This window comes from Bradyrhizobium sp. USDA 3256, assembly GCF_054058275.1.
Genome location: NZ_JBSSAE010000001.1, coordinates 1 through 57,341, shown reverse-complemented (window position 1 = coordinate 57,341; position 57,341 = coordinate 1). Strand labels below are relative to the sequence as shown.

Here is a 57,341-nt window from a genome sequence, read left to right as displayed (position 1 = left end):
GAAGAGCTGCATAGGTTCTGGCGGTATTTGCAGTTCCGGCCGTCACTGCCTGTTGTTTGTACTGTTTGATGAGAGCCACGTCCTCGGGATAGGGAGTCAGGTCAGGGCGGCCAGCGATCGGCGCGATTCCTCCCGTCGACTGGGAAGTCAGCAGATGAGCTAATGCCCAGCGGACGTTCGTCGTTCCACCTTTTGCTACGAACTCATCGACATCTTCGTCCATTGAATTGTTATGAAGCCGAGCAGCTATGCTGGGCTTTCTGTTTGCAAAGAGCCAGCGAGCGAAGCTGCGCAGATGACCGACGTTGCTCGTGGCGGTGCTCTCATCGGCTCCCCCTTTGAGGAGCGCCTGCTTAAGCCCGGGAATAAGGAGTGCATCTTCGGCATAAAGCGGCTTCTTGCTGCGACCTACCAACACCCCAATTGGCTGGCTCTTCTGCTGTGCTGAGTTGCCCGGCATCGCCTCATCCTCTCCGGTTGATTCCAGAGATGATGCCGGGAGGGGTTCGTTCATGATCCCCTGAAACTGATCCTGGTCTTCCGCAAGCAGAACCTCTGGCCAGTCATGCGAAGCGCTATGCCGTACGGCGCGATCCGAGACACGGCTCGGCTCCATGAATGCCCCAGAGTTCAGCATTGTTCCTTCACCGTCTGGAGCCGGCGGATATGAGTGCGCGCTCGCGCGGATGGCGGGCCACGCCTCAGATTGTCTTGCATCCGCTTGGGCACGGACCTGCATGAGCACGGGAGCGGATGGGCGAGCGACCTCGCTCAGATGCCTCTGAAAAGCCGGCGCCTCTGCCGACGAGCCGGTCGGAGAGGCATCTTGCGAGTCCACGCTATCCGTTTCTTGACGCACCCGATTGATGGAGACGAAGTTCATCTGTACTCACCCTTTGATGAAAGGCCACCAGCGCTAGTCGTATACGCCTGGACTTGAGCCGACAGATCGCCAGCATTTAAAAGGTTTAGCTGAAAGTGCATTCCTGACGTCTGACCCAGGAATAAACCATGGTTATGGTCCAACCTGCCGCACCAAGCGGCCGAGAATGGGGTATTCCGATGCTTCTTGTTCCGGTCCTCTTCCGCCGTCTGGATGCCTACACTAATGCCCATACTCAATGTCCAGAACGGGTGACGCCGAACGTCACCACGAATCGCAATTCTCAGAGGCATACGCGCGAATGTTGACCCGGCACCACCAAAGCGAAGCTGCGGCGCCATGCACATTGACGGGGTCCTGGATTTCGTTGCGGATCTGCAGAGAGTGACAGGCCTTATCAGAGGATTGCGAGACCAAAAGTGGCTGAGCAGATGCTTCCGAGAAGCGCGAACACCCAGTAAGCACGATAAAAAGAGATCGCAGGCTATCGTCGAAACCTGACGACAGGCTGACGACCACGCGAGCGTTCGCTTTGGGAATTGCCGTTTCGACTGCGCGGCACGGTATTTCCGATCTCCGCTTTAAGCCTCCTGGCGCCGCGTCCCGATTGCCTGCACCTCCTCAACAGACCGCCGATTTTGCTGCAGAACCACGTCGGCGCGTCCAGTCCGCCAGCGTGATCAGAGCGCAAAACTCTAGTTCTGCGTGATCCAAAGTTCGGTCTGAAGAACATCTTTTCTTTCCGAAATCTCGGAAGAGCGGCCGCTAAAATTGGAGCGCCGCCGCGCTCGAGGTCTGAGTGGTTGATAGCAAATTCCCTGCCCCCCGGGGCCTACTTAGAGCCCAGGGACGGGCCGTTTAGACACGGCTCTCATAATTTTACCTGGCCCGTCCCAGCATTACACTTAATCTCTGGCTGAGTCCGAGTCGGAGGCCGTTGCATGTGATGAGATCAATGGCTTCCGTCTCGCTGTTGGTCTCTGCTGCGGAAGAGTTATCCCAGCTAAGTGTCCGACCGAAAAATAAGTTGAGTGACATCAGCGAGTTCTGATTCCATTGGTGTTGCGAAGCATCAAAGGGATCGAGAATGTGGACTGATATCACCCGGGCACAGTTTGCCCGAGAGGAGCTGCGTTTGCCAAGCAACTTGACGGATGCGGAATGGGTCGTGCTGGAGAGGTTGCTTCCTGCGCGGGCCAAGCGCGGGCGGCGCCCGAAATGGAGCTATCGCGACATCGTCGAGGCCGTGCTCTATCTGCTGCGCGGCGGGTTGCCGTGGCTGACCTGCCACTGAACAGAGCTGGCTCCGGTTGTTTGGACAGCGCCCCGCGGAATTTAAGTGGATTCCTGCCGGGTTACACTGACTGCGGGGCTTTGCGATTTTGTCGTTGCGTCGGGAGGGCGTAGCCCGACCAGAGCGACGACAAAATCGCGGGCGACGATCATGCGGCCATCACCATCGCTTGCACGCCGAAGTAAGCCTCGTCGGGCGTGCGTTCGTCAAGGCTCGAGTGCGGGCGTCCCCGATTGTAGAACGCCAGATATTTGGAAATCGACGCTCGCGCCTCGGACACGCTGTCGTAGGCGCGCAGATAGACTTCCTCGTATTTGATCGTGCGCCAGAGCCGCTCGACGAACACGTTGTCACGCCAGGCGCCCTTGCCATCCATGCTGATAGCGATCTTGACGTCCAGCAGCACGCTGGTGAAGTCGGCGCTCGTGAACTGGCTGCCCTGATCTGTGTTGAAGATCTCGGGCCTGCCGTGCTTCGCCAACGCCTCCTGGAGCGCTTCGACGCAGAACATCGTCTCCATCGTGATCGATACGCGATGGGCCAGGACCCGTCGGCTGAACACATCGACGACCGCCGCGAGGTAGACGAAGCCACGTCGCATCGGAATGTAGCTGATGTCCATTGCCCAGACCTGGTTCGGCCGCTCGATCTTCAATCCGCGCAAGGTACGGGTAGATCTTGTGGCCCGGTGCGGGCTTGCTCGTGTTCGGGCGGCGATAGATCGCCTCGATCCCCATGCGCTTCATCAGCGTCGCGACGTGGCGGCGTCCAACCTGCACGCCCTCGCGCCGCAACAGCGATCGCAGCATGCGCGCCCCTGCGAAGGGATAATCGAGGTGCAGCTCATCGAGCCGGCGCATCAAGGCGAGGTCCTCGGCCGAAACCGGCCGAGGTTCATAGTAGACCGTGCTGCGAGCGAGGCTCAGGACTTTCGCCTGGCGCACGATAGGCAGATCATGGTCGCGGTCGATCATCGCTTTGCGCTCAGCAGGCCCGCCTTGGTGAGCGCGTTCTCTAAAAAATCGTTCTCCAACGCCAACTCGCCGATCTTGGCATGTAAAGCCTTCAAATCAACCGGCGCCTCGGCCGGTCCCTTGTCCTGCCCAAACACGCCGGCGGCGCCTTCCAGGAGCTGGTTCTTCCAGGTCGTGATCTGGTTCGGATGGACATCAAACAGTTGCGCCAACTCGGCCAGCGTCTTCTCCCCCTTCACGGCCGCCAAAGCCACCTTCGCCTTGAATGCCGGAGAATGCGTCCGGCGGCTCCTCTTCGTCATCTTCGCTCCTGATTCGCGGCGAGAATCCTCGCCGCTGTCAGGCAGAAAATCCACTCAAGCTACTGTCCGAATTTGCGGAGCCTGTTCTATGGGCCTGTCGGAGCGACGGGCCTGCACGATCGTCGACGCGGATCGGAGGATGGTCCGTTACCGATCTTGCCGCCCTTCGGATACGGATCTTCGTGCCCGGCTGCGCGACCTTGCTTACGAGCGCCGACGGTTCGGCTACCGTCGACTGTTCGTCCTGCTGCGGCGGGAGGGCGAGCCATCAGGGATCAACCGCATTCACCGGATCTATCGGGAGGAAGGGCTGACGGTCCGCAAGCGGCGGGCTCGCCGCAAGGCCATGGGGTGCCGGGCACCGATTCTGGTGGAAGCAAAGCCGAATGCGCGCTGGTCGCTGGACTTCGTCCACGACCAGTTCGCCAATGGACGGCGCTTCCGCATCCTCAACATCGTCGACGATGTCACCAAGGAATGTCTGGGCGCCATTCCTGACACATCGATCTCGGGCCGGCGTGTGGCGCGGGAACTGACGACGATTGTCGCCCGCCGCGGCAAACCCGGCCTGATCGTCTCCGACAACGGCACCGAGCTCACCTGCAACGCCATGCTCGCCTGGTGCAAGGAAACCGGCATCGACTGGCACTTCATCGCACCGGGCAAACCGATGCAGAACGGCTTCGTCGAGAGCTTTAACGGCCGGATGCGCGACGAGCTCCTGAATGAGACGCTGTTCTTCGATCTCAACGACACCAGGACCAAACTCGCGGCATGGGTCGCCGACTACAACGGCGAGCGCCCTCATTCCTCGCTGCAATACCTCACGCCCGCGGCCTACGCCGCCACTCTCTCCGCAACGGACGCTCGGCTGCGCAACCCCGACCAGCTCCGCCGATCGTCCGTTGCTCCACCCGCGCCACTTGGCGTACAAACCACCGAGACTCTAACTGCCGCTGGATGAAAGTTCAGTGGCAGGTCACGGCGGATGCGACACCCATAGGAGTACGTCACGGCACAACGCTGGTCTATGGAGTTGACAGCTCAACACGCTCCGACAAGCCGTTCCTCGAGCCTTCGTCGCGGTCGGATTTGGCGTGTATAGCGCGACGATCAGGATGAGAGCAGTCTCACCCTGACCGCTGCCGCGCAGGCGTGTGACGTGGGGTTCGCAGTGGCAGATCGGCGGGATCGCGAGTGAACGGGGGCGGTTGGGCGGCCCGAGCGCAGAATCCGCTCCCGCTCGGAAAGCCTGACACCGCTAAAGGTGTTTCCGAGCTATCCAGTCATGCGCATCCTCTCGCCTGCCACGCAACGGCGCCCCGTGGGTGCGACCGGTGCTCGTGCTCTTAAGCCGACATTCCGCGATCCGCTGAATTGGAAAGTCTCCAACGCGCGTATCGACGCGATGCATACTTGCGCGGAGTGAGACCGCTCAGTGTGTCCGCAACTACTTGCCGATCGAATATTCGATTTCGACTTGCGACTCATTTACCCCTGCTTTGGGATCGGCGTGGCCAGTGGTTCGCGCCATTCCCCGAATATTAGCCAGAGCGCCCGTGCCGCTCGTGATATACGAGACAGTCGTGCTGCTAAGCTTTCCCGGCCCCGCGCTATGAGCGAGCACAGTTCCTCGGGTGAAGAACTTGTCGCCATTCTCGACGGCATAGACCGTGTATATGCTGCCGGAACCATTATTGTCGACGTAATCGGAAACGCCGCGCGTCCACGTTTCCTTGATCTTCAAACCATTGACGACAGGAGGGTTTGTCGGAAAGGTGCGATGAATTTCATATGATCGCACCTGATGGCCCGCAACGTCGCCGACGTCGAGAAACTGCTGTTGTGTGTATTTGGCATTTTCCGCGCCCGCTTTGTAGGATACGCGCTGTGTCTGTTGGGCGAAGGCATCGCTGATCGGGGCAGCAACAGTGAGACATATCAGAGCTGATATCCTTAGATTAGTCGCGCGTCGTTCCATGGTAACCTCCTAGACTAGCAACTGAACGCCTTTTTGACATTCCGGCCTCGTGATTTGCCGCGCTATTTCGCGGCAACGCTAAACGCAGTGTCGTCCGTGCCGTGACGCGTGCGTCAACGTTTCGTTCCGACCAAAGAACCAGCAGAGCACGTCGGCTATCTTCAACCTTCGCGTCAAAGCCTTTCCAAGCGGAAAGATTGCGATCAACAGCAAAGCTACTGTACCTCAAGGATCATTTCGACTTCGACCGCGGCATGGCGCGGAAGAGCCGCCACGCGCAGTGAGGAGCGAGCATGTCTACCAATCGATTCGCCGAACACCTCGATCATTAGGTCGCAGTATCCATTGATCACCTTGGCTTGGTCATCGAAGTCATCGACCGAGTTCACCATGCTGACCACTTTGACAACGCGTTTCACCCGATCGAGGCTACCCAGCGCCGCCCGCACCTTTGCCAGCGTGATCAAGCCTGCTTGCCGGGCAGCCTCATAGCCTTGTTCGACGGTCAGATCCCGGCCGAGCTTACCCTTCGGCTCGCTTGCGACACTGCCCGCCATGAACAGGAGATTGCCCACTTGAACCGCGTTGACGTAGCTGCCGACCGGCGCGGCCTCAGCCGGCAGTGTGATGTTCTTCTCTCTCAAGCGCGCCTCCGCGCTCGACGAATTCTCTGCTTGCGCACCCTCAAATGCCGAAGCTAAGATCACCAAACAAAAGGCGACAAACCCCGCAAATTCCTTCATTGAGTGCTCCGGCACTTACCCGTGAACGTACATCTCTAAAGTGGCCATACCAGCAGTGATACCGCAATTCGCATCTGCCTCAAGTGTGCCCAACCGATCCATCGGCTGTTCGTTCGCCCCTCGCAACCAAGATCACGTGCATCATTGCTGAAGCGCCGTGGCCGACCAGCAGCAGATGCATACATGGGACACTGCTCATCCGCGAGAGCAATTCCGGTTGTCATCGAGCGACGCGGGCGCAAGCGACCCATCCGCCTGGACGATCATGGGTCGAGAGAGAGGCGCGCCACGCGGTGGAACCGTCGATCGCCGGATCTGTGACAGATAGGGGCGAGCAAACGCGGCAATTAAATTCTGGCGGAGCCGTGCCTTCTCGACGTCCGCCTCTACAGCTGCCTCTTTGGCACGTAGCGCGGTCCGGTAGCGTCGGCGGCGCCAATCGTGCACCGCGCTTGTCGGCCAATGCACTTCTCCATTTAGAGCCGTTGCACGCGGAAAATCCGGCTCTTGCGCCCAACGGACGATCGTCGCTGGCGACTTCCTGAAGTGCGCGGCTAACTGCACCGCGGTCATCTGGACCCCCGTTAGATTAGTCGGAGGCGACGCAAAGTTCGTGGTGGCAGCGTCCACAGCGGTGGTGTTGTCGGTCATTAAGTTGGCGTCCAAATGGTGAGATGCTGCCAAATTGCGATTAGCCACGCTGTCGACCAGTACTGCCTGCCTTCGCAGCGCTCCTGACGAAATGCAATCAAGTCGCGAGTTTTCTCTTAAACGAGGATGAAAGTGTGACCAGCGAACGCTCGATCCAGATCAGGACGGGGGTCGACGCGCACCGCATCGTTATCGATCGTGCCCCGCGGCACCGGTAGCGACGGCGAACGGCGATCGCATCGCTATACCTCACATCTGTGACCTCCATTTTGCGACTACTCCGACGGATCCGTTAGCGGATATTTGTCACAGTCGTGCTGGCAGGTTGCCGATCGTCCGACTTTGAAGGGTAAGGCATTTCGGCCAGAGTAGACGACTGCTCAATTTGGTAGGTCCACTCTTAAGATTGGAAGGCCTGCCGATGCGCTTACGTCAGCCTCACGATCGATTCGACGACGCCTTATGCGGCAAGTGCTTGCGACGCCCGCGCCGACTCTGCTCACAGCCTCGCTCAACGTCATCAGCCCGTTCTTGGATTCAGATGAAAGCGGGGTCAGCACTGCAGCAGATAGATGCCGCCACTTCGCCGCTACGCTTACAGGCTACGAGGTGTGAGCGACGACTAAGGTAGTCAATGTCAAGGTAACACGAGTTGGCTTCACGGTGTCGGCCGGCGACGGCAGAGAGGAGATCGGCCGCGAATGGTGATCGGTCTTCGTTCGTTCAGCGAGCCCCTTGCGAAAAAGAGGACCTTGTAACACAGTGATCGGCCTGACATTGCCGTCAGCGTTAACACAACGGGTACCGGACCTGCTCTGAGGGAGCGGCAGCGTCTTGCGGTCGTAAAAGACAAATCGGGTGCGACCAGATGGCGAGAATAGTATGACTAGTCAGTGGCAGTATCAGGTTAGGTTCGATGTGAATGATTCTGCCGCGGCGGAAGCGTTGCGTCGACAACATCGAGGTCCGACACTGGCGCGGCTGTTCGATGTCCTCGCCAAGCGTGGCGCTGCGCCGAAATGCCAGTTCGACGCCTTTGCGGAGTATGTCGCCGCAGCAGAAGAGCATGGCGTCGAGAATTATCCGCTCCACCATTGGACGAAGGCGGCGATCGAGAATCCGGCGAAGAAGGAAAAGTATTTGAAGTCCTTTACGCTCCACGTGGACGACCGGGAGGTCTATGCCAAGGAGATTGCTGACGCGCTGGAGGCGGACTTGCAACCGCTCGCCACGAGCGGGCTTATCACGCGCCTATCCAAATACGATACTAATCCCGCCAACAATCCCCAGCCGCAAGGTCACTTGCGCGCTGCTCGCGTCCCGGACTAAGCGCTCTGGCATGTCCGCTCTTGCGTGGCTGTCCGGAAAGGAGTGGACATCGAACGCGTCCAGTCATAGTCGGTCATTCCGACCAAGACTAAGTGCCGCGCTTCACGTCCGCGTTGCGGTGGCATGATCGAGGAGGCTGGCAAGCAGGACCTCTGCTGCTCCGGGGCGGGCCGTGCGGCTATCGGGTGAGACCGGCGCTTGGCTCCTTCGCGTCATGCAGGGATACCTATACCTGAACTACCAAGCGATCCCGGGAAACCTGGAGCGGCGCGGCATGCTCCGCGCCGAGGTCTGCCGGGCTTGGCTGCGCTCGTTTCGTCGACACAGCCAGCGCTCTCGCATGACCTAGAAAAGGTTCTGACGATTGAAGCGGTCGATGGTTAGATGACGGCAGGCAGGACGTCCGGGATCCCCTCATCGCGCAGTTTGGTTGTGTTTCCGTTTTCCCTTTGTCCATGATCGAAGATGGTAAGGAGGTGACCTATGAAGCCATGTGAAGCCATGCGCCATTGGCGGGCGGAAATTCGGCAACGTGTTCTCCGACCGCATCCGCCAGCGCGCTCCCGCTCGCAGCGACAAATGGCATCTGGAGGAGATCGTTGTCTCGATCGCGGGCGGACAACATTGGCTCTGGCGCGCTGTCGATCACAATGGCTTCGTTCTCGACGTTTTGATTCAACTGCCCGATACTTTTTCTCGATATAGGCTCAAGCACATCTCAGTCCGGAAAGTGTGACGAACTGCGCCAGAGCATCCGCCCGCTCCGCGCTCAGCACCGCCATCGAATCGACCTTGTCTTTTCGACCGCAGCAACTAACCAGGGAGCTTGGATCTCCACAAAGACGACTATTACTGTATCTGAACGAGCAGCCTGGTGTCGATTGTCGTGCAGGAGCGCTACCGGCCGCTAGCTTGATGTTTCATGACGCGACGGCCGGAGACACCAGCTTGACCGGCGCAGCCTCGACCTCCTGCCAATCACTGTCGGGGCCGCTGCGATAACGGTAGGAAGCCATCCCTGATTGCCAGCTCGGGATCAGGCTCATGCGCAGATCGACATTGGGCAGAATCACCGGTCCCAGCCCGGCATGGTGCGGCCAGTGGATCGGCGGGTAGCCCGTAAGGAGTACTAGCAGGCTGTTGAAGAACTCAGCCGCGTTCGCAAACGAAGCCTGAATCGTCGCCATTGTGGATGTAGAAGTGGCCAACGAGCCTGCCAGCAGTGCCGATCATAACCCACCCGCGACCGCAGACGGGGTCATTCTCGTCGTGCCCTTCCCATGAGAACTCCGCGCAGGCCGAACCGTCTCGCGCGCCGTAGCGGACGTCGAGAAAGCCCTTTAGCGCACCGAAGGCAATTTCACCGTCGGACTTACCCTGGAAGGTGAGATGCGCCTCTTCGACAAGATCGAGGAAGTCGCTGTCCCAGTTGTCCATGTCGGCGATGCGCCAGCGGTCGGCAAAGGCCTTGGCGAAGCCAGGCACCTTGGCCATCAGGCGTCCTCCGCTATCAGCTTGGGCAGCCGCACCAGATTGTAGGCGGCAGAAGCGAAGGTAAAGGCCCATGCGACGCGATCACGGCCCCGGAAGCAGGTCTTTTCTTGCCCGGCGACCGTCTTGATCCAGCCGAATGCCTCCTCGATGCGCTTGCGGATGCGCTGGCTGACGGCATAGCCGCTGTGCCGGGTCGTTCGCCCGTCGATCGCGGAGCTGCGGCCGCTGGTGTTCTGCGCAACATGCGGCGTCACGTTCATCGAGCGCAGCTCGTTGACGAAGTCTTCTGCATCATAGGCTTTGTCGGCGCCAAGTGTGATCGCTGTCGGCCGGTCGGCACGCGGCTCGATCATGTGCAGCGCGGCCACCCGTTCGGCATGGCCGTTCGCCAGCGTCAGGCAGGCGTCGACCAGCAGGCCGTGGCGGTTCTCCATCAGCCCATGCCCGATGAAGCACAGCTTCGTCTCCTTGCCTTTACCCTTGCGGTACAGCCTGGCATCGGGATCGGTGGTCGAAGCATGGGTGTCGTTGGAGCGTTTCTGGCCGTGGAAGTCCGCTTCAGCATTGCGCCCGCCGCCTGGCGCCGGCGGCTCGCCAGAGCCGTCCTTCGGCTTCACGCTCTTCATCGAGGCCCAGGCCTCGATCAGCGTGCCATCGACCGAGAAGTGATCGCTCGACAGGAGCTTCGTCACCTTGGGCTGCGCCAGCACCGCCGCCAGGAACTTGGCCGCGATGTCGCCTTCCAGCAGCCGGTCGCGGTTCTTCGAGAACACAGAATGGTCCCAGACTGCGTCGTCGATACCGATTCCGACGAACCACCGGAACAGCAGATCGTATTCCAGCCGCTCCATCAGAAGCCGCTCCGAGCGGATCGAATAAAACGCCTGCAACAGCATCGCCCGCAGCAGCTTCTCCGGCGGGATCGACGGCCGTCCGATCGGCGAATAAAGCGCGGCAAACTCGCGCTCCAGCGCCGACAGCCCCTCGTTCACAATCGTCCGGATCGCTCGCAGCGGATGATCACGCCGCACCCGCGCCTCCAGATCAACATAGCTGAACAGCTCGCCCGTTCGATTGTCGCCGCCGCGCACGCATGATCTCCGAATCCCGTCGGAGCCAATGAATCACGGTCACGGGTCCACGGCGAACGCCTTTTTCAACAGCCTGCTAGAAGTAGCGTTGGCGTCGGCGGGAGCGTCGGCAACTGGCTGTAACTGCCTTGCAGGGAGGTGGCGACATCGAGCGGCGGATTAACGGCTTGGGTGATGCTGCCCAAACCCTGGACCCGCCTGTTCGGCGTGTCGACGACCAGATCCAGCTTGAAGATTATGCCTCCGGGGCGGCTTTCGCCAATCTGATAGCTGGCATGAAACAATCCGACCTGGTCTTTGGTTGTCGTATCCGGCATAGAACTATCCCTTCCCGTTTTAGAGGATTGATCGGCTGATCAGCCGCGATCATTTGGCCGACTGCCGCACGTAGTCGTCAGCTTCTTCCGCCGGGATCGCCTTCACCGGAATCAGTCGCGTGCTATTGCTGCCGGACACGACGATCTGCGGCACGTAGTGGCCGGGGAAGCTGCCCTTAACCGTGTAGGGCGTTGACCCATCACCGAGCGTCCCGTCCAGCCCATCACGTCAATCTTCAGGCCGCCGACCCAATGCGGGTCGCGTACCAAGGTAATTCCCGTCCGGTGTCCGGAGACGCTGGCGACGACTACGGCTGCCGCTTGATGAATATAGCGGCTGTCAAAGAGATCTGACCGGCGCGGGCCGGCAGAGGGCAAGGAGCAATAACAGGCGATGAACCCACGGGACGAAATCCCGGCATGAGTGAGGCTGGCGCGACAATGCGCATCAAGCGCGTCTGATTGATTTAGCCCCTTGTGTCGCGGACTTCATCGAAGCCAGCGGTCATGCGCCGCGCTTTACAGGCCGTATACATGACCGCACCGCTCCCATGTGTGAAGCCGACTGAGAAAGTTCTTGCGCCCGCGGGCCGTTCCATACATGTCGCGCTATACGCCGGACTGATGCAGGGTGAGCCTATACCGGGTTCAGCAAGCTATACGAGGCCAACCGCAAAGCAGGACCGATCATCGAGGCTGCGCGTGGTGGGCGCACGGTAGGCGCAAGTTCTTTGAACTAGCGTGACTCAGCAAGGCGCCGATCGCGGCAGAGGCGGTCCCGCCGTGACGTCCGGCGTTGAGCCGCCATCTTTTTTGACCAGGTTTCCGAAGCACGTTCGATTGACAGGCCATTTCGTCGTCACCCTCTGAGCTGCTGCCGGTTTGATGGACACCAAGATTAGGTGTTTCATGAAGCCGGAGGTGGGCAACGAAGAGACGGAAGTTCAGTCGCGAGTTCAAGATCGAGGCGGTCAAGCTAGGTCAGGGAACGCAAGGTGTCGGTGGCGCAAGCTGGCCGCGACCTGCACGTTCATGAGAATGTTCTGCGCAAGTGGGTCAAGGAGTTCGGCTCCGATCCGGTGCAGGCCTTTCCCGGCCACGGGCAAATGAAGCCTGAGCAGCAGGAGATCGAACGGCTGCGGCGTGAGGTCGCCAAGCTGAAAGCCGAGCGAGACATCCTAAAAAAGGCCGCTGCCTACTTCGCGAAGGAAGCGACATGAAGTTCGGCTTCATCGCGAAGCACCGGGCGATCTGGCCGGTGGCATGGCTATGCGATGCGTTTGGGGTGTCGCGGTCGGGCTTCCATGCCTGGCTGAACCGCTCTCCCAGCGCCAAATCCCGCAGCGACGAAGAGCTCGGTGGCAAGGTCAAGGCCAGCTTCATGGCCAGCGACCGCACCTATGGCGCGCGCCGAGTGTGGCGTGATCTGCTTGCCGACGGGGCCGACTGTGGCCTGCACCAGATCGAACGACTGTTGCGCCTACAGGGCCTGCGGGCACGGCCGCGCCGGCGGCGCTTGCCGAAGGACAGCGGCGATCGGCAGCTCGAGACGGTGCCGGCGAACCTGCGGGACTGACAGTTTGCTGCCGAGCGGCCGAACCAGAAGTGGATCGCCGACTTCACTTATCTCTGGACAGCCGAGGGATGGCTTTATGTGGCGGCGGTGATCGACCTGTTCTCACGCCGGGTGGTGGGGTGGTCGATGAACGCCGTCATGACGGCTCAGTTGGTGACCGATGCGCTGCTGATGGCGATCTGGCGGCGGGGTGAGCCGGATGCGCTGTTGCACCACTCGGATCAGGGCAGCCAATACACAAGCGAGCAGTTCCAGAGCCTGATGGCCGACCATGGCATCGTCTGCAGCAAGAGCCGTTCCGGCAACGTCTGGGACAATTCGGCGATGGAGAGCTTCTTCTCCTCGCTCAAGACCGAACGCACCGCCAGCAAAATCTACAGCACCAGAGACGAGGCACGCGCCGATGTGTTCGACTACATCGAGAGATTCTACAATACGACCCGCAGGCACTCGACCATCGGCTATCTCAGCCCGGTTGAGTTCGAGCGCAAGGTGGGATTAGCTTAACCCGGTGTCCATCAAACCGGCAGCAGCTCACTCTCGCAAATATCCGCGACAGCTCGACACTTGGCTGGACCGCCAAGCCTTCTAAGCCGCCATGGGCCTAATATCCGTAAACCGCACTCCGTTTCTCAGCACCGCCCAGGTTATATCCAGGCTCGCTTGTTTCCGAAAGCGACAACGGCGACATTGTGATGGGCGCGTTCTATGAGTACTTTCGCCGACCGTTCCCAGCGGCGTGTCCCGCTCAGCTATATGGGGCTCAGTTGCGACCACGAATCCAAAGCACTATGTCGCTCGATCCAATTACGCGTCTTGGATAATACGGGTTTATCGTTCCAGCTAATATCGTAGTCAAACTTGCAGGAGGACTATTCAGAAGTTCGCCCGCAAACTTCTTTGCGTCAGCTTCACTCGGAAAGGTTCTGGTTTCTCGAATGGGATATCGATTTGGCCCCTTCGATTGATTAAAGGAAACATACCAAGTGTGTCGTAGCCATGTCCGTTTCGTGCTCATCGGCCGATGATGACTATATGTTCCAAAACCGACCGACGCATGCGATGTAACCAAGTCGGTACCGCGTTTTCAGTGGCGATCGATAACCAAGGTGGTCATAGCGCCAACATCAGGTCTTTTCCGGTTATTTGTAGTTTGATTGTGTCCGACAATTATAGAGATTTGAACCCGCAAGTTCTTGTAGTTGACCAGCGTGGCGTTCTCTGGGCCGAATCGCTCTCACATACCACCTTATGCCGGTCGCAACGCTCGAACCGGGACTGAAAGGCAGGAGAGCCAAACTATGTCTCCATTAGAAGCAATCGCCCGTTGGCTGGATGACCAGGACTTGGATACGCAACTGGAGGTCGCTGCATTCGCGACATTCCTGCTCTTCGGGGAACGTGCCGTTCTCACGCTTGGTACGCCGGACCAGCTCGAAACTCTTCAACGATGGCTGACTGAACCAAAGTTGGATTCGCGGGCCGCCGCAGGTCGTGCTCTGACCTTCCGAGTCGTCTTCGAGTACTTTGCCGAGGGGCGAATTGCAAACGACGGATGGAAACAAACCGAGGAGCTGCTGATCAAGACTCTGAAACAGGCTGAACGCGACGGAAGGTTTGCGGCTGCGCGCAAGGCGCAAAGGAAGCTACAACTATTGCCAGCTCGAAAGGAGAACTGGTTTCGTGTTGCGAAATCCTGGAATGGCTTGGCGGCGACTTATTTAACACGCCAGGCTCTTATTGGAGCGCCGGCGAGATGCGACTTGAGAGGAATTTCAAGTGGTGAATGTCCTCCCTTGGTGCCCACGGCGGCTGCTAAAACCGGCATGCCAAGTGCATGAGCAGTTTTCGCACGGCCCGCTTTGTGATACCCAGTGATCTCCTGCTCTACCGACGTCTGGTTCGCGCGCTACACATCGTGGACGCCACCGAGCGGGCCGCCGCCTCAAGCGGTGGACCTTGTACGGCGTACTTCGGCCGAGCACATCAAGCGATCGAACATTGACGGGACCGGCCATTGCGCTGGCGTTCCGCTCGTGGTTGACCGCTTCGTCCCCAATCCCGCCCCGTACGACGGGCCTTGCGGGTTGTCTGTCCTCACGCACAACCGCCATCCACTAGCCACATTGACGGCAGATATGGCCACACTCGCGATACGAGCGCTGCGGTTTTGAACGACGGCGGAAGTGATGCTCATGCGCGATGCTCCTCATGCGCGGCGTCGAAAATGATCTTAATCAGCCTAAAGAACGTGAGCGGATGTTTGCGTATGAGTTCTGTGGTTGCCATCGCACATGGCCTCCGCGTTGGCGGTAGTTTCCCCGGTAGTTTCCCCGAATGCGGCGAGCTTGTCGGAGGGGGCGGCAGACCGAAGAGCGGCTTGGAAAGCCGGTGTGATTTGAGCCTGTCCATCGCAGCGCGCCTCCTCAGGCGATTGTGAGTGCTGGCCCTTCGAAGATAACTTCTGTTTTCGAAGCGGCGGCCTATCCATAGGCACCGATCGGCCAATTAGGAGTGGTTGCGGTCTCCCCTCACACCATTGCCTGCGTGTGACTTGGTGGCGTTCTCCAAAGCCCTCTTCACAGCTTCCACGCAGCTTGCCGCACGGAAGAGGCGCAGCAAGCTGAAGCAACCGCTCGTGCGAGGCTGCGCGACGCCGGGCAGTCCACTTGGCGCGGGCGACATACGTCTCACAGGAGCGAGCGGCGGGCGCGCGCGGGTCGCGTTTGGGGTTGGTACGCAACACGATCTCCTTAAGTGGGCGAACGCGATCGCCGCGGCGGGTATATCGCTCGCCCGCAGATCAGATTTGGCTTCTGTAAAATGCTTCTGCCTGGAGGCCAGCAGACTTTAGCGAACCTTAGGTTTCACGTGACTATTGTTAGCCGAGGCCGCAACGGCATCAGGCTGCTAGATAGTCACTGGTCGTCGTGACCGTGCCATAGGCCAAGCCAAGGGCCGCCATAAAGGCCGCATGAACCTGCACAGCGGGCACGATTATGCCACCGAATGGAAGGTCGCAGGTAAGCGGCAAGCTGAGGCCGTTAGGCGGCGTGGTTCCATGGCATAAGCGCGTCGATTTCGCTGCTCGGCCAGCCGTTGGCGATACGCTGAAGTGTTAGGGCAAGCCAGGCGAACGGATCGACGTTGTTCATTTTCGCCGTCTGCAGCAGCGTTGCGATGGTTGCCCAGGTTCGTCCGCCGCCGTCGCTGCCCGCGAAGAGGCTATTCTTTCTCGTGATTGTTTGTGGCCGGATGGCGCGTTCGACGATGTTGGAGTGTGTGCCTTGCCAAGGCGCACTGTTCTCCCTGGTGAAAGTCCAGGCCGGCAAACTCTCGCTCCAGCCGGAAGTACTCGGAGCGGGTCAGGAGGCGACGAATGACCTGAAGCACTCTGAGAAAAGGCCCCTTCTGGGGGTCATCGGTCCGCGCGGGCCGCAACTTGCGAGTCAACACTGAGCAGGCTCCGAAAGCGTCATCGTGGGAGCCGACCCGCCATTCTAACGGGGAAGGCCGGCGTCCGGGGGGAAGCGAGCGAGAAAAGCACCCCAGGATCCCACCGGAGTAGTGGTGGCAGCACGCGCGGGACATGGACAGTGGGCAACAAGGGAAGTCTGCTGCCGACGAAGGATGATGAGTCCGGACAACGACGAACCCGTGAGGGCCAGCGTCGGCGGCGGCAGATGGCGGATGGGTCCGTACTACCTATGACACCGGGTAACGCCGGAAGAGGGAAGGGACCCTGACTTGTATCAAGCGAGAACGAAGCGGAGAACACGGCGATTGACGATGAGTCTAGCAACACCGGAACTAAGCGTTCAGAAGCTGCAGAGCTCGCTACAGGCGAAAGCTAAGACCGAACCGGCATACCGCTTCTACTCCCTGTGGGACAAAATCTGCCGACCGGATGTCATGGAAGAAGCTTACCAAAGGTGTCGTGAAAACGACGGCGCTCCCGGGGTGGACGGCATAACATTCGAACAGATCGAAACCGAGGGACAGCAGCAGTGGTTGGAAAGTGTCAGACAGGAGCTGAAGGACGGCACCTACCGTCCCAACCCCCTTCTGAGAGTATGGATACCAAAGAGCAATGGCGGACGCCGACCACTCGGAATCCCGTGCATTCGTGACAGACTCGTCATGATGGCCACGGTCTTAGTGATCGGTCCCATCTTCGACGCGGACCTGCTGGACAACCAGTATGGATTTCGTCCGAAGCTGGACGCCAAGATGGCCGTGCGCCGTGTGTTCTGGCATATCAAGGACCGGGGACGCCGCGAGGTAGTCGATGCAGATCTACGCGACTATTTTACGTCGATTCCACACGGTCCGCTGATGCGATGCCTGACACGACGGATCGCCGACGGACGACTCCTCTCGACCATCAAGGGCTGGTTGATAGCTCCGGTGATCGAACAGAGCGGAAGACGGACGATACGGACGGCAGATGCGCGGAAGTTTAAGAAAGGGACCCCGCAAGGCTCTCCTCTGAGTCCATTGCTGGCGAACATCTACTTCCGACGCTTCCTGCTGGCCTGGCGCGACCACGGACACCAAGAACAACTCGACGCCTACGTCGTCAACTATGCCGACGATCTCGTGATCTGCTGCCGCCCCGGCCAAGCCGAGGCGGCGATGAAGCGAATGACGGTACTGATGAACAGGCTCGGGCTGGAGGTGAACGAGACCAAGACCCGCATCGCTCTACTGCCGACGGAACGATTCACATTCCTCGGCTACACGATCGGGCGGTTCTACGGAAAGGATGGACAAGCCTTCATCGGCACGCGTCCGTCCAAGAAGGCGGTCATGAGATTGCTCCGACGAATCCACGAACGCACGACGCCGCAGTGGTACCCGGACACACCGGAGAACACTGTCGTCGTCATCAGTCGCCTTCTTCGTGGCTGGTGCGGCTACTTCGACCAAGGTCCTGTCATGAAGACCTATGACTTCATCAGGCAATACGTCGATAGGCGTCTGCGGCACTGGTTGATGCAGCGAGCAGGAAAACGTGGCAGGGGCTTCAAAGAGTATCCGCAGGATTACCTGCATGATACTCTCAAACTCTTCCGCGTCCCGACTCGTCGTAACGACCGATCGAGCGCGAAGGCCTGATGAGACAAGTGAAAGCCGGGTGCGGGAAATCTGCATGCCCGGTTTGACGAGCGGCGACTGGAAACGGAACTATGGCGCGAACTGCGACACCGGCAACTGGCGAAAGCCGCCGGACCAGTAAAGCCTCGCGACCTACGGTCACCGCGCCAGTCGTCGACTCTACCGAGCTCGATGCGGCCATCGGTCAGGAAGCGTTCGAAGATGGCACGGCGCGAGACGGCATAACGGATCGCCTCGGCCAATTTTGATTTGCCGGAGATCCGCCGCAAGGTCTGCTGCCAGAGATCGAAGAGATCTGTGACGATCGCCGCGGAGGCTTGCTGGCGCGCGGCAACGCGAGCGTCGGGGCTTTGACCGCGCACGGTTTTCTCGACCTGCCAGAGCTTCGCCATCCGCTCGACCGTCGCCGTTGCCACTTCTGAGCTCCCAGCAACATGCAGCTCGTAGAACTTGCGCCTGCAGTGTGACCAGCAGCCAGCCAAGGTGATGCCATCATTGCCGCGATCGGATCGCGCGAGCTTGTTATAGGCGGCATAGCCATCCACCTGCAGGATGCCGCGATAACCATTGAGGTGTCGGACCGCGCATTCGCTGGCGCGGCTGTCTTCGAAGCGATAAGCCACCATCGGCGGACCGTTGCGGCCAAAGGTTCGGTCATCTCGGGCATAGGCCCATAAGTAGGCCGTCTTTGTCGATCCGGAGCCCGGAGCGAGCGTCGGCAAAGTGGTTTCGTCGGCAAAGACCCGTTCGGCCTTCTTGACCTCGCTGAAGATGTAGTCGGCCATGATCTCGAGCTCGAAGCCGAGCTTGCCCATCCATTGTGCCATCAGCTGGCGGTCCAACTCGACATGATCGCGGGCGTAGATAGCCTCCTGCCGGTAGAGCGGCAGGCCATCGGCATATTTGGCGACGGCGATCTGGGCCAGAAGCGCTTCCGTCGGAATGCCTCCTTCAATGATATGGGCCGGGGCCGGCGCCTGGATGACGCCGTCCGCGTTCTTGAAGGCATACTTGGGACGGCGCGTGACGATCACACGGAACTTCGCCGGCACCACATCCAGGCGCTCCGACACGTCCTCGCCGATCAGCACCTTCTGCTTGCCTGCATGCTCAGCCAGCTCGTGCGGCTCAATGACAGTTTCGATCCGTTCCAGATGGGGCGCAAAGCCCTTGCGCCGACGCGGTGCACGCGTGCCATCCGCCTGCGCACGGCCCTTGCCGACCTGGGCCTTGATCGCAGCGATGCCGGTCTCGATCTCCTCGAAGACGAAGGCCTGCTGTTCATCGTCGCCGTTCGCCGAGCCGAGCTTTTCCGATCGTCGGCCGAACCGGGCGCGGTCGAAGGCCTTCAGGATCTGCGTCAGCCGCTCGATGCGCGCATCGGCATCGGCGCTGCGGGCCTTGAGATCGGCGACCTCGCTCTCCAGAGCATCGGCGCGGGCCGCTTTCTCGGCCATGGCAAGAACCATGGCCTTCAGCGTCTCTACGTCATTCGGGAGACTAAGATCAGGCGGCGTCATTGACCCGACCAGAGCACATTTTGCTCCGTTTCTCTTGCCCTTTCAGGCCGCTGATTCACTTCGCCGCAGTGCTTTTACCCAACAATCTCCGGCCGCTTGACCGCCACGGTCCGGACCCGCTTCCAGTCCATCCCATCCACCAGTGCCATCAACTGCGCGGGGTTCATCTGTACCCGATGATGTCCGATCCGCGGCCAGCAGAACCTCGCCTTCTCGAGACGTTTTAAATAGAGGCACACGCCGGAGCCATCCCACCATACGATCTTGATTCTGTCGGCTCTTTTGGCCCGGAACACATAAAGCGCACCGTCGAACGGATCTGAGCCCGCATCGCGCACCAGCGCAACAAGCCCATCGATACCCTTGCGGAAGTCGACGGGATGGCTGGCCAGGAACACCTTCACGCCGGAGGGGATCATGCCGAACGTACCGCCCGGATCACCCGCTGTAGCTGCGCCTCGTCGACGTCCACGCCGGCGCGCACGATCACCTCGCCAATGGCAATTTCGATCACCGCGCCTGACACAGACGCCATCTCACCCCCGCAACTCGAGTGCCGCTCGCGATAATGTCGTTCCGCCCGAGCGTCACGGCGCCACGCGAACAGCTGCGACGGGTGAATGCCGATCCGACGAGCGATCGCCGATACGCTCGCGCCAGGCTCCAGCGCCTCTGTCACAATTTGCGCCTTGAACTCGTCCGACCAGCGTCGACGAAGCTGCCGCGGCGCTCCCTCAAGACGGTCGGCGACCGCTTCGATCATATGGAAGGTTCTAGTTCCAGAACTAGGCGCAGACATAGAAGCTCACATCGGCTCACAAACTCAGCAGCCGATAGCCGATTGCTCACCCCTTGCGCCAGACGGGGTCTCTTTTCCGCTTACGGTCGCAGGTGGCGCAAGCGTCGTGCAAGATCGTGGTCTTGTAGCCGTAATCGGCGGCTGCCCGGCTGGTCGCATCGATGCACATGTGGCTCATTGCTCCGATGATCACGACCTCCTTAACGCCCCCGGCATCGAGCCGCTGCTTCAGATCGGTGTCGCGGAAGGCGTTGGGATAGTGCTTGACGACCAAGGCCTCACGTTCTAGTGGCTGGACAATGGGATTGATCTCTACCCCTCTGGTGTTCGGCGCGAAGATAGAGGGATGACTTTCCTGCATTTCGTGCTGAACGTGGATAACCGCGTCCCCACGCGCGCGGGCGGTCTGAATCACCCTAGCTGCGTTGGCGGCCGCATGCACGATACCAACCAGGGGCAGCTTGCCATCTGGGAAGTATTCATTTTGGATGTCGATGACGATGACGGCGCGCTGGCTCATAAGATTTCCCTCAGATTGTTGGACAAAGCAGTCGATCAGGAACGACCCGCGTAGGCGCGGGATCTGCGACGTGTAGGCCACCAGATATCGTTACCCATATAATCCCCTTCACTTTCCCGACTGAGTAGGCAGGCTAACGGGCGCTTGGACCCTTCGGAGGTGAATCGAAGGATCGGGCAATCGCCGGCCCGAGCGCCGTTCCACCTTTCTTTGATTCGATGTTACCGATAGCTGCCCAGAAGCGCGCGACAGAGCAGCACGCGATTGGGACGTCCGCGATTGATTGGGTAGGTATGTCCGCGTACAACTTCGCTGCTTCTTATCCATGCTGGCTCGCTGCATGGATGGCGCTCAGAGGAATGACCTGCAAGGCTGGTCCATCCAGGTTGAAGTACGATTTGCGATTTCGATCGACTGTGTCGACCTCAACTACGAGGCGATAGGGATAGAGCCCGGGCTCGAGCTCAAGGTCGACGGCGCCCGCCCAGTAATAGTAGGAGGGCGTCCACGGACCGCGGATCTTGTCCGGGCCGCCATAGATCTTGAGATCATTACATATTTTGCGGAGCTCTGGCGTGCCATCGGGCAGCACAAAAACGATGTTCACGATACGCGCGAACAGAGGCCAGCTACCGTCCGGACGCTTTTCCATATCAGTACAATAAACCAGCCAGTTCAGGGCTTGGCCCTGGCGGCACACTGTCCGCAAGCTGTTCGTGCCTTTACCGGTACTCTCTCCGCCATTGTCCATTAGCCCGGTTTTCCCGCTGAGGCCGCCGGTCCGTAGGGTTCCTGCGACGTCGATGAGTGTGACGATGTTCAGCTGGGTGGAGGCCAAGCTTGGACTGCTGGGGGGCCGCTGCGATGCCGGAGTGACGATCATCATGAACTCCTGGTTCGGGTGACACCTGCGGAAGCGTTGAGAGCGGCCTCGACGATGCGGGATGAACTCCTGGTTCGGGTAGCTCCCGGTGAAGCGTTGAGGGCGGCATCGATGAGGCGCGCGTCGGTACCGTTATCGAGCGTCCGCATCCGGCTGCCAAGCTCCAACGTCAGGCCATACGGTAGGTCGCCGACCGGCTGCTTCACCGTACCAACCCAGTAGCTGACATCGGACTCGGGATAGGTTTCGCGTCGAACCTCACAGATTTCAGCCGGCAGCTTGATCGCTCGTATCGCAGCATGATTTTCGCATTCGATCGGCAACAACGTCCAGATGATCTCGTCTCCGGGGGCCACGGAGGTCGCGAGCCCGGCGGTCGCCTGGTTGCGCGAGCCGCCGAGGCGGTTGTCATCGATCATATAGAGAGAGCCAGCGAGCGTATCTGCCTCCAATGCGGCGACGACATCCACCACGAGTAGAATGTTGATCGTTTTTGTCATATCGCGTCTCCCTCAACGCAGGTAAGTCCGGAGGGCGGTATGGGCAGCAGGCCGGGCACAAAGCCACTAGTGAAGCCGTTGACGCTCGGAACGTTACTAACCTGAATACCGCACGACAGGGTGAAGAGCCGCGGCTCCCAGAGCATCTTGCCGTTCTCCTGAACGGGGCGGTAGAGCGCCACTTCCATCGTATAGTCGTGGCGACCGACCTTGGCCGTATCAACGGTGGCGCTCCAGTACCAGCCATCCGTCAACGGATCGGGCGAACCGTAGAGGGCCGGATACAGAACACCGTCCTCCACCGCAGCCCCGCGGATCCTCACGACGACTGGAGGCACGCTGGCCGCCGTAGTGGCATCATCAGGCTTCAGGACCTTGCCGGCCGCGTTCAGCACTGGTGCGTCATAGGTGCGAACTGCACCGCGGTCGCGAACCTGCAGGGGCTTCGGAGGGTCAGTCAGCATCTTGGAGATGTGCTCCTGAATCTTGGAGATGTACTCCTGAGTGCGGACGGAGGGGCTCAGCAGTCGTCGTGCGGTGTTGGCAATGTTGAAGCGGTGGGGATAGCTGCGTGGCAGCGTCGGTGGCAGCTGCGCGACACCGACGGTGATCCAGTTCAGGACAGCCTCCATGGCCTGCGAACCATCGGCATTATAGACGCCGGGAACATTCGTCACGCGGGCATGGGGCGGCTGGGCGAATGGGCCCGTATTGTCGATGACATAGGCGCTTCCATCGAGACTGCCCTCCGCCAGGGCCGTATCGATATCGATAACGGTGACAATCGAGATCTGCATCTTATAGTCCTCCTATTGGAGCGGATTGTGCGGTCGCTCGACAGGCGGTGGCGAGGGGTGAGCCCGAAAGGCCCCTCCTAGCGGGGGAGGCAAGAGCACAAGAGAGGGGCCGGCGATGCTGATCGTGCGCCCACTCAGGCCACCCGTGACGAGCGTCATTCGGTAGGAATGGCGCGAGCCCGGATCGCTCCAAGGAGGCACGTATCCCTGCCATTGCAGTGCCCAAGGGAGGAGGCGGCCCGTCGCCGGTGGCGCAGTGCCATCAAACGACACGCCGCTCAGCCAAGCCATGGTCTGGACGTCAAGCGGCGTTAGACTCCAGCGAACCAGTTGTCCTGGCCAGACCGAGCTGGCCAGCTTGGCGGTGCCAAGGCTTTCTCCGCCAGAGACACCATCGTCAAACATGAAGACGTTGCCCTCGACCGCATTGCCAAGCGCCAGGGCGATAACGTCGACGAAAACCCGGATATTGAGCGGCGTCATTATCTCTCTCCTGCTCGGCGGCGGTCCTAGTTTGCAAGTATCAAATGCGGTCTACAACGAGGGGCACCTTGTCAAATGCCGTGCGGACCAAATCCGCGTTCCTTGGATCTACAAGCCGAATGGCAAAGCTGTATCCCGAACTCCGCAGACTCGTCTCGTTCGCCTCCAGCGCGTCGAAGACGGACAGCGATCGGAGCAAGCCGGCGATGATCAAGGGCGAGGAGCCTTGCGGTCCCAGCCGCATGGCGACCTGCGTCGGAAGGGATGCGGCTTCCGGAGTGCCGATCACCAAGTGCAGCTGCCGGTTCGCGCGATCGATCTGGAACTGCGCGTCGGTAGCGACGCTATCGATGTCCAGAACCTGTCGCTGGCGGAATTCGGCGGTGATCGCCGCCAAGGCCTGCGGCGCCGAATACTGCGTGTCGCCAATATGCATGAAATCGCCGCTGCGGCCGACATACTCAAATTGCACGGCATTCAGGCCGGGCGACTGCAAGTCAGGGCGGCGGATGACTCGATCGCCTATTTTGTAGCGCAGCACGGGGGTCGCATTACCGAACAGGCGCGTGACTACCAGTTCACCTTCCTCGCCTATTTCCGTCCATTGCCCGTCCGGCCTGACCACTTCCACCAAGTGGAGACCAGGTACCGCAGTCAGGACGGGGCTTTCCGGATCTAGCTGCAGGCCGATGGTTTCCGCCTGGGTGGCGGCGAAGTAACTGAGTACGATCAGGCTTGGATAGGCCTGCCTGAGATCCGCCCGCACCTTGGGAGTGAGCACTCCACTGCCATAAAGAGCGATCCGGAAGCTATCCCTCGCCTCGCGAGTTAGACCGTCGGCAAAACTCGCCAATAGCGCAATGCTTCGTGTAATCCCCATTATCGCCTTCGGCCCCGGATAGGACATCATCCGCTGGAAGACTTCCCGGCTCGTCGGACCGGCGCCGATGTAGTTGACCCTTGGGATCTTCTGGAGCACGCCACCCACCATGGTGCCGCTGCTCCACATCTGATAATCGGCTAATGTCGTGGCCACCCATTTGGCGCCGCGGCCACTAAGGTGGCGCGCCATAATGTGTCGGCCCATGAAATCCCCTGCCCAGCGGTAGGTCTCCTGCAGCTCGTCGAGCGAATAGACGGTTTCTGAGGGCTTGCCGGAGCTGGTACCGCCGCTGGCCACGATTTCGAAGCCGCAGCGGTCGATGGGCACGACCATGCCTGGCCGCGTTTCCGTGAACATTTGCTGAAAGGCTTCCTTATCAGTAAGCGGCAGCGTCTTGAACTGCTCGTAATTGTCCACCGGACCGGTCCCGACGGCACTATCGATGCGCCGACGCCACAGCGGATTGATGCGGGCGATGGAGACGAGTTGCGATAGCCTGCGCTCGACGATGGCAGCCTGGATGTCATGAGACAATTCGTCAATCCGGCAACCGATGACAGTCTGCGCGTGCACGAGCGAGGTTAGAAAAGAAGGTAGAGCCAGCACGTCATCCACGGTGCACGGATGCAAGATCGTTTCCGGCAGTACGTGCTGAGCGCAGTCACGGGGTGAAAAGGCGAAGTGGCGCATAGTCATTCCTGAGGCCGGTTCTGCTCGCCGTGTGTAGCGTTGTTTGCAAGAATCTCGCGCGCATGGCGTCGGATCTCTCCCACCATGCCTGCGATGTCGGACAGGCCGATCCGATGATTCATGAGGACCATGCGGAGCATTGTCCGTCCATCCATATCGACCTTGGACAAGAGGTAACGCCCAGCCGCCCGCACGCGGTTGCGCAACTCCAGTTGCAGGCTCGATAACCGATTGCCGCACACGCCAAGCGGCTGATGGACGAAGCAGAGAATATTGGATTCCGGCCGATACGGGACGATGAAGTCCGGCTGATCGGCCAAGTATTGGTGGGCGGCCTCAGTCATCATTACCAGGCGCTCCAACTTATCCGCGAAGGCGCGGGGACCATACAGCGACCAAGCCAGCCAAAGGTTCAGAATCGCGGGGCGCTTCGTACATTCGAAGTTCTTCACGCCGCTCTGCACGGCCGTCATTTCATCTTCCAACGGGTCAAATACGTAGCTGTCCTTCTGGGGAAACGCGGTCTCCGCCAAACCCTTCTCGCGGTAGAACAGCAATGTGCAAAGGGCCGGGACGAACAGAGCCTTATGGGCGTCCAGGCAAAACGAATCGGCAAGCTCCAGTCCCGCAAGGCGAGGCCGCAGCCGGTCGGAAACCAGAAAAGCGCCGTTGTGAGCCGCATCGACATGCAGCCAAGCGCCGCGCCGCTTTGCCAACGCCGCAAGGTCAGGTAACGGATCATTAGCACCGATCGCGGTCGTTCCTGCCGAGGCGATCAGGCAGAAAATATCCAGCCCCTGGGTCGCCGCCTCGTCCAAAGTCGCTGCCGCCCGTTCCGGGCAGATCTGCCGACGGTCGTTCAGAGGCAGGCGTATCACTTGATTTTGGCCGATACCAATGATGCCGGCAATGCGGGAGACGGAGAAATGGGCATCCTGGCCAATGGCAATGGCAGGCCGGGTTGGAGCTATGACGGATTTTGGGTGACGCGGTCCGATCAGGCGGCGCGGACTTCAGCGGTCGGAACGACTTCGATTCCGTCCGCAAACTTTACCCCGGATATCACCTTCGGCAACTGATTTGTGCCCTTCAACCGTCGCAAGGTTTTAGATGCGGCGCCGACCAGCTTGAAGACCATCAACTTTGCTGTGTGTGGCGATAACGCTCCCTTCGTTCGCACAGTCCGGTGCCTGACCGTGGCAGAAGACGCTCTCGATTGGATTCGACGTGCGCAGATGCGACCAGTGCTCGGCAGGGAAATCATAAAACGCCAACATAGCCGAGCGATCCTTGATCAGGCATTCAACGGCCGGCTTGTATTTGACGCCGTACTTCTCGACAAAGATATCAATCGCTGTTTCAGCGGCCGCCCGGTTCGGCGCCAGGTAGATGTCACGCAGATCACTCTTTATTGCCGGCTGCACGGACTTGGCGACCTTGTCGAGCACGTTGTTCACCTTGTGCAGCCAACATCGCTGATGTTGCGTGCCGGGGAAGATTTCATCGAGCGCCCGCCAGAAGCCGAGAGCGCCGTCGCCGACAGCAAGCTGAGGCCCGATCTGCAAGCCGCGCTTGCGCAGATCGATCAGCAATTCTCGCCAACTTTGTGCGCTCTCGCGTACCCCGACCTGGAAGCCGATCAATTCCTTCTTTCCTTCAGGCGTGGCGCCTATCAACACCAGGATGCATTCGGCATGGTCCTCCATGCGAGCCTGCAGATAGACGCCATCCGCCCAGATATAAACGTACCGCCGCGCCGACAAGTCGCGCTTTTGCCAACGTTCGTATTCGGCCTGCCAGTCCTTCTTCAGGCCAGCGATGACCGGCGGCGACAAGTTCGGCGCGTCCTTGCCGAGCAAGGCCGAAAGCGCCTCCTGGAAGTCGCTGGTCGAGATTCCCCGCAAATAGAGCACGGGGATCAACGCGTCCAAGCTCTTCGTCCGGCGGGCCCAGAGCGGCAGGATCGTCGAATGAAACCGGATCCTGTCGCCTGGCCCGCTTGCTCCACGGTCGCGGGCCTTCGGACGGGCGATCACGACAGGGCCGATGCCGGTGGCAATTTCGCGCGCCGGCCCATATCCATGCCGCACCACGCGCGCCCGACCATCCGGCAGCGCCAGATGCTTCGTCGTTTCCAGGAATGTAGTGAACTCAATCTCGACAGCGCGGGCGATCAGTTCGCGAGCTCCGGCACGCAGAATATCCGTCAGTGGATCAGCAATCTGATCGGGCTGACGCAGAGGAAAAACATTGGTAGTCTCGGTCACGGCGTATCGCTCCTTTGGAGGTTGCTGGCAGGCTTCATCACCCGCCTCGATACGCCGCCTTTCTCAACCCGTCATCACCCAGTTTCCGTCATAGCTCGCGACGCTCGCTCGTGGAGCTTACCGCGGCCGCGAGCCGAGCCGTTGACGATGGCATATTTGTGTTGTCCGGCGGGACTGCTGCTTCCAATCCGCAATGGGAGCACACCGGCGCGAATACGTCTGATCAAACAATCTTTGCAAGGCAAGCGACGGCTCCGAGTCCCTTTGCGGCGCCGCGCGAGGACGAACTCCTGGATTCCGACACTGCCATCGAGATGATGGTGGCGATTTCCAATGACGATCAAGACAGAGCTTCTGAAAGCATCAGAGCCGGACTGGATATTGCGCTGGACCGTGCAACGGACCTCCCCGAGACCCGGGTGGAAGGTGAAGCGGCGTCAAAAGTCGGTCCCATTCTTGAAAACGCTTTCTTGACCGTTCCTAAAAAAGCCGTAACAGAGTGCCGCGCGGATGCGGTCGAATTGATTGTGCAGAAGGAACCATCAGCCGACAGCGCAGGGCAGCCGGAACCACGATACATGCGGCGGCTCACTGACGAGGCGGTCAGATTGCTGGACGATCTTCGGAGCGGCAAGCTGCAGAATGAGGCGAACTTCATCCTGAGCGAATGCTTCAGAGAAGCCGCCAGCGCGTTCTTTATGATCAATCAGCAGCTCAAGCGCGACGGCTATGCCGCGAGCATTGATCCATCAGTCTTCATCTGGCTCGCCAACATCACCGAACCGGAGACGCGCGACACCGGGACCATGCGGCTTGAGATCGTACCCAACCACCGAGGTCGTCCAAGCACGTACACGCGCCAGGTCGCTCAATTCATCTGGCACCTTGTCAAGGGACAGGGCTGCGGGCGACAGGCCGCATATCGAGGGGCGGTCACGAAGTTCACCGTGAGCGCGAGTTTCGCCGAGAAAGCCTACGCCTTTTGGGAGCCGATCTTCGAACGGGCGGGCTCGCGCGTTAAGATGCTGACCCGCATTTCAGATCCAGAAATGTAAAGCTGAGCAGCGCGTTCATTTGGCGGCCGATTTGACTGAGGGCGGGCGCCGGCGAGGACCGGAGCGAAGCCGGCTGATCTGCCGGTGCAGACGCCGACCGTGTACGACCTGGTCAATTGTGCAACGGCGCCAGAGTATTATTCCAGCGGCCACTTATCAAGACGTTAGCCCAGCTTGAAAGGACCAGGATACCTCAGCGAGGCGCAAGCTCGAGGCAATCCCTAGGAACTTTAACCATATTCACAACTTAGCGATGACTTCGCGTTGTGCGCGTGATGCTGAATCAGGCAACCTGTCGGGCGTTCCCTGTTGCAGGTCGCATACAGGTGACTTTGTGGAGTGGATCGACGGAAAAAAGCGACCGATTATCGATTTAAAATTTCCGTTTTATATGATCCTTGAGACTGCAATTCTACGTTCTACGATGGCTTACTTGAAGAAGATCGAAATGACGGTGAGCGCATTGGAAGCACGGTCAGATTCCGCCGGAGCAAGTGCGCCTCCGCAACGCGGCCGAAGCAGACCTAAACCAAAAATAACAAAGCGCAGTTGAGCAACGCTACTCATTCCAGGATTTCGCCGAAAGCGGTAGCAGCAGCCCTTGTCGACATAGGCCCGCTCGACCGCACAGCCGGGTAAGTGTCTCGGTGCGGTCCATAATGTCCCGCAACGTGTGACCCGTCGGTCCACGTCCGTCGAGCGGCCCGCGACGACAAGTCCGCGGCGCGCCAGCGCCTCCATGATGGTGCGAAACGTGACACGAATGGCGACGACGGCAGGCCGGTGAAGAAGACGGTTCAGGTCGGACTCGTCGGCATGCATATCGGGCATAAAAGCGAAACCTCGCCGCAATGGATCTGGGCAACGTTTGAGCAGATCGATAATCTCGACGTCGACCGAGTGGCGCATCCCAACCTGCGTCCATCCTTCTTTGATCCTGACTGCCCGCTGTGCACCGTCAATGTTCAGCCGCAGCTGGATCCCAAGATCCAGGCTTTATCCGCGGATACCCGTCCAGGCTTCGCGAACCATTTCGATACCGTCTGACAAGGTCGCCTTGAACCGAGAGGCGCAGGCCGTATTGGCAAAGCTGGGATCGGTCTGGCAATACTATGAGCTGGTCGACACGCAATGGCCCGACCGATCCGTCATCTAAGCCTTCGGCCTGGAATAGCGGCCTCAGTCAGGCCGTGAGCAACAAGCCGGGTGGCCAGCCGACACCGGTATTCCTGACGAACATAACGATGGAAACGTACTTCCAGTCCAGCAATCAGCCAGCCTGCAATCAGGAGGAAAACGTTCCAAACAACGTGAACTGCCCGTCCGATTACGCCTCTTTGCCACCGGGGAGCGCTATCACGGCCTATACTCCCAATCCGCCGATCTGGACAACGCCGCTCAACAACGGTTCACCTGCAAAGCCCGGAATAACGACGCAGATCATGGCGACGGAAAGCTGCATGGGCTGCCACTTCTCCGCGGGCGTTATCACGCCGCAGACCGGCAGCAAGAAGACGGGCGGACAGTTGTCCGCCGACTTCTCTTGGCTGCTATCCACAAAGGCACAATATGCTCCGTAGCGGAGCGTGAACTGTGGCGCGAGGCGATAATGGAAGGTTGGGCCGCGCTTTCTTTCCGCATCGCCGGTGGTGACGGCCCGGCCAAGGTACTCGGCTGATGGTTGTCTGCGCCCTCTCGCAGCCTCTCGTGCGTGTTCGCCGTTAGCATGTGAGACAAATTGAAGGTTTTGCGGAGGGAAGAGTTCTGGTTCATCGCAGCAGCAGGAGCGAAGATGAAGCAGAAATCCAGACCGGGCAAAGTACCGGCAGAACTAGCGCTGAAGGACATTCGGCAATGTCAGAATATCGTGGTGAGCGAATCCAGGGGCGGCGACAAGCACAACTTGCGCACAAGGATAGCTGTCGCGACGTCCACAGTGGCTACGCACTGTCATCTACAGATACGTGGTTTAAAGACGCTCAAAGCTGATGGTTGATTTTCCGTCACCTGCAAGTTCTTGTAGTTGATTGGCGCGAACTTCTCTGGCCGATTGCACGCGCTCCAAGCCTGTTCAAGCTTGTAAGGACGCTGGCGGGAAGATCAAATGAGCGCCGTTTCGAAAGGTAAGAAGTCCGGTACCTCGACCGGGCGCCTCGTTCTGGCGGGTGTTTTGGGCGCGGCAGCTGCCCTCGTCCGTTCTCCCGACCTGACCAGCGCGATGCAGCGCCAACGGGCCGCCTCCGTCTGGCAAGATCGGCCTTCAGTTCGTTCCCGTGCCCGTCAAGCCCAACGGGCCGGATGGCACCATACGGCCGGGCGCGGTCGAGATCGCATTCGTTAACATGTGATCCCGTGTCGGTTATGCATCCCGGAAGAACGTCATGGCGGACGGCTTGACGCGCCGGGTCGTCCATGGTCCCGCGTTTCTTGTCGCGATTCGGCCAGGGACAGGGCGCTCTGTGGAGAAGGACCTACTGCTCGCAAAGGTCGACAACCGGCGATCATCACGGCGAGGCGGGGTGTCTTCGCAAGCGCTGCCCCGAATACTCGGTTACAGACCATCGTCAGTTTCAGGAGCTAACGTCGACGGGACGCCGGTCGAAATCGTCGTTGATGGATGGATTGCAGGTGGCCGGGATCACGAGGTCGGCCGCTTCGGACCAACCGTACGCGGCAACGGAGAGGGCGCATCTCTGCGTATCGGAAATGTAGAGGGGTCCTGTAGCCGGACCGGATTACTGCTCCCGTTAAGAGGAGGATGCTCGATGGATCGACGTAGATTGTTGTTGAGCGCGGCGGGACTCTTGGTCGCGACGCCGGGGCTTGTCCAAGCCGCTTCGCCGCCTGCGGTCGGCGTATCGGTACTGGCCGGAAAATGGACCTACCGAAGCTTTCACAATCGTCCCGCGCTCGTAGACGGCGACTCGCAGAAAGCGTTGCGCTTGATCTTCGCGGAGGCCGTATTCACGTTCGAGATCAACGGGACTTCGCTGAAGGGCGCGCTCGATTGGCAAGGCGGGGGTCTCGATCTGCAGGGCACGATCCAGCCAGCCAACGGCCCGGTGCCTCTTTCCGTCGCCATCGTCGGCTCAGGCAGACCGAAGACCGACACAGACGGCTGGGAATACGATTACCGCGCCAACCTTGCGTATGAATGGCCCAACGGTGTCGGCCAAGTACCGGCGCTGGTCGGGACGGTCATCCGGGCGAAGCCGCATGAGGGCGGGCCCGCAGGATACGTCGCGTCCTTCATCGCGGTGAAGCAAACCTGATCGGCGATCGAATCCGGATAGGATCGCTCAAAGGGAAAATGCATATGCGTCGCAGACCATTGTTCTTATCCTCGGTCGTCGCTGGACGCTGTGTCACCGTCGGGCCCCTCGCGTTGCTCGCAGGTGCCGTTGCGGTTCTCGCCTCGCCTGATCCTGTCACTGCACAGTAGGACGCTCGGATAAGGCGGATCGTGACGCCACCACCCCAGATCGTTCAACAGGTCGTCGCGGACCCTCTGACGCAAACTGCGGCAACGGATCGCCGAGACAATTAGCGGCGATTGCGATAGCAAGCGATGGCCTGACGCGCGTCGGAGGACGGCTACCGCGCACGAGGATTCCAGGTCAACAGCGTCCCGTACGATCCCAATGGGCCGCCTCGCATGCTGACGCTGGGATCGGCAGACGAGTGGACCCTGACCGCTGGCGCGCCCCGGCACCCCTTCCATATCCACGTCAATCCATTTCAAATCAAATCGTAGCGATCCGCAATTCCTCAAACATGAACGTGAGCGTCGATGGCGAACCGGACGATCCACAATATGCTAACCTAAAGGGCGAATGGCGCGACACTTTGTTCGTCAAGGGCGGGTACACAATCATCACTCGATCGCGTTACCGTCGGTACATGGGCGATTTCGTCCTTCACTGTCACATCCTGGATCGCGAGGATCGGGGAATGATGCTGAACGTTCGGGTGGCGATCCCGGACGGAGCAGGTGGCGTCGCCACGGGCATCACTGAAGTGGTCAGCCCGATCCGACAATCATAAGGAGCCGCAATGACTGAGCTGAGCGAGCCGTCTCCGGACTCTCATTTGCGGCCTTTGAGCTGCCGATGTGGCCGGTCGAGCAGCCGCTCCTGCCGGTTGTTCAACACCGCGCTCGATTGCGTATTCTATGATGTACCGCTCCTGTGCGCCGCTTGTTCCGAGGGTGCTGCGATGCAGGTTGCCGGCAAAGGACCGCTCTCGCCGAGCGCCGATTTGAACGCGCTCAGTGACCGAGGAGGCGTTGCTCCCTATGGTCGCGACGACCGCTCACATGTCCAGGAATGCCGGAGGGTAGACAAATTCCTGGGATCATCTAATCGGGAGGCACACGACCTTGACGTCGCGGCGATCACCTCGGCGATTGCCTTCCATTCGTACCACGTCGATCATGATTTGATCGACGGATCGGATCGCCACTGCGCCTTTTTTGAGCTTTTTCCTGGAGTTTTTCCGGACATGTCGACGCTCGTCCCCCATGGCGCTTGCCTTCTGTGGCGGCCGGAGTTGATCTGGCTGAACGTCGTTTCCGACGCTTTTGTCGCTGGTGCCTTCTTTACGACCGCCTTTGTGCTTGCATTCTTCGTGTGGCGGCGGCGGCGTCAAGTGATGTTCGGGGGCGTGCTCTTGGCATTCGCTATCTTCGCCGCACTCTGCGGACTGGCCCGCCTGCTTTCGATCCTCACAATGTGGGCGCCGGCTTACGAAATTGAAGCCGTTACCAAGGTCTTGCTTGCGCCGGTCTCGCTTGCAATCACGCTGGCGCTGCTGCTGATGCTGCCGCGGATCCTGGTACTGCCGACGCGTATCCAACTAACTGAAGCCTATGCGGCGCTTGAGGAGGAGGCGAAGCAGCGCCGCAAGGCCGAGGCCATGGTGAAGCGCTTTCAGGAGATCGAGGCCCACGAGGCCCAGATCCGGCAAGCGCAGAAGATGGAGGCTATCGGCCAGCTCACCGGCGGCGTCGCGCACGACTTCAACAACATCCTGACCGTAATCACCGGAACAATCGAAATCCTCGGCGACGCAGTCAAAGATCGCCCACATCTCGCCCAGATTGCCAATCTGATCAACTCTGCAGCCGCAAGGGGAGCCGACCTGACCAAGCATTTGCTGGCCTTCAGCCGCCGGCAACCACTGCAGCCTCGCTCGACCGACGTCAACGAGCTGGTGGTCGATGCTGCGCGTCTGTTGCGTCCAACGCTGGGCGAAGACATCGAAATCGAATCGATGCTGGCGCACGATCTCGCACCGGCCCTGATCGATCCCAGCCAGCTCTCGACGGCGATCCTCAACCTCGCCCTGAATGCGCGCGACGCCATGCCCGCCGGCGGCAAGCTGACGTTGGAAACCAGGAATGCTGTGCTCGACGAGAATTATGCGCGCCTCAATGCCGAGGTCAGACCGGGTCAATATGTCATGCTGGCCGTGAGCGATACGGGAGTCGGAATGCCCGGCAACATACTCGACAAGGTGTTTGAGCCATTCTTCACGACCAAGGACGTAGGGAAGGGATCCGGGCTAGGCTTGAGCATGGTCTACGGCTTCGTCAAGCAGTCGGATGGCCATATCAAGATTTGTAGCGAACAGGGTTACGGCACGTCTGTGAAGCTCTATCTGCCGCAGGCCGCGGGGCCCCCGCAGGCACCGGCCGTTGATGCCGGTGTGTCGGGAAGCGAAGGAGGCGACGAATCTATCCTGCTGGTCGAGGACGACGTGCTGGTCCGCGAATATGTCGTGACGCAGATCAGCCGCTTCGGCTATCACACGCTGGCCGCCCGCGATGCCGCCGAGGCGCTGGCCATCATTGACCGGGGCGAACGCATTGATCTCCTGTTCACCGACGTGATGCTCTCGGGCGGGATGAACGGCCGTCAGTTGGCGACCGAAGCGCTCAAGCGGCGCCCCGCGCTCAAGGTACTCTATACCTCCGGTTATACGGAGAACGCGCTCGTCCATCATGGCCGGCTCGACCCCGGCGTGCTGCTCTTGCCGAAGCCTTACATCAGCGCCGATCTCGCGCGGATGCTCAGGATCGCGCTGACGTCGTGAGCAGGTAGGGCAGGTTTATCTAGGGCGGATGAGCTGGGGCATATTCGGATCAAGTTGCGCGGTATCCTGCGGCGACGAGATGGCTTAGACATTCATCCGGACGTGAACGTATGGGCCGCCCCGCTGCAAGCGTCATGATGGATCGTTTGAACAGTCTACACAGACGTATCCGGTATGTCGGCCTCTGGCCACTGCGAAGATGGAGACCGGCCAGATCGTGGACAAAGGTGGCGGCGGAGAGCGGCGAGTCGACCTCCCGCCCAGTCTTGTAGCGCGAGCATTCGATTCCAACCAAGGATCGCCTCCGCTGATGGCCTGGTCGATCGTGGGGGACGTCGATCGGCCCCCTCGGGCCACAGCCTCTCGTTCCAGGATTCGTAGCCCAACTTGTCGGCCTGACTGATCAGCCTCTCGCCCTCAGCACGCGTCCTGTGCGTCCTGCGAATCGAACCATCCTAGGCTCGACAGGGAACCGGCCGCTTACACGCGCTACAACAATGTCGACGTGCCGAAGGAGCATTTGCTCGGCCCTCAGGGCGGCGGATTTATCGTCGCCCAACCGAGTTATCGCGGCCGGCTGGTTCGAGAACGCCTTTGATCGAGCTCGATACGCTTACGATGAAGTTGAGCGACTTCCAGCCGAGCTTGGTCACCTTGCGGATCGCTTGGGCACCAAGTTGCCATGGTGAAGAGCGTATCCGCTCCGGAGTCCTTCAGCGTAACGATCTCGGAATCTACCGTCGGGTTCGAGGTTTCATAAGTGACTTTCCTTGACGATAATGGTCGATGCTTTTTCGCCGAGCCCGTCTTTGAGGCCCTTCACATAGTCGTTGCCGGCGTCATCTCTGGGAAAAAAGCGCCAAGTGTTCGCCGTCAGGGCCTGTGAGACAAACAGGGGGAATTTGCGGAGGGAGGATTTCTGGTTCATCGTAGCCACCAGGAGCGAAGACGAAACAGAAATCCGGACCGGCCAAAGCGTCGGCAGACCAAGTGCTAAAGGACATTCGGCGCCAGACCCGCCGTATTCGGCGGAAGAGAAGATCCGCATCGTGCTGGAAGGATCGCGCGGCGAGGAGAACATCTCCAAGCTTTGTCGCCGAGAAGGCATTGCCGCCTCGATGTATTACGGCTGGTCCAAGGAGTTTCTCGAGGCCGGCAAGCGCCGCCTGGCCGGCGACACGGCACGAGCTGCGACCTCCGGCAAGGTCAAGGACCTCCGCCGGGAGGCCGGCGCCTTGAAGGAGGCCGTCGCCGATCTGACCCTGGAGAACCGTCTGCTCAAATAAAGGCCGCGCGCTGCGGGAATGGCTTCGAGCGCGCCGACATCAAGAAGGGGCGGAGAGCGCATCGAGCTGCAGCCCACACCGAGTTTCGGGGGCGGAGACCAGCGCGCGAGAGGTGACGTCGTCCATCGGCAGCGCTCCGTCAGAAGCCGTAGGTTCGATCGGCCCAGCGCAGCAGGACGCGGGCGTCGGGGTCGGGCAGGCGCACGCGCTGGGCCTTCAGGCCTTCAGCGATCGCGTGCCCGACATCGGGATCGACCCAGTGGCCATGGGTCATCAGGAAGAACCAGCCGAAGGGCAGGCCGACCTCGCGGTCCACGGCCTCGATCCGGTCCATCAGCGCGTGCACCGAAACGTCCCCCGTTGTGAGCAGCCGCTCTTTCGGGGGCTTCAGCGGTCGGGGAATGAAGCCGACTTCGCGCTCGCTCTTGTGGGTATAATCGCGGGCATCGAGGGCCCAATGCGCGAAGACGTGCTGCGGTCCGGCGCTCGATTCCTCCCAGTCCCGGAAGAACCGCAGTTCGCGCGGCACAAAGTCGAAAAAGTCCGGGACCGCCTCCAGAAACGACGTCTCGCGCGTTCCTTGGGGCCCGACTTCGCGGATCACGCGCTGCTCCAACTCGGGCCGCTTGGCCTCCCGCTTCTCGCGCTCGACGCGGCCACAGCGATCGAGGAAACTGCGGACGTGGATCACCGCGCCGCCGGCGCGATCGAGCAGGCGATAGAGCGGACCGGCGAGGCGATCGGAGTCAGGGAGCTGGTCGGTGCGAGGCCAGCTCGGATCGAGCAGTTCCTCCTTGCCATACGGGCGGCAGTTGGGATTGACGATCGGGCCGGCGCGCCACTCGATCTCGCGGCCGAGCGCTATCTGAACGTAATCGGCGACACCCGGCCCCGTCGGCGCCGACACGAAGACGCTGGTGCCGCGCCATTCGGTGATCTGAAGATCGATCTCCTTCAACCGCTCCCAGACCGCCGTCACATCGCCATTTTCCTTGGCCAGTTCGGCAATCATCCACGGCCGCAATTCGCCAAGCCGCGTGCCGTCGGGACGCAGAACCGATCGGGTGTCGCGCCAGTAATCGTCATCGATCGGCGCGATGCCGAACGCGAAGCCTGGAAAGGCTATCGTCAAGGCTGGGATCAGGTCCGCGTCGGCGGACGCCGGACCGAGGCCAGCCAGGACGGTTTCGAGCGAAGCGGCGTCCGGGAGGCGGGCAGCGACGGTCATCCCAGCGCTCCTTCATCGGTCCAGGGGTTCAAAAGCGGCACACCCAGCGGCGCAAAATCCTTGGTGTTGCGAGTCGCGAGTACGAGCTCCCGGTCGAGAGCAGTAGCCGCAAAAAAACCGTCCATGACCGAGAGCGCAAAGCCGCTCTGTCGGGCTTGCGCCATCAGATCACCCCAGCGCCCGGCGATCGCCGGGTCGATCGACAGAATCCGCCCGGCGAAGCGCGCCGGCAGATCCTCCGCGAGCCAGGCGGAAAGCGCCTCGCGACGGCGGCCGTCGTCCATCAGGGCAATACCGCGCCGGAGTTCGGCGATCGACGCAACGCTGATGAAGGCCCGGTCCTCGTCGATTGTATCAAGCCACGCGAGCACTTTCGGATCGGGCGCCGGCCGGCGAACCTCCGACAGCACGTTGGTATCGAGCAGGACATTCATAGATCAAGGTCGCGCGGCTGATCGCGAACCCGCTCGAGATCGAGATCGGCATCACGCAGCGGCGAGGCCATCAGGAATTCGGCGAGCGTGCCCTTGCGGTCGGTCTTGCGCGCCCATTCCTCGGCGGAGACGATGACGACACTGGGCTTGCCGTGGCGGGTAATGATCTGCGGATCGGTCTGGGCGCGTTCGATCACCTCGGAGAGGCGCGCCTTGGCGCCAGCCACGGTCCAATGGTCGGTTTCGGGCGCAGGGGTCTTTCGGGAGGCTGTCACGATCCGCTCCTATGACTATAGTGACCAGCGTGACTATAAGCTGGATCGCAGCGTTTTTCAACAGGTACCGAGTGGGGCGCCGTTCCGCTAATATCGGGGAGCGAACGGAAGGAACTGTCATGTCACGCGAAACAAACCAAGACGCCGCCGGCGGCGGCTAATGAGGCCCGGCGCGGTCGGCCGGAACCAGCGGGCTCGTGCTCCTGGCGGAGATCACGTCCTGTTCGGGGCCGTTGAGCGCGGGGTTGAGGTTGGGATGCCGTCGGCGCAGTTCGTCCGGCACGCCGATCACGCGGATGCCGGGTGCAGCCTTCAGGATCGGAATGATCTCGGCGTCCCCCAGTAGGGGGCGAGCGGATCGGATCCGTCCCCGCCCCCTGGCCCTTTCTTCTGGGATGGCGGACGCGCATCGCCCTCGATCCGATACGCACTCGCTTTCGAGAAACCCGCCTTGGCACCGATCACCAGATGAGATGGGATGGTTGCCACTCTCCCCAGACGGGCATCGTAATGTGCCAAGAACGTGGTGTTTGAACCACGAAGCGGAGAGGACGGCAAATTGATGGATACGGTGATCGGAGTGGATCTGGCAAAGAACGTGTTTCACCTCCACGGGGCATCAATGGCGGGGCACTTGAAGTTTTGAAAGAAGCTGTCACGGCTCCAGTTTCGGAAGTTCATGGCGGAGCCCACCCTCGGCAGTGGTGATGATGGAAGCCTGTGGCAGCGCCCACTATTGGGCGCGGGAGATGGTCAAACTCGGCCATGAAGTGAAACTGATCGCGCCGCAATATGTGAAGCCTTTTGTGAAACGCCAGAAGAACGACGCGGCTGATGCCGAAGCAATCGTGATCGCGGCACAGCGCCCCGAGATGCGCTTCGTCGAGCCGAAATCGGAAGAACAGCAGGCTAGAGCAGTCAGTGCTCTTTCGGGCTCGGAAGCGCTTGTTCATCAGCGCACTGATCTGGCGAATGCATTGCGTGCTGTTTTCTACGAATTCGGCCATATCGTCCCACAAGGAATCGAACAGCTTAAACGCCTCGAGGCGATCCTCGAGGACTCGAATAGCGATCTGCCCGAGCTCTAGTCCGCGAGGAATATGGAGTCTCATTGACCAGATCGCCTACAAGACGGAGCGGATCGATGCCAAGACAGAGCTGCTCAAGAAGTTGGCGGCGCGGACCGGCACGGCGCAGCGGCTGCAAACAATGCCGGGTGTCGGTCCTCTGACCGCGCTGGCGATCGAGGCTTTCGCACCCGACATGACGAGCTTCAAACGTGGCCGAGACTTCGCGGCTTGGTTGGGCCTGGTCCCTCGGCAACATTCCTCAGGGGGAAAGGAGAGGCTCGGACGAGTTTCGAGGGAAGGACAGGCGGACATTCGTCAGTTGCTTATCGTTGGGGCGATGTCGCGGCTGAACAGGCTGGGACGCAAGTCGATCCCTAGCGGATCCTGGCTGGCGCAGCTGCTGGCGAGGAAGCCGCGCATGCTCGTGGCGATCGCCTTGGCGAACAAGATGGCTCGGACGATTTGGGCCATGCTCACCCGGAAGGAGGATTATCGGAACCCGACGCAGGCAATGACGGCATGATCGCATGATCTCCACAAGGGCGACGGAGAAGGAAGCGCGGGTAGAGGGAGGTCCACCCGCGCAGGCTTGACGCTCACAAAGTGCAGCGCGAACGTATGAGCAGCCAAGCCCGTACGTCTCCCGGCAACTCGCGTGCCAGATGATCATGATGCCACGCGCTCGGCTGATCATCGCGCCGTCAGAAAAAGCGCACGGACGGCGGGGGCCGCCGACCGTGCGAGTTGCGATGCGCGGCTTAGCCCTCAGGAGGTCAGTTAATAAGAGACCAAGCCATGCATGGCTAAGCAACCCGCGTGCCAGAAGATCGGAAAGAGGAGGGGAAGCAAATTGCGCGCTATCACAGCACGCCAGCTAACTGCGCGTGCAGCCTCCGGACATGCATGTCGTCTGAACGAGATCGAATGTGCCCCTAATCGCGCCGAGGCCGCACAGTGATCGGATCAATCTCGTCATCATGCACAACGATGAGCTCTCCGGGCTCCAAGCCCAAAGTTTGCAGCATCCCATCTTCGAGCGGGCAGTTGACCATTGCGGCCTTCGCGCCGCTATCTTTCAAGGCTAGCTTCACGGCTTTCCTTTGGTCCGCGACTGCGACCGCGTAAGTTATGTGCCTGTGCTCGTCGTCGTCCTCGTCGCCGTCTTCCTTGATGGCGACCGTCACTAACCAACCATCCATCTTGCTGCGCTCCGGGAAGCATCGCCTGAGAAGTCGGTCACCTCATTGCATGAAGGTTGCGGCCGCAAGGATTGCCAGCGAAGCCAGTCCCAGCAAAATGACGCAAGCTATGTACGGGAGGTCGCCGCGCACTACACAGCTCCAGCACTACACGGAGCGTGCATTCCAACACAAACCAGCGATCTATGCTCCGCAACCTGACACGGAAATACAAGGCCCGCAGCTACCAGCTTGCGTAGTATCGGTCACACGGGTCAGCGATCCATTTGCTGGCGCACCACTAGCTAACCAAGCCATCGAACGAAGAGGACTTCGGGCACGTCGGTTTTAGATCCATTGCGCGCTGGACAAGCTCTGCGACATAGGCCATGCCCTTTGCCATAATCACCCCGTATTCGGCGAGATGACCACGCAAAGCGTTGATCGTCTGGGTCCGCTGCCGGTGAAATGGACCCGGATTTTGGGACACCGTGCTTAGTTGGAAGGGACTGCTCCGTTTGATAGACGGAGCGCATGATGATGACGAAGACGAGACGCAAGATCGACGCGGCATTGAAGGCAAAGATCGCGCTGGAAGCGGTGCGGGAGCAGGCGACGGCGGCCGATCTGGCCCAGCGCTATGAGGTTCATCCGAACCAGATTTATGCTTGGAAAAAGCAACTGCTGGACCAGGCGGTCCGGCCTTTGACGCGAGTGTCGGGCGGGAGAGCGAGGACGCGCGAGAACGTGAGATCGAGAAGCTGCACGCCAAGATTGGACAACTGACAGTCGAGCGCGATTATCCGGAAGATGAGCACGCCGGATCGTCGAGGAATGCTCGATCGCGCCGACATGGCGCTGTCGATCCGCCGGCAATGCATGTTGCTTGGCATCGCGCGCTCTGGGGTCTACCGGCCGCCACGGCCGGCCAACGACAACGACCCTGCCCTGATACGGCGATCGACGAGCTGCTCACCGCCTGGCCGTTCCTGGGCTCGCGGCAAGACCGCGATGCTGAAGGCTGAGGGGCTTCAGGTCAATCGCAAGCGCGTGCAGCGGTTGATGCGCAAGATGGGCATCGCGGCGCTGGGACCAAGGCCGAACACGACGAGGCCAGCGCTGGGCCACAAGATCTATCCCTATCTGTTGCGCAGCTTGACGATCGACCGGCCAAACCAGGTATGGGCGGCCGACATCACGTACCTACCCCTAGGCCGCGGCTTTCTTTATCTCGTCGCCATCATCGACTGGGCGAGCCGTGCGGTTCTGGCGTGGCGGTTGTCGAATACGATGGAGGTCTCGTTCTGCGTGACGGCTCTGGAAGAGGCGCTGGCGAAGTACGGCACGCCGGAGATTTTCAACACCGACCAGGGGACATCTATCTCAAGGGCTAAGCCGACGGCCGCGAGGCTAAGGCAGAGATCGCGAGTTGGATCGCCTTCTACAACGATCGTCGCCTTTATCAGTCCATCGGCTATCGCACGCCGATGCCGGTCTGGCGCGAACGGATGCAGGCCGCGAAGGCTGTGGACATGGTGGACAACGCTGACGCGTCGACCACATGCCCATCTGTGGACGCCACCGGGATGCAAGAAGAATCGTTCGTCAAGCGCTGCGCTGTAGTCGGGTGCTGACATCTGTCCGGCCTTTAATGCGACCGTCATTTGTCGCGGGCCCGTATGGGAGTTCGCGGATCAGGTCCAAATCACAGCGGCGTGGATGGCACTTCGGCAGGTACTGGTTTTCCCAGCCCCGTCTCTCGACTGTTGCGCCATACCTTCCGTTTGACCTTCCTACATCTCGACGACCTCTGACCGGACGGCTATGCCGCCACAGCCGGAGCTTTATAGACCCCACCGTTGGCCATCAGAGCCCAGACGACGCGGGCCATCTTGTTGGCAAGAGCGGTGGCTACCAGCATAGGTGGCTTGCGGGCAATCATGCGCCCGAGCCACGATGACGGTGAAGTGCCTCGTCGCCGTGCCTGCTGCACGACCGCAGTCGCGCCGATGATAAGTAACCGTCGCAACGGTCGCTCCCCCATTTTCGACGTCGCACCCAGCTTCTGTTTGCCGCCCGTGGACCGTTGCAACGGGGTCAACCCCAGCCATGCGGCGATGTCGCGTCCGCACCGGAAGCTTCCGGCGGCAGGCGCAAGGGCAAGCAACGCCGTCGCCGTCATTGGTCCTACGCCTGGGATTGTCATCAAACGGCGGGCATCTTTTTCTTTTCGGGCGCGACGGGTGATCTCGCTGTCGAGTTTCTTGATCTGCATTTCCAGCGTCCCCATCGTCTTGATCAATATGTCGAGTACGAACCGTGCCGCTTCGGGCACATTGGTTTTTGGATCCATTGCACGCTCGACAAGCTCTCCGACATGAGCCGTGCCCTTTGCCATGATCACCCCGTATTCGGCGAGATGACCACGCAAAGCATTGATCGCCTGGATCCGCTGCCGGATCAGCAGGTCGCGGGTCCGAAACACCACCGCGCTCGCTTGCTGCTCTTCACTCTTGACGGGAACGAAACGCATGGTCGGCCCCTGCGCTGCTTCACAGATCGCCTCTGCTCGGTGTTGTTGTTTGAGCTGTGTCTGGTTCACGACATCGATGCCTCAAGTCGAACAGTAAAACTCCTCTATTCTCGATCCGGTCGCGTTGTTGCGCGACATCCGCGACGTGCAAGAGTGCCTCGCGGCCCTCGCCGACTCTCAACCAATCGGCCATCCAGCTGCGGCATCGCAATCGATCGATCGTTTCCTGGCAAGTCTTCGCACTGCCTGGAGGGATGGAGCCATGCGACCGACGGATCGGCCACTCGTAAAGGCGAAAAGAGGCAGGCGTCGTCCCGACCCGCTCATCCGGGCAACGCCCGATTTGCGAAAATGGTTTGAAGCCGAGCCCTGGCGGACTGGCAGCGAACTGCTCTCCCGTTTGCAGATGGAATATCCTGGAACCTATCCGAACAACCTTCTTCGAACACTTCAACGACGGCTTAAATCCTGGCGAAGTGAGCAAGCAAACGCGTTGCTGTTCACGCCAATGGAAACGCTGCCAGGGCGTACGGTCCCGACAACTCAATAATGTGGCGGCTGCCAGCGGAGGAGGCCGGGCGCTCCGAAACCCCGGCCATCTCCGCACCCGGCCTCCTCCTCAATCCAGGCAGGAGCAAAATAAATGAGCCAACCGATCGCGCCCGGGAGCATCGATACATGAGGCAATACGCGCTCTCATCCTGATTGATGTGGTGGAACGGCCCGCTCCGACAGCATCATCGTGCTAAAACGTGGTCGTTATTCGAACGCCACAAGGAAGGACCGTTCCATGAAACAGATTAGCACCATCGGGTTGGATTTGGCGAAGCACATTTTTCAAGTACACGGCGCGGGTGGCGATGGCTCACCGGTGTTCAACCGGAGACTTCGGCGCAGCGAAGTTCTACGTTTCTTCGAGAAGCTGCCACCATGCCTGGTGGGGATGGAAGCCTGCGGCAGCGCCCATTATTGGGCGCGCGAGATTGTGCAACTTTCGGTCATCAAGTGCGGCTGCTTCCGCCGGCTTATGTCAAACCGTTCGTGAAGCGCGGCAAGACGGATGCGGCGGATGCCGAGGCCATCAGCGAGGCCGTGACTCGCAAGACCATGCGCTTCGTTCCTATCAGAACGGCTGAGCAACAAGCCGCAATGATGGTCCTGAAGAGTCGCGCACTTCTGGTGAAACAGCAAACGCAGACGATCAACGCCCTACGCTCGCATCTCGCCGAGTTGGGCATCATTGCCGCCGCTGGCCGGACAAAGGTCGAGGCGTTGGTTGCAATCGTACGGGATGTAGCAGTTGTCCGCTTGCCTGCGGCAGCGCGCGTCGCCCTGACGGCAGTTGCCGATCAGATCGAGGCCCAGGCGGACCAGATTGACAAGCTCGAGCGAGCTATTGTTGCCGCGGCAAAGACCGGCAAGGACATGTGCCGACTGACTACGATCCCCGGCATTGGAGCCATTACAGCGGCGACCATCAAGGCGCTGGTGCCAGATCCCGGCGGCTTCAAATCCGCTCGTCACTTTGCTGCCTGGCTGGGACTGACGCCACGACAGCATTCGAGTGGGGGCAAGGAGCGGATGGGGCGCATCTCGAAGATGGGAAACCCCGAACTTCGGAGCCTCCTCGTTCTTGGGGCGACATCCGTCCTGCGAATTGCCCGGAAGGCCGATCGGGCGCGGCCCTGGTTGAAGGCGCTGCTCGCCAGACGTCCGTACAAGGTGGCAGCGGTCGCGCTGGCCAACAAGACAGCGCGAATTGCTTGGGCGCTCTTGAATAAGGCTAGGGATTTACCGGTGTCCGGAGACGCTGGCGACGACTACGGCTGCCGCTTGATGAATACAGCGGCTGTCAAAGAGATCTGACCGGCGCGGGCCGGCAGAGGGCAAAGAGCAATAACAGGCGATGAACCCACGGGACGAAATCCCGGCATGAGTGAGGCTGGCGCGACAATGCGCTCCAAGCGCGTCTGATTGATTTAGCCCCTTGTGTCGCGGACTTCATCGAGGCCAGCGGTCATGCGCCGCGCTTTACAGGCCGTATACATGACCGCACCGCAGCAGTTTTGACAGCTGCGTCAAGAGCCATTGATCGTCGATCTGGCGGCGCACGCACCATTGCCCGAGCGCCCCCAGTTCGGTGCGAAACGGTTCGGGATCGGGTGCAGCGATTGCTGCCGCCAACCTGCGATCCCAATAGGACAATCCGCGGCTGCGCATCTCATCAGGCAGCGAGGCGCTCGGAAGATCCAGCTGAGTGCCAAGGTACCACATCGCGTAGCGCCTCATGGACGTTGAGGCCTCGTGCCAGAATTGCTCGAGCAGATCGTTCGGCAGGCCGCCCCACAGATGCAGGATGACGAGGTGCTGGCAGAGGCTGTCCTGACGGAAGTCGCGGCCAGAATGCTTCTCAGGAGCGCTGGAACGAGCGATCTCTTCCGCATAGCAGTCGTGCAGATCGGGAACCACGTCCTTCAGCACGCGCTGACCAAATCCGAGATAGGACAGCCACGCCGCCTGCCGCAGGGCGTCGTCATCTGCGGGAAAGAGAAGTTTCATCCGCGGCATGAGCCAATCCTCGCCGAAATACAGCAGATGGCGGAGGTGCGATCCCATGATGGCGTACGGGATGCGTCCGTTCGCCGAGCGATCGGCCAGTTCGGTCTCCAGGATAGTTCGAATTTCGGGAAAATTGGACAGCGTCTGCCGCGGGAAGGTCCCAAACGCGCTTGACGGATCCTTGCTCAACCAGAACATCAGGAAGATACAAAGCTCGACGGCCAATCCCCGCAATGTGCCCTGGGCGGCAAAGAATGGCTCTTTCGCGAAGCGCTGCTCGAAATCAGTCATTTCAGGCTGTCGTGGGGCCGTGTTCGCGATCGAGAGCACCAGGAGACGAACGTCGGAGGCATGCTCAAACCCGATACCGCCGGCTCCGCGCCGCAATCCGGACGCGAGCGTCTCACACGCGGCCCGGCAGGCCCACACCCAGTCGCGGTCGTCGCCATCATCGACGGAGTTGGGATCGATCGCCTGATTGAGCTGTCCGAAGACATGGCCAATCAACTTGAGCAGGTTGCCCCACTGGAAGACCTGAGCGTTGTTGCGGCGTTCTGAAGACCTTCAAGCGTGCGCCGAACGTAGATTGGTCGCAGGCCGATCAATCGCTCTGCACCCGCGGCGTAAGCTCGGGGATCGTTGTCGACCGCGTTACGCAACTCCTGCGCCAGTGCCGTCACGGTCTGCCGTTTTGGCCCTGAATCAGGACGCCACGATTTCAGGAACGCGGCGATCTCCTCTACCGGCCTTGACGCGAAGTCCGCACCCGTCAGTGGGCTGACCTCCTCGGGAAACATTCGCTGCCGCCAAGCGTCGGGGTCTCCGACCTCGCCGACGATCTGGTTCAGTGCCTCCTGACGTTCGGTTGGCAAAACGGCCCGCCATTTCCAGACCGCATCCCGGATGACTGACGCGTCAAAGATACGTTCGTTCTCGGCCGTTGGGGGCGCCTTTGTCTGTTCCTCGAACCGCACCTTCCACGCAGCGCGATATTTGGAGGGGATGCTGTCGACGACGGCTAGGATGGCCTGCTGCTTCTCGCCGGCGAGCGAAGGGAACCATGCGCGTGCCAGTGCGGCATATTCGTGCTGGGCCCAGGACGCCTCGATCAAGTTAGGATCGAGCAAATATGTTTCCGTCAACTCGCGAGCAGCTGCAGGGTTTTGCGCCAGCACATGTAACGCGATGCGGACAAAAATCTTCGAGCTGGAAGAACTCAAGAGCGCGATGACGGGCCGCATCTCGCCTGGATTGCCGGCGACGAGCGCATCAGCTGATCGGCGAACAGCGCTCAAAAGCGCATCATAGATGTCGTGCGTCGCTTGATTGTCGCTCGCAATCGGTTCGGACGATTGATAACCCCATGCGTCTCGATCTGTGATGCGTATGGCCTGCACCAGCAATTCGACGAATAGCCCCAGCGCGTCTTCGCCGCACGCTTTGGTCAGCGGGCCGACCATCGACGGCAGATCATGCTCGTACATGTGGTGACCATAGAGGCTGGCGATCCCGCCATTCTGGTCCCAGATCTGGAGCAGGGCGCGTGCGACATCTAGGGCCGCCGCCTTCTGCTCAGCATCAGCCAGCTTCGCCAGGAGTTTTTTTGGCGCCTGAAGAAAGAACGACCCGTTCTCGCGGCCCAGCCAACCGACCGCCAGATTGGCAAGCTGCGCCGATTCATCGGTAGGGAGGGCCGCCAAGATCTCCAGGCCGTTCTCGTGGATATCGGGATGAAGGGACGAGGCGACGTTCCTCAAAGCTTCCGCAACCCCCTTTCGTGTCGCGGCATCGTCCGAGCCGGCCATTCTCAGCAGGTAGTTTCCAGCGGGCCATTGGCGAAAGCGCATCCCATCGCCATTCGCACCGGACGAATCCGCAAGCGGCCCGCCCAAGAGACGCTCTCTTGCAAGATGCGGGAGCCAATCGCCAGTCTGAAGCCTTTCGAAGAAATGCGCCTGGAGAGGTAGCGCGCCCGGAATTTCGCTTGCGAACAGGGAAACGGCGTGTGAGCGGTTTGGCATGGCGGCCAACTCTTCCACGCGTTGCATCAGGGCGACATAGCGACCTTGCAGGGCAACTGCGACGCCCTGTATCACCGTGCGGCTGTTGATATTGCGAGCGGAAGTCGTCGTCGACCTCGAGCGCGTGATGAAACGAGCGCTGGTGAGCCTTGCCGGCACTGTCGGAAAGCAAGATCCAGCACTTTGCGACGTCACCGTCGGGCGCAAGGCCCAGACGGGCTACGATTTTGCGGATCTGGTTCTTATGATTGAGCCGCGGTCCAAGTGCCTTCACGGCACGTTGAATCGCGGACTCGTCGAACCCCTGTTCGATCAGGCCTTGCCGCGCCCTCTCGATCTGGTCGGCCGATTTGGCGTCTTCGGCCCCCTTGGCGTCCATGGGGACTTCGAGGACATGACGAAGCAACGAATCGAGTTCCCGAAGCGCGTGAGCGGCAATGGGTCTTGCGACCCGCAAACCGCTTGCGCCGGCCGCGAGGCGGCAAAAATCGGTGTAACGGTCCGCGATGGCACTCCCGAACAGGCGCTGAAGCAGAGCCGAGGTATGCCGCTGCTCGGGCGAAAGATCGAACGCGTTGACAGGTGTTTCCAACATGGCAGGCCGATGGTGAGTGATGTTTTGCTGCGCCCCTCAGACGATCACGAGCCCCGGCTGCTTGCGGTCGACTTCGACGAGCAGGTCGCGAATGTCCCGGACGCTGATCTTGACCGTGACCGAACTTCGCGAGAAGGGGCGGCGCCGGGCCGTGCGCCAACACGCCGTGACATGGATGAGTTGATCCGCCGCCTCGTCCTCGATCCGCGTTTTCAGGATCCTGATCTCGGCCTTTTCGCCGGGTGAGAGCACGGCGATCGGCCTTTCATGATCGGCGCCGCGGACCTGCTGGACTGCCCCGCGCACAGTGTCCTTGAGTGTCGGGCCTTCCGAGAAGACGAGGAGCGGCGGCGATGCCTCGATGGTCTCGACGATAACGGTCTCGTCGCGGGTATTGAAGACGTGCAGCTCGATGCCGCCGCTGGTGGTGTCGAAGTTGAGCCGCGGCGACTTTCCGATCACGCGGTCGTAGATCGTCTTCGTCGCCGAGGCGGCGCCGGGCAGGAGTTTGGAGAGGCCAAGCCACTCGCCGATCACACCGCGTCTCCGGACAGAGCCCGGATTGCGGCCTCCTCGATGTTGCAGGCCGCATCAATCAGTTGGCAGAGTGGTTGCGAACCGTCGTCGAGATCTTCCGCCGCATCGAGGCAGGCCCTTGCCGCCGATAACCGGTCGAGCCATGGAGGCGGGACATCCGTCGAGGCCGGCGAGGCCAGCATCTTGTTGAGTTCGGCGCGCGGCGGAATACCGGCCGCAACGATATCGGATCGATGCATCATGTCGGGACGCCAGGTCGTATGGCCCGGTTGGGACCACAACATATCCGATTCGCGCTGGGAGAGGCCGGTGGGGGGGCCGGATCTTGAAGATGACCTTGACCGGGCCAGCGAACGTGCGGGGAGCCCGAAATCCGGCCGCGGCGCCTGGAGGGGCCGGCCAGCCCGGCGCTGCGCGCCGAGCCTGCCTTCGGGACTGCCGCCGCCTCGAAGCGACCGGAAAATCGGCGCACAGGATACGCCGAAAGGGATTTCATACGATATAGCTTCCGAATGCATCATCCTGCCGGATGAGGGCCTGGAAACCGGCATACACCCAGCGATTGCTCGCGCGGAACGTGGGAACGCCGACTGCTGAAATCGTGGTCGCAGTACGATCTGGCCGATGAGACACGCCTGCGTCAGGCGCTGATCAGTCAGATCGAAGCCGGCAAGGCGAATCCCACCCTGTTGTCGCTGCACAAGATCGCCTCGGCTCTCGGCATCCACGTTGCCGAGCTCGTGCTGCCGCAAGGTGCCGCGCTCGCGCAATCGACCAAACCGGCCGCGCGGGCCCGCGCGAAGGCCGCCAAGACGGGGCGGGGCCGTCCGTTGAAACCGCTGTCACGTTGACCGATCAGACCGCCTCCTGGTGACGGGCCCCGCATCCACGCGGGCGTTGTCATGCGTTTGGCCCGCGGTCCTTGACGCTCCGTTTGAGCGGGGCCGGCAGGAAGGCGTCGATCTCGGCGTCGGTAAACGTCAGGTCTTCCTTGTTCTTCAGCGCGTCCTGCGCCTTTCCATAGGCCTTGCCGTCGGTGTGGGGCGCGATGCGATAGATCTTGTGCAGCTGGGCCTGCAGATCATCGCGGCGCTGCCGCAGCTCGGCCAGCGAGAGTGAGGGATCGCGGATGTCGGCGAGCAGGCTGAGATAAGCCTCGCGGATGTTCCAGATGTCGGAGGCGGCCTCGCGATGCTTCTGCGCGACTTCGCCTGGATCGATGTCCTTGAACGTAGCCATTGATGAAGAACAGGGCGAAGGCGAGCACGGCCGTCGCGTAAGGAAAGTAGTGCGAGCTCGGATCGAAGATGACGCCGACGGCGCCGACCGTGGTCAGTCCGGACAGCACGATCTGGCCGAGCTTGATGCGCGTGAGGCGGGCGGCATAGCCCTCGGCCATCTTCTCGTGGGTCTTGTGGGTGTAGGCGCAGCGGCCAAAGCTCTCCCGGACCTGGCTTTCGAAGGCGAGGCGCTCAGCTTCAGCCTGGATAGAGGGAGCCGAATACTTCTCGCCACTTCTGTCGGCGGGACCATTGGTGGTTGTCGTCATTGTACTGGATCGCCTCCGTCGAACGCAGATACGCCTCCTTGCCTTGTATTCGAACACGCCCTTGCGGTGCACGTGCGAGCCGCTGCCGGGCGCGCGCCAGACGGTCTGGTTCTGGTCCTGTTTCGACAGATAGTCGAAGAAGTCGCGCGCCATGAAATCGTGATAGAAGAACGACTTGTCGCGGTGCGCATAGGTTTCAATGAACTGATAGGCCAGCGTGTCGATCAGCATACCGCTGATCGGGACCGCGCAGTGGCGCGCCCAGACCCGCATCATCCGGCCGAGATATTTCAGATTTTTGTTGGTCAGCGCGCTGCGGCTGTCGATTGCGGCGATCTCGGCTCGCAGTCCCTCCAACTGCCGCCATTGTTGGCGTTCGGATAGGTCCAGCTGTTGCTGCTATTCTCGAAGGCCGGCAACACCTCGAAGGTTACATTGTCATCGAACGAAATCACGACCACCTGGCCATCGCCAAAACTCTCCGAGGTACGATAGGTCTTCTGGATCGAGCGCTTGACAGCCTGGAGCAGGGCGGACTGCCCATTGCCCTGATGGTTGTTGTACTGATGATAGACGCTATTGGGCAGAATGAAGCCAATGTCGAGGTCGCTGAGGCCCCTGGCGGCGGTGTCGCGGCCGTAGGAGCCGACATAGAGGCTGTGGGCGGTGTCGGAATTGGTGTTCCAGAAATCGGTGTTGAGCTGACGGGTGATGCGCTTGTAGCGATACGAGATCGACGTGATCAGCTCGGTGGTGATCTGGTAGTTGTCCTTGAATTTTTGAAAGTCTTCCCCGATGCCCATGAATGCCCTTGGTCGTAATGGTCTTGGCAGTGGTTTGGCCCATTGCCGGTCCATGTGGGGAGGGGTTTTGCCCAGGCAAGCGTGCGTTGTGCCGCTGTCCACAAGTTTGACCTGCCATCGAATCCTTGCGGCGAGAGGTGGATCCAGGGATGGTGCGAGTTGGTTTGGCGTCCCGGCAATGCGGGATGGTCGCGGGGGACGATGCGGCTGACGAGACGCAGCGCCGCAACCTAGCTCGCTCTCCGTTCGGACTCGGTCGAAGATTCAAGTAGCGGCACTTCGAGGCTCGGTATCTCCGGCATGGCCTTGCCGGCGATCGCCTGCAGGTCGCCGACCATGCCGACCGTCGACTCCACGACGGCCAGGATCTGCGTCTCCCGCTTGGCCCACTGACGGCCCATGAACTTGCGCTCCTTGTCGAGATCCTCACGCATGTCGTTGAACTTCTCGACCACCGCTTCGACGCGCTGGCGGAACTTTGTGCCGGTCAGGTAGTGATAAACTTGCTCCATTTTGGTCTGCTGACCCTGCTGGACGAGGCGCGAGCTGCCCACATCGATCAGACCCTGGCGGAGCGCCACGGCGACCGGCAATGCGCAACGCGGATGAGCCACCCATACGACGTCGACCAAGTCAAATTGCTCGATATGCTTCGGCAGCACATGGGAGATGATCAGAGCGATATCGGCGCCGGAACGACGCTGGTCATCACGCAATTTAGCGAGCCACCCGTCACTCCATGCCTTGGTGCGCTTGGTTTCCCAAAGGATCATGCCGGCAGATTGGCCAATAGCACCATTCACCTGTTGAATAACGTCCGCCCCAAGCTCACCTTTGCCAACCGGCTCAATTGAATCGGTTGGAAAACGCCCGCGCAGAAGCTCTTCGAGCTCGAGCTCGAGAACCTCCCCTTGAGATTGCTGTGATCCCTGCTCGGCCTTGCGCTTAAGTTCCTCGATCGTGCGTGTCATCGACTCGATGGTCTGGTCTTTCTCGGCAACGCGCAAGCGCGCAGCATCGTTGGCTTCCTGTCTGGCCTTGATCTGGATTTCACTGATTGAAGCCTGCACGCGCCTCTCTATTGTCAGGTCGAGTTCGCGCTTTTCCTCTTCGAGGGCCCGCTGCTGCCGCATCAGTTCGGCCTGCTGCTTTTGGGCGTCGGCAAGCTTTGCGTTGTTGGTAAACAGGGTGGCGCGCAGCTCCGCTGCTTCCGTTTCTTTCGCCTGCAGCTCGGCTGCGGCCGCCTCTCGCGCCTTCTTGCTTTCGGCCGCGACCAGCTGGGCACGTTCGGCGGTCAATCGCTTCGCAACGTGGTCCTCGATTTGCTCGCGGTCCTTAGCGACCTGCTCGCGTTCCAGCCGCAGTGCCTCGGTCTTACGCTCCATCTCTGCATCTTTGCTAGCCAGCTGCTGTTGAAAGCGCTGACGGGTTTCAGCGAGGAGGGGAGCGGCCAACGACTCCGTCAGCCGGATCTCGTGATTGCAGTTGGGGCAATGTAGGGTCGCCTCGTGCGAAGCGCTGGTTGCTTTGAAACTCATGAACTCCCCATCATCCCTGCAACCGGATTCAACATGATCTGCGCGCGATTGCGATGTCGCTCGGCTTAATGTCCACATACGCGTAGTCGATTTCGACTGCGCCGGCGGGGTTTTCCACCGACACGTCGAGTTTGCGCGAGCTGCCTCGCAGAGGTAATTCTAGAGTAGAACAAAATGGGAACATAGTGTCAATTTCAACGCCCGAGACCAGTTTATTTTGCGACGATTTTACTTAGTCTGGCTGCGTCAAATCGACAGGACTTAAACCTTGGATTTGGTTTGAAGAAGTGCTAATTTACTTAGTATGGCTGAGCAAAACGACAGAAAGCTAAACAAGCTCGAAAGGACCCTCCCGCAGGGACTTCTGGTCGATGCCGCCTGGATGGAACGGCATGGATATTCCACCAGCCTGCGCAGCCAATACGTGTCGGCTGGCTGGCTGGTTCAGCCAGCGCGGGGAACCTTCAAGCGCCCGCTCGGCGAACTTTCCTGGCAGGGCGTCGTCGTTTCACTTCAGCGACTGCTCGGCTCCGACCTCGTCGTCGGCGGACGCACCGCCATCGAAGCGCAGGGCCTCGGCCACTACTTGAGCCAGACGGGTCCTTCGACCGTACATCTATATGGAACGCGGTCTGCTCCCGGCTGGCTCGGCAAACTCCCGCTCAAACAGAAATTCCGCGTTCACCGCACGCAAACTCTATTCACAACACACGGGAGCCTGACCGGATCAAAGTCGGGAACGACGCGGGAAATACCGGGACCATTCGAATGGCCTCTCACGGTATCGACGCCCGAACGTGCGTTCCTCGAACTGCTTGACGAATTGCCCCGCCACGAAAGCTTCCATCAGGTCGATGCACTGGCGGAAGGCTTGAGGAGCCTGAGTCCCCGGCGGCTGCAAATGCTTCTGAACGACTGCAAAAGCGTCAAGGTCAAACGACTATTCTTCTGGTTCGCGGAGCGACATCAGCACGCCTGGCTCAAACAGATCGACAAGTCGAAAGTCAATCTCGGCACGGGAAAGCGCATGCTCGTCAAGGGCGGCAAACTCGATACCAAATACCTCATAACCATCCCAGACGACCTCAATGCCCCTGTCTGAAAAATATCGGCATCAAGTGACCTTGTTGATCGAGACGATCCCGTTCGTCGCCGCGGAGCCCGATTTTGCGCTCAAGGGTGGCACCGCCATCAATCTCTTCCACCGAGATATGCCGCGCCTATCGGTCGATATCGACCTGACATATCTGCCGGTGGCTCCGCGTCCCCAATCTCTTGCCGCGATCGATGCGGCGATGAGGCGCATGGCGGCGGCGATCAGGAAAGGATTGCCGGGCGCACGGGTGACGGATGTCGTCAACGCCCGTGAAAAGATCGTCACCAAGCTGACCGTCCAGAAAGGCGACGCGCAGATCAAGATCGAGGTCACGCCGGTGATCAGGGGCTGCGTCTTCGAGCCGGAGCTGCGCGACGTGTCGCCGAGCGTCGAAGAGACGTTCGGCTTCGCACAGATGAAAGTCGTTTCATTCGCCGATCTATACGCCGGCAAGCTTGTCGCGGCGCTCGACCGGCAGCATCCGCGGGATCTCTTCGATGTCCGCGATCTGCTCGCCAACGAGGGGCATCACGGACGATCTACGCAAGGCGTTCATCGTCTACCTCATTAGCCATGACAGGCCGATTTCCGAGGTCGTGGTTCCTCGACGCAAGGACATCCAGCACGAATTCACGCACGGCTTTGAGGGCATGACCGCCGATGAAGTGACCCTGGACGAGTTGCTCAAAACCCGGGAAACGCTGATCGCCGAAATCGCGGGAAAAATGCCGCAAGCTCACAAGGACTTCCTCTTGGGGTTTAAGCGCGGCGAGCCGGATTGGAACCCGCTAGGCGTCCCTGACGCAGCGGACCTGCCGGCAGTGCGCTGGAAGCAGATCAATCTGGACAAGCTTCCTGCCGAGCACAGGGCGAAGCTCGTCGCGCAGCTCGAGAAGGTCTTGCGCAATGCCTGAGGTCGGAGGAGGGGATCTCAGTCGAGCACGCACGTAGCAACTTGTTGAGAGAATTTTTTGGGGTACGCCCGCCACCCAGCGAGCCCAGAGCTTGCGGGCTTCAGCTCAGCCGCCTATCGAACAGTGGACGCGCCTACCTATGCGTGCCGTACAGGTTTCCAGTGCTTGGATTTCGGTAGGAGCCGCCTTTATGAGAAGAGCCCGATCCGCCGATGTAAGTCCCGCCGTGGCTGGAGGTATGATGGCCTCCACCATACGACACGCGGCCGCCAAAATGGCTACCACCTCGCGCTGCGGCAAAACCAGTCGACGTGAGCAGCGCAATCGCAAGAACAATAACCGTCTTCAAATCCATTCTCCCAAAATAAATGCTCATCGCACGACGGCAGTCTTGCTCGATGCCGCCCGGATCCCAACACGGAACTCATTCGTGTGCACACGACTAAGGTCTAGCAGGCTGTTGAAGAACTCAGCCGCGTTCGCAAACGAAGCCTGAATCGTCGCCATTGTGGATGTAGAAGTGGCCAACGAGCCTGCCAGCAGTGCCGATCATAACCCACCCGCGACCGCAGACGGGGTCATTCTCGTCGTGCCCTTCCCATGAGAACTCCGCGCAGGCCGAACCGTCTCGCGCGCCGTAGCGGACGTCGAGAAAGCCCTTTAGCGCACCGAAGGCAATTTCACCGTCGGACTTACCCTGGAAGGTGAGATGCGCCTCTTCGACAAGATCGAGGAAGTCGCTGTCCCAGTTGTCCATGTCGGCGATGCGCCAGCGGTCGGCAAAGGCCTTGGCGAAGCCAGGCACCTTGGCCATCAGGCGTCCTCCGCTATCAGCTTGGGCAGCCGCACCAGATTGTAGGCGGCAGAAGCGAAGGTAAAGGCCCATGCGACGCGATCACGGCCCCGGAAGCAGGTCTTTTCTTGCCCGGCGACCGTCTTGATCCAGCCGAATGCCTCCTCGATGCGCTTGCGGATGCGCTGGCTGACGGCATAGCCGCTGTGCCGGGTCGTTCGCCCGTCGATCGCGGAGCTGCGGCCGCTGGTGTTCTGCGCAACATGCGGCGTCACGTTCATCGAGCGCAGCTCGTTGACGAAGTCTTCTGCATCATAGGCTTTGTCGGCGCCAAGTGTGATCGCTGTCGGCCGGTCGGCACGCGGCTCGATCATGTGCAGCGCGGCCACCCGTTCGGCATGGCCGTTCGCCAGCGTCAGGCAGGCGTCGACCAGCAGGCCGTGGCGGTTCTCCATCAGCCCATGCCCGATGAAGCACAGCTTCGTCTCCTTGCCTTTACCCTTGCGGTACAGCCTGGCATCGGGATCGGTGGTCGAAGCATGGGTGTCGTTGGAGCGTTTCTGGCCGTGGAAGTCCGCTTCAGCATTGCGCCCGCCGCCTGGCGCCGGCGGCTCGCCAGAGCCGTCCTTCGGCTTCACGCTCTTCATCGAGGCCCAGGCCTCGATCAGCGTGCCATCGACCGAGAAGTGATCGCTCGACAGGAGCTTCGTCACCTTGGGCTGCGCCAGCACCGCCGCCAGGAACTTGGCCGCGATGTCGCCTTCCAGCAGCCGGTCGCGGTTCTTCGAGAACACAGAATGGTCCCAGACTGCGTCGTCGATACCGATTCCGACGAACCACCGGAACAGCAGATCGTATTCCAGCCGCTCCATCAGAAGCCGCTCCGAGCGGATCGAATAAAACGCCTGCAACAGCATCGCCCGCAGCAGCTTCTCCGGCGGGATCGACGGCCGTCCGATCGGCGAATAAAGCGCGGCAAACTCGCGCTCCAGCGCCGACAGCCCCTCGTTCACAATCGTCCGGATCGCTCGCAGCGGATGATCACGCCGCACCCGCGCCTCCAGATCAACATAGCTGAACAGCTCGCCCGTTCGATTGTCGCCGCCGCGCACGCATGATCTCCGAATCCCGTCGGAGCCAATGAATCACGGTCACGGGTCCACGGCGAACGCCTTTTTCAACAGCCTGCTAGGGATGTAAATTCTCTCCCTTTGTTGATCTCTCCCTATGGTTGCGCTTGAGTCTCCGCGGGTCTGAGGAGTCTATCATGCGTAAATGGGGGGTCGTGGCGCTATGCCGCGTTGGGCGGCTGCGTAACCAATGCCGAGACGGTTCAGTTTCGGGCGTCCAATCCACAACAACAGGCGCTGATGCGCGACGGGCAGCCGGCTTTGGTCTCGCGTCAGAAGAGCTCGCTCGTCCTTGTGCGTCCGGCTTCGCGGCAGGTCCGTGCCAACGGACGGCCCGTCTTCGTCGTCGCGATCAATAATCTCGGCAAGGGCCCGATCGATTTTCGCGTTGCACAAGTCGAAGCGACACAGCATGTCGCCGGCTCCGACTACGGCATGCAGGTCGTGACCTATGAGATGCTTGTCCAGGAGGAGAAGAACCGACAGGTCGCCGCCGCGATCTTCACGGGGCTCGCCGCCGCGGGAAATGCCTACAGCGCTTCCCAAGCCGGTTATGGCCACTACACGACCGCGGGCGGCCGCACGGGGACCTTCTACAGCCCGACGGCGGCGGCGATCGCCCAAGGTAATGCGGCCGCGCAGAATGACGCCATGATCGCGGCCACTGTGGAGACAGGGCAGCGCAACATGGCCGTCCTCGAGCAGTCTGTCATCAAGGACAATACGCTCATGCCGGGCGAATGGTATGGCGGCCAGTTGCATCTGGCGCCCCCCGTTGCCAGTGAGGGCGGAGGTCAAAAGACCTATACCATCGTCATCACGGTCGGCGCCGATCGACACGTGATCGATATCGCGCAAGGTCCGGCAGGAGCCTAACAGTGATGGCGATAACGCCCTAGGAAAACGGTGCAGCTATGCGAGGAGGTACTGTAGCCCTCCTTATGGGGCTGACGGCCCTCGGAGCCTATGCGCTGGGACGGCAGGATGCCGGACCAGGGCGACCGTCCAATGTGACGGTGCAAGCACCGGCTGCCACTGTCGCGCCGGTCGCATCGAAGCCTTGGCCGTTAGTCGCAAGCCCAACCGCAACGCCGGCGCCTCCGAGCCCAGCACTGGCGTCGTCAACTTCCGTGGCGCCATCGCCGTCCGCGCCGCCGAGATCGAACGCCGCAAATCCAACGCCCCAGCCCAATACCGAGCGCAAGGTCGAAGCTGTACTGACGGCCGCAGCCATTGCCGCCCTGCTCATCAAGGCAAGCCGCGACCAATATCATGCAACGGGCCGACCTTGCGCCTGTCCTGATGATACGATGCGAAACGGCAGAGCTTGTGGCGGACGAAGCGCCTACGCGCGACCAGGCGGCGCGGCTCCCCTTTGCTATCCGCACGATATCACCAGCGCCATGATCGAAGATTATCGCAAAAGAGCCGTCCGCTAGAGATCGCATGAGGGGGAGCGAATGCAGATTCTGAAATGGAAGTTAATCCTAACGGCGATATTGCTGTGCCTATGCGCGTCGTCAGGAGCGAAAGCGGCTTGCGACCAGCGCGCGGCAAAG

The 57,341-nt window shown here is 60.5% G+C and carries 45 protein-coding genes and 16 pseudogenes (1 of these 61 running past the window's edge); 25 read left to right on the top strand and 36 right to left on the bottom strand.

Annotated features, from left to right (window positions below):
- On the bottom strand, nt 1–883 hold the 5' end (the start) of the coding sequence (locus tag ACVWY5_RS00305; protein WP_456671618.1) for a Ulp1 family isopeptidase. 3,143 nt of this gene lie to the left of the window's left edge; 883 of the gene's 4,026 nt are visible here — the first part of the coding sequence; the start codon lies at nt 881–883; the stop codon falls past the left edge of the window.
- Between the two features lie 1,087 nt (nt 884–1,970).
- On the opposite strand from ACVWY5_RS00305, the pseudogene ACVWY5_RS00300 reads away from it, so the two are divergent.
- Nucleotides 1,971–2,162 (top strand): annotated as a pseudogene (locus ACVWY5_RS00300) (transposase); the annotation flags it as partial.
- A gap of 163 nt (nt 2,163–2,325) precedes the next feature.
- Here the strand turns inward: ACVWY5_RS00300 and ACVWY5_RS00295 are convergent.
- Nucleotides 2,326–3,453: pseudogene (locus ACVWY5_RS00295) on the bottom strand (IS3 family transposase).
- 91 nt (nt 3,454–3,544) lie between these two features.
- Here ACVWY5_RS00295 and ACVWY5_RS00290 point away from each other — a divergent pair.
- A pseudogene (locus tag ACVWY5_RS00290) lies at nt 3,545–4,417 on the top strand (IS3 family transposase); the annotation flags it as partial.
- Nucleotides 4,418–4,903: 486 nt separating this feature from the next.
- On the opposite strand, the gene ACVWY5_RS00285 reads toward ACVWY5_RS00290, so the two are convergent.
- Nucleotides 4,904–5,434 (bottom strand): hypothetical protein, encoded by a 531-nt coding sequence (locus ACVWY5_RS00285; protein ID WP_321177250.1) that lies wholly within the window; start codon nt 5,432–5,434, stop codon nt 4,904–4,906.
- A 215-nt stretch (nt 5,435–5,649) separates the two neighbouring features.
- Entirely contained in the window at nt 5,650–6,177 is a 528-nt protein-coding gene (locus ACVWY5_RS00280) for a RidA family protein (protein ID WP_080667389.1), read from the bottom strand.
- Nucleotides 6,178–7,710: 1,533 nt separating this feature from the next.
- Here ACVWY5_RS00280 and ACVWY5_RS00275 point away from each other — a divergent pair.
- Nucleotides 7,711–8,157 (top strand): hypothetical protein, encoded by a 447-nt coding sequence (locus tag ACVWY5_RS00275; protein ID WP_028338239.1) that lies wholly within the window; start codon nt 7,711–7,713, stop codon nt 8,155–8,157.
- A 421-nt stretch (nt 8,158–8,578) separates the two neighbouring features.
- Nucleotides 8,579–8,836 (top strand): annotated as a pseudogene (locus ACVWY5_RS00270) (DDE-type integrase/transposase/recombinase); the annotation flags it as partial.
- Nucleotides 8,837–9,077: 241 nt separating this feature from the next.
- Here ACVWY5_RS00270 and ACVWY5_RS00265 read toward each other — a convergent pair.
- The 4 genes from ACVWY5_RS00265 to ACVWY5_RS00250 form a co-directional block, all read right to left on the bottom strand.
- A complete protein-coding gene (locus tag ACVWY5_RS00265; RefSeq protein ID WP_051376444.1) occupies nt 9,078–9,344 on the bottom strand; it encodes a hypothetical protein in 267 nt (88 codons plus the stop codon).
- On the bottom strand, nt 9,307–9,651 hold the full coding sequence (locus tag ACVWY5_RS00260) for a hypothetical protein (protein WP_456671616.1): 345 nt from the start codon (nt 9,649–9,651) through the stop codon (nt 9,307–9,309). The genes ACVWY5_RS00265 and ACVWY5_RS00260 overlap by 38 nt, the downstream gene beginning before the upstream one ends.
- Nucleotides 9,651–10,742, bottom strand: coding sequence for an IS5 family transposase (locus ACVWY5_RS00255; protein WP_431016701.1), 1,092 nt, complete (start codon nt 10,740–10,742; stop codon nt 9,651–9,653). Before ACVWY5_RS00255 ends, ACVWY5_RS00260 begins: the two co-directional genes overlap by 1 nt.
- A 65-nt stretch (nt 10,743–10,807) precedes the next feature.
- Nucleotides 10,808–11,059 carry a DUF1842 domain-containing protein gene (locus ACVWY5_RS00250; protein WP_051376446.1) on the bottom strand — a complete coding sequence of 84 codons (252 nt, stop codon included), beginning with the start codon at nt 11,057–11,059 and terminating at the stop codon, nt 10,808–10,810.
- A 961-nt stretch (nt 11,060–12,020) separates the two neighbouring features.
- Here ACVWY5_RS00250 and ACVWY5_RS00245 point away from each other — a divergent pair.
- Together ACVWY5_RS00245 and ACVWY5_RS00240 are read left to right on the top strand one after the other, a co-directional pair.
- Nucleotides 12,021–13,142: pseudogene (locus ACVWY5_RS00245) on the top strand (IS3 family transposase).
- Nucleotides 13,143–13,936: 794 nt separating this feature from the next.
- Entirely contained in the window at nt 13,937–14,476 is a 540-nt protein-coding gene (locus tag ACVWY5_RS00240; protein ID WP_157348918.1) for a hypothetical protein, read from the top strand.
- 1,203 nt (nt 14,477–15,679) lie between these two features.
- On the opposite strand, the pseudogene ACVWY5_RS00235 reads toward ACVWY5_RS00240, so the two are convergent.
- Nucleotides 15,680–15,913, bottom strand: a pseudogene (locus ACVWY5_RS00235) (transposase domain-containing protein); the annotation flags it as partial.
- Between the two features lie 511 nt (nt 15,914–16,424).
- On the opposite strand from ACVWY5_RS00235, the gene ltrA reads away from it, so the two are divergent.
- The gene (ltrA, locus tag ACVWY5_RS00230) at nt 16,425–17,753 is read left to right on the top strand and encodes a group II intron reverse transcriptase/maturase (protein ID WP_028338260.1); all 1,329 of its coding nucleotides are present in this window, start codon (nt 16,425–16,427) and stop codon (nt 17,751–17,753) included.
- A 164-nt stretch (nt 17,754–17,917) separates the two neighbouring features.
- On the opposite strand, the pseudogene tnpC reads toward ltrA, so the two are convergent.
- From tnpC to ACVWY5_RS00180, 10 genes and pseudogenes are all read right to left on the bottom strand, one after another.
- Nucleotides 17,918–19,273: pseudogene (gene tnpC, locus ACVWY5_RS00225) on the bottom strand (IS66 family transposase); the annotation flags it as partial.
- Between the two features lie 74 nt (nt 19,274–19,347).
- Nucleotides 19,348–19,692, bottom strand: coding sequence for an IS66 family insertion sequence element accessory protein TnpB (gene tnpB / locus ACVWY5_RS00220; protein ID WP_028338262.1), 345 nt, complete (start codon nt 19,690–19,692; stop codon nt 19,348–19,350).
- The gene (locus ACVWY5_RS00215) at nt 19,689–20,036 is read right to left on the bottom strand and encodes a transposase (protein WP_028352414.1); all 348 of its coding nucleotides are present in this window, start codon (nt 20,034–20,036) and stop codon (nt 19,689–19,691) included. The genes tnpB and ACVWY5_RS00215 overlap by 4 nt, the downstream gene beginning before the upstream one ends.
- Before the next feature lie 82 nt (nt 20,037–20,118).
- Nucleotides 20,119–20,673 carry a cysteine hydrolase family protein gene (locus tag ACVWY5_RS00210; protein ID WP_051376442.1) on the bottom strand — a complete coding sequence of 185 codons (555 nt, stop codon included), beginning with the start codon at nt 20,671–20,673 and terminating at the stop codon, nt 20,119–20,121.
- Between the two features lie 238 nt (nt 20,674–20,911).
- A complete protein-coding gene (locus ACVWY5_RS00205; protein WP_028338236.1) occupies nt 20,912–21,478 on the bottom strand; it encodes a hypothetical protein in 567 nt (188 codons plus the stop codon).
- Nucleotides 21,475–21,975, bottom strand: coding sequence for a hypothetical protein (locus ACVWY5_RS00200; RefSeq protein ID WP_038378167.1), 501 nt, complete (start codon nt 21,973–21,975; stop codon nt 21,475–21,477). Before ACVWY5_RS00200 ends, ACVWY5_RS00205 begins: the two co-directional genes overlap by 4 nt.
- Entirely contained in the window at nt 21,972–22,772 is an 801-nt protein-coding gene (locus ACVWY5_RS00195; protein WP_028338235.1) for a hypothetical protein, read from the bottom strand. The genes ACVWY5_RS00200 and ACVWY5_RS00195 overlap by 4 nt, the downstream gene beginning before the upstream one ends.
- Before the next feature lie 12 nt (nt 22,773–22,784).
- Entirely contained in the window at nt 22,785–23,255 is a 471-nt protein-coding gene (locus tag ACVWY5_RS00190) for a hypothetical protein (RefSeq protein ID WP_028338234.1), read from the bottom strand.
- A 40-nt stretch (nt 23,256–23,295) separates the two neighbouring features.
- The gene (locus ACVWY5_RS00185) at nt 23,296–24,828 is read right to left on the bottom strand and encodes a phenylacetate--CoA ligase family protein (RefSeq protein ID WP_038378166.1); all 1,533 of its coding nucleotides are present in this window, start codon (nt 24,826–24,828) and stop codon (nt 23,296–23,298) included.
- 2 nt (nt 24,829–24,830) lie between these two features.
- Nucleotides 24,831–25,739 carry a pyridoxal-dependent decarboxylase gene (locus ACVWY5_RS00180; RefSeq protein WP_321177247.1) on the bottom strand — a complete coding sequence of 303 codons (909 nt, stop codon included), beginning with the start codon at nt 25,737–25,739 and terminating at the stop codon, nt 24,831–24,833.
- Between ACVWY5_RS00180 and ACVWY5_RS00175 the strand changes: the two genes are divergently transcribed.
- Nucleotides 25,707–25,907 carry a hypothetical protein gene (locus tag ACVWY5_RS00175; RefSeq protein WP_321177249.1) on the top strand — a complete coding sequence of 67 codons (201 nt, stop codon included), beginning with the start codon at nt 25,707–25,709 and terminating at the stop codon, nt 25,905–25,907. The genes ACVWY5_RS00180 and ACVWY5_RS00175 overlap by 33 nt on opposite strands.
- Here ACVWY5_RS00175 and ACVWY5_RS00170 read toward each other — a convergent pair.
- Nucleotides 25,826–27,095, bottom strand: a pseudogene (locus ACVWY5_RS00170) (IS256 family transposase). The gene ACVWY5_RS00175 and the pseudogene ACVWY5_RS00170 overlap by 82 nt on opposite strands.
- 110 nt (nt 27,096–27,205) lie before the next feature.
- Between ACVWY5_RS00170 and ACVWY5_RS00165 the strand changes: the two are divergent.
- The 7 genes from ACVWY5_RS00165 (at nt 27,206) to ACVWY5_RS00135 (ending at nt 34,243) form a co-directional block, all read left to right on the top strand.
- A complete protein-coding gene (locus ACVWY5_RS00165; protein WP_321177186.1) occupies nt 27,206–28,150 on the top strand; it encodes a hypothetical protein in 945 nt (314 codons plus the stop codon).
- Between the two features lie 783 nt (nt 28,151–28,933).
- Nucleotides 28,934–29,197 carry a hypothetical protein gene (locus ACVWY5_RS00160; RefSeq protein ID WP_028337916.1) on the top strand — a complete coding sequence of 88 codons (264 nt, stop codon included), beginning with the start codon at nt 28,934–28,936 and terminating at the stop codon, nt 29,195–29,197.
- Between the two features lie 65 nt (nt 29,198–29,262).
- Complete coding sequence (locus ACVWY5_RS00155; RefSeq protein ID WP_321177185.1) at nt 29,263–29,730, top strand: hypothetical protein; 468 nt, start codon at nt 29,263–29,265, stop codon at nt 29,728–29,730.
- 1,224 nt (nt 29,731–30,954) lie between these two features.
- Nucleotides 30,955–31,422, top strand: coding sequence for a hypothetical protein (locus tag ACVWY5_RS00150; protein ID WP_321177184.1), 468 nt, complete (start codon nt 30,955–30,957; stop codon nt 31,420–31,422).
- Nucleotides 31,423–31,805: 383 nt separating this feature from the next.
- On the top strand, nt 31,806–31,904 hold the full coding sequence (locus ACVWY5_RS00145; protein WP_321177183.1) for a hypothetical protein: 99 nt from the start codon (nt 31,806–31,808) through the stop codon (nt 31,902–31,904).
- Between the two features lie 20 nt (nt 31,905–31,924).
- Nucleotides 31,925–32,194: a multicopper oxidase domain-containing protein gene (locus tag ACVWY5_RS00140; protein ID WP_028337913.1), complete on the top strand. Its 270-nt coding sequence runs from the start codon at nt 31,925–31,927 to the stop codon at nt 32,192–32,194.
- A gap of 456 nt (nt 32,195–32,650) precedes the next feature.
- Nucleotides 32,651–34,243, top strand: a complete 1,593-nt coding sequence (locus ACVWY5_RS00135; RefSeq protein ID WP_028337912.1) for an ATP-binding protein — start codon at nt 32,651–32,653, stop codon at nt 34,241–34,243.
- A gap of 754 nt (nt 34,244–34,997) precedes the next feature.
- Here ACVWY5_RS00135 and ACVWY5_RS00130 read toward each other — a convergent pair.
- On the bottom strand, nt 34,998–35,171 hold the full coding sequence (locus ACVWY5_RS00130) for a hypothetical protein (protein WP_244486498.1): 174 nt from the start codon (nt 35,169–35,171) through the stop codon (nt 34,998–35,000).
- 62 nt (nt 35,172–35,233) lie between these two features.
- Here ACVWY5_RS00130 and ACVWY5_RS00125 point away from each other — a divergent pair.
- A pseudogene (locus ACVWY5_RS00125) lies at nt 35,234–35,526 on the top strand (transposase); the annotation flags it as partial.
- A 142-nt stretch (nt 35,527–35,668) separates the two neighbouring features.
- Here ACVWY5_RS00125 and ACVWY5_RS00120 read toward each other — a convergent pair.
- The 3 genes from ACVWY5_RS00120 to ACVWY5_RS00110 are packed head-to-tail and all read right to left on the bottom strand — an operon-like array spanning nt 35,669 to nt 37,466.
- The gene (locus ACVWY5_RS00120) at nt 35,669–36,757 is read right to left on the bottom strand and encodes a hypothetical protein (RefSeq protein WP_028337911.1); all 1,089 of its coding nucleotides are present in this window, start codon (nt 36,755–36,757) and stop codon (nt 35,669–35,671) included.
- Complete coding sequence (locus tag ACVWY5_RS00115; RefSeq protein WP_028337910.1) at nt 36,754–37,191, bottom strand: type II toxin-antitoxin system VapC family toxin; 438 nt, start codon at nt 37,189–37,191, stop codon at nt 36,754–36,756. Before ACVWY5_RS00115 ends, ACVWY5_RS00120 begins: the two co-directional genes overlap by 4 nt.
- Nucleotides 37,188–37,466 (bottom strand): type II toxin-antitoxin system Phd/YefM family antitoxin, encoded by a 279-nt coding sequence (locus tag ACVWY5_RS00110; RefSeq protein ID WP_028337909.1) that lies wholly within the window; start codon nt 37,464–37,466, stop codon nt 37,188–37,190. The genes ACVWY5_RS00115 and ACVWY5_RS00110 overlap by 4 nt, the downstream gene beginning before the upstream one ends.
- A gap of 562 nt (nt 37,467–38,028) precedes the next feature.
- On the opposite strand from ACVWY5_RS00110, the pseudogene ACVWY5_RS00105 reads away from it, so the two are divergent.
- Nucleotides 38,029–39,059 (top strand): annotated as a pseudogene (locus tag ACVWY5_RS00105) (IS110 family RNA-guided transposase).
- Between the two features lie 409 nt (nt 39,060–39,468).
- Here the strand turns inward: ACVWY5_RS00105 and ACVWY5_RS00100 are convergent.
- Entirely contained in the window at nt 39,469–39,735 is a 267-nt protein-coding gene (locus ACVWY5_RS00100) for a hypothetical protein (RefSeq protein WP_321177182.1), read from the bottom strand.
- A gap of 513 nt (nt 39,736–40,248) precedes the next feature.
- Here ACVWY5_RS00100 and ACVWY5_RS00095 point away from each other — a divergent pair.
- Both ACVWY5_RS00095 and ACVWY5_RS00090 read left to right on the top strand, forming a co-directional pair.
- A complete protein-coding gene (locus ACVWY5_RS00095) occupies nt 40,249–40,500 on the top strand; it encodes a transposase (RefSeq protein ID WP_456671617.1) in 252 nt (83 codons plus the stop codon).
- Nucleotides 40,501–40,655: 155 nt separating this feature from the next.
- Nucleotides 40,656–41,106 (top strand): annotated as a pseudogene (locus ACVWY5_RS00090) (transposase); the annotation flags it as partial.
- Between the two features lie 430 nt (nt 41,107–41,536).
- Here the strand turns inward: ACVWY5_RS00090 and ACVWY5_RS00085 are convergent.
- Nucleotides 41,537–42,283: pseudogene (locus ACVWY5_RS00085) on the bottom strand (IS110 family RNA-guided transposase); the annotation flags it as partial.
- 73 nt (nt 42,284–42,356) lie between these two features.
- On the opposite strand from ACVWY5_RS00085, the pseudogene ACVWY5_RS00080 reads away from it, so the two are divergent.
- Both ACVWY5_RS00080 and ACVWY5_RS00075 read left to right on the top strand, forming a co-directional pair.
- Nucleotides 42,357–42,797 (top strand): annotated as a pseudogene (locus tag ACVWY5_RS00080) (ISNCY family transposase); the annotation flags it as partial.
- Between the two features lie 240 nt (nt 42,798–43,037).
- Nucleotides 43,038–44,084: pseudogene (locus ACVWY5_RS00075) on the top strand (IS110 family RNA-guided transposase).
- A 194-nt stretch (nt 44,085–44,278) separates the two neighbouring features.
- Here ACVWY5_RS00075 and ACVWY5_RS00070 read toward each other — a convergent pair.
- The 4 genes from ACVWY5_RS00070 to ACVWY5_RS00055 all read right to left on the bottom strand — a co-directional run bounded on the left by ACVWY5_RS00070 (nt 44,279) and on the right by ACVWY5_RS00055 (nt 48,201).
- Complete coding sequence (locus ACVWY5_RS00070) at nt 44,279–45,313, bottom strand: hypothetical protein (protein ID WP_028337905.1); 1,035 nt, start codon at nt 45,311–45,313, stop codon at nt 44,279–44,281.
- A complete protein-coding gene (locus tag ACVWY5_RS00065; RefSeq protein WP_321177181.1) occupies nt 45,310–46,986 on the bottom strand; it encodes a hypothetical protein in 1,677 nt (558 codons plus the stop codon). Before ACVWY5_RS00065 ends, ACVWY5_RS00070 begins: the two co-directional genes overlap by 4 nt.
- A gap of 472 nt (nt 46,987–47,458) precedes the next feature.
- A complete protein-coding gene (locus ACVWY5_RS00060) occupies nt 47,459–47,959 on the bottom strand; it encodes a hypothetical protein (RefSeq protein WP_028337903.1) in 501 nt (166 codons plus the stop codon).
- On the bottom strand, nt 47,956–48,201 hold the full coding sequence (locus tag ACVWY5_RS00055) for a hypothetical protein (protein WP_028337902.1): 246 nt from the start codon (nt 48,199–48,201) through the stop codon (nt 47,956–47,958). The genes ACVWY5_RS00060 and ACVWY5_RS00055 overlap by 4 nt, the downstream gene beginning before the upstream one ends.
- A 348-nt stretch (nt 48,202–48,549) precedes the next feature.
- On the opposite strand from ACVWY5_RS00055, the gene ACVWY5_RS00050 reads away from it, so the two are divergent.
- A complete protein-coding gene (locus tag ACVWY5_RS00050; protein ID WP_456671634.1) occupies nt 48,550–48,810 on the top strand; it encodes a helix-turn-helix domain-containing protein in 261 nt (86 codons plus the stop codon).
- 49 nt (nt 48,811–48,859) lie between these two features.
- Here ACVWY5_RS00050 and ACVWY5_RS00045 read toward each other — a convergent pair whose 3' ends face one another.
- From ACVWY5_RS00045 to ACVWY5_RS00030, 4 genes and pseudogenes are all read right to left on the bottom strand, one after another.
- On the bottom strand, nt 48,860–49,198 hold the full coding sequence (locus ACVWY5_RS00045) for an SLATT domain-containing protein (protein WP_321177179.1): 339 nt from the start codon (nt 49,196–49,198) through the stop codon (nt 48,860–48,862).
- 55 nt (nt 49,199–49,253) lie between these two features.
- Nucleotides 49,254–49,508, bottom strand: a pseudogene (locus ACVWY5_RS00040) (hypothetical protein); the annotation flags it as partial.
- A 305-nt stretch (nt 49,509–49,813) separates the two neighbouring features.
- Nucleotides 49,814–50,311 carry an SMODS domain-containing nucleotidyltransferase gene (locus ACVWY5_RS00035; protein WP_321177178.1) on the bottom strand — a complete coding sequence of 166 codons (498 nt, stop codon included), beginning with the start codon at nt 50,309–50,311 and terminating at the stop codon, nt 49,814–49,816.
- Between the two features lie 230 nt (nt 50,312–50,541).
- The gene (locus ACVWY5_RS00030) at nt 50,542–51,849 is read right to left on the bottom strand and encodes a DUF2130 domain-containing protein (protein WP_028337901.1); all 1,308 of its coding nucleotides are present in this window, start codon (nt 51,847–51,849) and stop codon (nt 50,542–50,544) included.
- A 304-nt stretch (nt 51,850–52,153) separates the two neighbouring features.
- On the opposite strand from ACVWY5_RS00030, the gene ACVWY5_RS00025 reads away from it, so the two are divergent.
- Nucleotides 52,154–52,951 (top strand): type IV toxin-antitoxin system AbiEi family antitoxin, encoded by a 798-nt coding sequence (locus ACVWY5_RS00025; RefSeq protein WP_028337900.1) that lies wholly within the window; start codon nt 52,154–52,156, stop codon nt 52,949–52,951.
- Nucleotides 52,938–53,859: pseudogene (locus ACVWY5_RS00020) on the top strand (nucleotidyl transferase AbiEii/AbiGii toxin family protein). Before ACVWY5_RS00025 ends, ACVWY5_RS00020 begins: the two are co-directional and overlap by 14 nt.
- Nucleotides 53,860–54,328: 469 nt before the next feature.
- Here the strand turns inward: ACVWY5_RS00020 and ACVWY5_RS00015 are convergent.
- The gene (locus tag ACVWY5_RS00015; protein WP_456671616.1) at nt 54,329–54,673 is read right to left on the bottom strand and encodes a hypothetical protein; all 345 of its coding nucleotides are present in this window, start codon (nt 54,671–54,673) and stop codon (nt 54,329–54,331) included.
- Nucleotides 54,673–55,764 carry an IS5 family transposase gene (locus tag ACVWY5_RS00010; protein WP_431016701.1) on the bottom strand — a complete coding sequence of 364 codons (1,092 nt, stop codon included), beginning with the start codon at nt 55,762–55,764 and terminating at the stop codon, nt 54,673–54,675. Before ACVWY5_RS00010 ends, ACVWY5_RS00015 begins: the two co-directional genes overlap by 1 nt.
- A 258-nt stretch (nt 55,765–56,022) precedes the next feature.
- On the opposite strand from ACVWY5_RS00010, the gene ACVWY5_RS00005 reads away from it, so the two are divergent.
- Nucleotides 56,023–56,658: a hypothetical protein gene (locus ACVWY5_RS00005; protein WP_028338002.1), complete on the top strand. Its 636-nt coding sequence runs from the start codon at nt 56,023–56,025 to the stop codon at nt 56,656–56,658.
- The last annotated feature ends 683 nt before the right edge of the window (nt 56,659–57,341 follow it).

Excerpts from the sequence above, each read along its gene's own strand:
- ACVWY5_RS00285 (WP_321177250.1), bottom strand. The coding sequence starts at position 5,434 with ATGGAACGACGCGCGACTAATCTAAGGATATCAGCTCTGATATGTCTC.
- ACVWY5_RS00280 (WP_080667389.1), bottom strand. The coding sequence starts at position 6,177 with ATGAAGGAATTTGCGGGGTTTGTCGCCTTTTGTTTGGTGATCTTAGCT.
- ACVWY5_RS00275 (WP_028338239.1), top strand. The coding sequence starts at position 7,711 with ATGACTAGTCAGTGGCAGTATCAGGTTAGGTTCGATGTGAATGATTCT.
- ACVWY5_RS00265 (WP_051376444.1), bottom strand. The coding sequence starts at position 9,344 with ATGGCGACGATTCAGGCTTCGTTTGCGAACGCGGCTGAGTTCTTCAAC.
- ACVWY5_RS00260 (WP_456671616.1), bottom strand. The coding sequence starts at position 9,651 with ATGGCCAAGGTGCCTGGCTTCGCCAAGGCCTTTGCCGACCGCTGGCGC.
- ACVWY5_RS00250 (WP_051376446.1), bottom strand. The coding sequence starts at position 11,059 with ATGCCGGATACGACAACCAAAGACCAGGTCGGATTGTTTCATGCCAGC.
- ACVWY5_RS00240 (WP_157348918.1), top strand. The coding sequence starts at position 13,937 with ATGTCTCCATTAGAAGCAATCGCCCGTTGGCTGGATGACCAGGACTTG.
- ltrA (WP_028338260.1), top strand. The coding sequence starts at position 16,425 with ATGAGTCTAGCAACACCGGAACTAAGCGTTCAGAAGCTGCAGAGCTCG.
- tnpB (WP_028338262.1), bottom strand. The coding sequence starts at position 19,692 with ATGATCCCCTCCGGCGTGAAGGTGTTCCTGGCCAGCCATCCCGTCGAC.
- ACVWY5_RS00215 (WP_028352414.1), bottom strand. The coding sequence starts at position 20,036 with ATGATCGAAGCGGTCGCCGACCGTCTTGAGGGAGCGCCGCGGCAGCTT.
- ACVWY5_RS00205 (WP_028338236.1), bottom strand. The coding sequence starts at position 21,478 with ATGATGATCGTCACTCCGGCATCGCAGCGGCCCCCCAGCAGTCCAAGC.
- ACVWY5_RS00200 (WP_038378167.1), bottom strand. The coding sequence starts at position 21,975 with ATGACAAAAACGATCAACATTCTACTCGTGGTGGATGTCGTCGCCGCA.
- ACVWY5_RS00195 (WP_028338235.1), bottom strand. The coding sequence starts at position 22,772 with ATGCAGATCTCGATTGTCACCGTTATCGATATCGATACGGCCCTGGCG.
- ACVWY5_RS00190 (WP_028338234.1), bottom strand. The coding sequence starts at position 23,255 with ATGACGCCGCTCAATATCCGGGTTTTCGTCGACGTTATCGCCCTGGCG.
- ACVWY5_RS00185 (WP_038378166.1), bottom strand. The coding sequence starts at position 24,828 with ATGCGCCACTTCGCCTTTTCACCCCGTGACTGCGCTCAGCACGTACTG.
- ACVWY5_RS00155 (WP_321177185.1), top strand. The coding sequence starts at position 29,263 with ATGAGCTGGTCGACACGCAATGGCCCGACCGATCCGTCATCTAAGCCT.
- ACVWY5_RS00145 (WP_321177183.1), top strand. The coding sequence starts at position 31,806 with ATGCTGACGCTGGGATCGGCAGACGAGTGGACCCTGACCGCTGGCGCG.
- ACVWY5_RS00140 (WP_028337913.1), top strand. The coding sequence starts at position 31,925 with ATGAACGTGAGCGTCGATGGCGAACCGGACGATCCACAATATGCTAAC.
- ACVWY5_RS00135 (WP_028337912.1), top strand. The coding sequence starts at position 32,651 with ATGTCGACGCTCGTCCCCCATGGCGCTTGCCTTCTGTGGCGGCCGGAG.
- ACVWY5_RS00130 (WP_244486498.1), bottom strand. The coding sequence starts at position 35,171 with ATGAACCAGAAATCCTCCCTCCGCAAATTCCCCCTGTTTGTCTCACAG.
- ACVWY5_RS00120 (WP_028337911.1), bottom strand. The coding sequence starts at position 36,757 with ATGACCGTCGCTGCCCGCCTCCCGGACGCCGCTTCGCTCGAAACCGTC.
- ACVWY5_RS00115 (WP_028337910.1), bottom strand. The coding sequence starts at position 37,191 with ATGAATGTCCTGCTCGATACCAACGTGCTGTCGGAGGTTCGCCGGCCG.
- ACVWY5_RS00100 (WP_321177182.1), bottom strand. The coding sequence starts at position 39,735 with ATGGATGGTTGGTTAGTGACGGTCGCCATCAAGGAAGACGGCGACGAG.
- ACVWY5_RS00095 (WP_456671617.1), top strand. The coding sequence starts at position 40,249 with ATGATGATGACGAAGACGAGACGCAAGATCGACGCGGCATTGAAGGCA.
- ACVWY5_RS00055 (WP_028337902.1), bottom strand. The coding sequence starts at position 48,201 with ATGATGCATCGATCCGATATCGTTGCGGCCGGTATTCCGCCGCGCGCC.
- ACVWY5_RS00045 (WP_321177179.1), bottom strand. The coding sequence starts at position 49,198 with ATGGCTACGTTCAAGGACATCGATCCAGGCGAAGTCGCGCAGAAGCAT.
- ACVWY5_RS00035 (WP_321177178.1), bottom strand. The coding sequence starts at position 50,311 with ATGGGCATCGGGGAAGACTTTCAAAAATTCAAGGACAACTACCAGATC.
- ACVWY5_RS00030 (WP_028337901.1), bottom strand. The coding sequence starts at position 51,849 with ATGAGTTTCAAAGCAACCAGCGCTTCGCACGAGGCGACCCTACATTGC.
- ACVWY5_RS00025 (WP_028337900.1), top strand. The coding sequence starts at position 52,154 with ATGGCTGAGCAAAACGACAGAAAGCTAAACAAGCTCGAAAGGACCCTC.
- ACVWY5_RS00015 (WP_456671616.1), bottom strand. The coding sequence starts at position 54,673 with ATGGCCAAGGTGCCTGGCTTCGCCAAGGCCTTTGCCGACCGCTGGCGC.
- ACVWY5_RS00005 (WP_028338002.1), top strand. The coding sequence starts at position 56,023 with ATGCGCGACGGGCAGCCGGCTTTGGTCTCGCGTCAGAAGAGCTCGCTC.